Origin of the sequence: Flectobacillus roseus (genome assembly GCF_030056595.1) — a bacterium.
Taxonomy (GTDB): Bacteria; Bacteroidota; Bacteroidia; order Cytophagales; family Spirosomataceae; genus Flectobacillus; species Flectobacillus roseus.
In genome coordinates this window covers 1-57,671 of the sequence record NZ_JASHIF010000028.1, presented here as the reverse complement: position 1 = coordinate 57,671, position 57,671 = coordinate 1, and the positions used below count along the sequence as shown (strand labels likewise).

Below are 57,671 nucleotides of genomic sequence, written 5' to 3'. Positions count from 1 at the left end.
CTATTTCTATTCGCCTGACGTCGACGACACAGAATTTATCGGAGGTTGTGGTAAAAGGGAAAAAAGATAAATATCGCAATAAAGATAATCCTGCAGTGGCGCTTATCAGAAAGGTGATTGATCACAAGGACGATAACAGAAAGGAAGGTTTAGACTATTATCAGTATGAGAAATATGAAAAACTTCAGTTGGATTTGAGTAATATCGATGATGCTTATAAGAATAAGAAAATCTTTAAAAACTTTCAATTTATCTTTGATAACCTCGACACTGCAAAGCTTACAGGTAAAGTGTCGTTACCATTGTATTTGAAAGAAACAGTTTCAGATGTTTACTTCAGAAAAAGTCCGAAAGAAGAGAAGTCCTATATTAAAGGGGAAAAGAAAGTAGGTTTGGAGCAATTCCTTGATAACAACGGCATGGGTGCTTATCTAAACCGAATGTATGAGGATGTCAATATCTACGATAACAACATCAGCTTGCTTTCGCAACAGTTTATTAGCCCAATTTCGCCACTTTCTCCAACCTTTTACCGATTTGTCATTTTGGATACGCTTCAACATGATGGCGTAAAATGTATCAATTTAGGTTTTTCACCAAGAAATCAGGCTGACTTTGCCTTTGTCGGTACTATGTATGTAGCTATGGATTCGTCTTATGCTGTACGTCGTATCAAGATGGGAGTACCTAAAAACATCAATCTCAACTTTGTGATGGGAATGGAGATTGAGCAGGAATATCAACCCACAGCTGAGAAATTTTTGATGCTAGCAAAGGATGAAATCATGATTGAGTTTAATCTTTTCAAGACAGAAAATTCTCGGGGCGTGATAGGAAAGCGTGCAGTTTCTTTTCGAAATTACAAGTTGAATAATCCAATTGATAACGAATATTTTAAGCCAATCCAGAAAAATGTTCTGACCGAAAATGCCTATGTAAGAGATGAGGGTTTTTGGAATCAAGCACGTCATCAACAGCTCAGTAGGGTCGAAACCAATATCTACCAAATGGCAGATAGTATTCAGAAAGTCCCTGCCTTTAAAAGAGCCATGAAAATTGCTGGATTGTTTTTATTCGGATATTCTGATTTTGGTACTTTTGAAATAGGACCTGTTAACACTTTTTATAGTTTCAACCCAGTTGAAGGGTTTCGTTTACGTCTTGGAGGGCGAACCATGGCAAAGCTGAATCCAAGATTGTATTTTGAAACTTACATGGCTTACGGATTCAAGGATGAACGCTGGAAAGGTTTTGGGGCGTTAACCTATAATTTAGGGAAAAACTCGATTTATGAATTTCCTAATAATTATCTACGTGTGTCTTATCAAGATGAAGTGCGTATTCCTGGACAAGAGTTACAGTTTATTCAAGAGGATAATTTTTTGTTGTCTTTCAAAAGAGGAGTAAACGATAAAATGACCTATAATAAAGTCCTTCGTGTTGACTACCGAAAAGAATCTCGTTCAGGCATTAGTTATGAAATTGGTTTGAAAAACTTGAGCCAAGAAGCAGCAGGGAGTTTAACATTCCAAAAAGTAGGAAAACTTGATGGCATTGTGATTACCGACAGAACAGTGACTTCTACGGAGCTATCTTTTAATTTAAGATTTGCGCCCAATGAGCAGTTTTATCAAGGTAAAAATTACCGTATTCCAATTATTAACAAGTATCCAATTTTTCAGGCAAGATATACTTTGGGTATTGCCAATATTTTGAATAGTGGTTATAATTTTCATAATATCACCTTGCGTGCCAATAAACGTTTCTTTATTTCACCGATTGGCTATACCGATGTAACAGCTGAAGGTGGTAGAATTTTTGGAAAAGTGCCATATCCTTTGTTGATGATTCACCGTGCAAACCAATCGTATTCATACCAATTAGAGTCCTATAACTTGATGAATTTCTTGGAGTTTGTAAGTGACCAATACGCTGGTTTGTTTGTCGATCATTATTTCAATGGATTTTTCTTCAACAAAATACCATTAATCAAAAAATTGAAATTTCGTGAGATTATTACTTTCAAGGCACTCTATGGTAGTTTGAGTGATAAAAATAATCCGAACCTCAACCCAGATTTGTATAAATTTCCAACCAATGAAGAAGGGCAAGTGCTCACACATTCGCTCAACAATGGACCTTACATGGAGGCAAGTATTGGTATAGGCAATATCCTAAAGTTTTTCAGAGTAGACTTTGTCAAAAGGTTGAGCTACTTGGACAACCCTCAGGTGTCTGAATATGGAATTAGAGGACGATTTAAAATGGATTTTTAGGCTAAACAAGTATTAATAAATCACTTAGAACTATGTATGCACTTAAATCAGCAGGGCAACAATTGATATACAAATTGATAAACCCTTTTATAAATTTATTGATTGCCTTAAAAATTACGCCCAATATGATTACCACCACTGGCTTGGTGTTGAATATTGGAGCGGCAGGAATCTTTATTTATGGCGCAGAGGCATCTCATCGTGGCGACTTAAGTATAGTAGGGTGGGGTGGAGCTATGATTCTTTTTGCTGGAGTATTCGACATGATTGATGGTCGTTTGGCACGTGTGAGTAATACCTCCTCAAAGTTCGGGGCATTTTATGACTCCGTGTTGGATCGTTACAGCGAGATGTTTATGTTTTTGGGAATATGCTATTACTTGGTAGCACATCATTATTTATTTAGTTCATTTTTTGCCTTTTTAGCACTTATCGGCTCTTCAATGGTGAGTTACACTAGAGCTAGAGCAGAAGGATTGAATATTAAATGTGAAATTGGTTGGATGCAAAGACCCGAAAGAATTGTAATTATTGGTGGTTCAGCGTTGTTGTGCGGATTATTGTCTCCCATTTTTGGGGCTGATTTTAGAATAGATGGTCCAAGCGAACGAATCCCTTGGTTTGAATCTATATCGGTCTTTACCATTCCATTGGCCATCGTTGCAATATTATCCAACTTTACTGCCATTCAACGAATAGAGTATACACAAAAAGAGTTAAATAAAAATGAAACAAAGTAGGCTCTTATGGTTGCTTGGTAGCTTACTATTACTGAGTTTTTCACCCGCTCATTACCCTAAAGTACCTGATTCAAAAGTAAGGCTGTTTTATATTCAACGGAGTTCAAACATTAATACCATCGTTTACGATGCAAAGCTAAACACCAAGGGAGGATTTGATGAAGATAATCCTATAGATGTGTATTGGCTACGCTATCAAGAAGATGGGCGAAGAAAAGAACTCTCATGGATACAACGAGTATTAGCATATGGTGTCGACACAGAAACCATTGAAGGACAGACTGATGCGCTTCAGGCGTGGGTAGTTTCTTATAAAAAACGAAAGCTTCGATTAGGCTTTGACAAAAACAAAAAGCCTTATGCTTCATTATTGATTAATAACCAATTAGCAAAACTCGACCATGTGTATGTACAAATCGAAGGGAGTAATTTACGTCCGAAAGTATTGTATGTAGAAGTATTTGGAAGAGATTTTTATTCAGGAGAAAATGTTTATGAAAAAATCAAACCGTAGTAGCGTGCTAAACATTGAGGATACAGGATTTGAACGCTTCTCAGTTAAGAATATCATAGGGTTAGTTATTTTCACACCTTTATTCTTTTTTTGGTATATCAATTTTATTGGATTATTACCAGAGCACATTATGTTGTATGTGCTATTTGTATCCACTTATTTTGGTAATAAATTTAGCCGTGAAATCATCTTATCATTTGCCATTTATGTGGTGTATTGGGCTATTTATGATTCCTTTCGAGTATTCCCAAATTATGAGTTCAACACGGTACATATTCAACAACCTTATGAGTTGGATAAGACACTTTTTGGCGTAAACTACCAAGGACAATTACTTACCCTTAGTGAATATTTTGCGAAGGTACATATTCCACTTTTTGATGTTTTAGCAGGTATTTTTTATATCAACTGGGTACCTATCCCGATTGCGTTGTCTTTGTATTTTTACCTCAAAAAAAGACCTCTATTTTATTCATTTGCGTACTGTTTTGTTTTTGTGAATTTTCTTGGTTGGATTGTCTATTATGCCTATCCTGCGGCTCCGCCTTGGTATGTGGCAGAGCACGGATTTGCCTTAGATTTACACACTCAAGGCAGCGAAGCTGGTCTAAAATATTTTGATCAGATTCTTGATGTGAATCTGTTTAAAGGAATGTATGTACGAAACTCAAACGTATTTGCTGCAATGCCTTCTTTACACTCTGCATTTCCTTTAATAACCTTGTATTTTGGGTTAAAAGCAAGATTAGGTTGGTTTAATATCTTCTTTGTGATATTCTGTTTAGGTATTTGGGGTGCAGCCGTATATACAAGCCACCATTATGTTATTGATGTATTGTGTGGTATTACGGTGGCCTCAATAGGAATATTTTTGTTCGAGAAGTTTTTGAATAAGCGCGTACAAGAGATGTTTGCGAAATAGCCAAACTCTTTCGATAGCTCATAAAAAAAAAGCCTGAGAAACCTCAGGCTTTTTTTATTTCCCCAATCGTTATTTACAATGAATTGCGCAGATTTACTTCGAATAAATTGGCTACATGGTCTTTTGATTTTTCAAGTACCAATCTAGCGGCAGTTTTTCCCATTTCTCTAAAATTTGTCGAAATAGTAGTAATACCGTCGAGGATAATCTCTTTTAGAGGCGTTTCATTGTAGGAGATTATTCCTACTTGCTTGCCTATGACGAGGTTATCATTCATGATTTTTTTGATAAGTATAACTAAATCATCCTCCATCAAATTTATATAGACTGATCCCTCTGTTACGGTTTCGGTTTTGATATTATCAATAATAGTAGCCTCAAAAGCAAAATCCTGACAGAAGTTTAAAAATCCTTTTTGGATTTCTTGAGGATAGCAACTTTGCTTCGGAAAAATTAATTTCAGGCTTGTATAGTTTCTTAATTTTTCGAGCATTTGGCAAAGTGCCATATAAATATCTTTCTCAAAATTTTCATATACAGCCCCAAATTCACCGTTGACTCCAGCGACCATTTTGTCTAAAATAATCAACTTTTCTTTTGGTATCATATTGACAACTTCCTGCACTTTATCGTTGTAGTCTAATAGATACGGGATAATGACAAAGTGAGAGTAATCTTCGTCTTTTTTAGCTGTAATGAGTTTTTTGAAAAGAGCAAAGTCGTTGTTATACACATAAAAATCAATTGCTACTTGTTGCCCTAATTCTTTCACAAAAGCATCAAAAATGATTTTTTTGTGCGCAGAAAGTTTATTGAAAAGCAACAATACTTTCATAGGCTTTTCAAAATCTACGTTTTTGATGTAGTAACCCTTACTAGGAACAGATTCAAGAATACCCATACTTTTGAGTTGTCGATATGACTTCTCGACAGTATCGCGAGAAACATCCAACTCGAAACTCACTTCATTGATGGATGGCAAGCGATCATTGACCGTAATTTGCCCTGCCTCAATGCCCTTGAGTGTCGAATGTACAATCTGTAGATATTTCGGTGTTGCCGAAATATCGTCGACTCTAATTACATCCCAGATTCTTTGTTTTTTCGCAATCATTATATTATGGATAAATAAGGTTGAAAAGGTTTTTCTAGGCATTCTAGAAAAAAACTTAACCTTAAAACTTATACTTTTTTTAGACAGGCTAAAACCTATCTCATCAACTTATATTTTAATTCTAAACAAAGGTTAAGATTTGAATAATTCATATTCAATTTTTCAAGGATATTAATTTATGCAAACGATGTCGGGAACGTTGCCATGTCGCCAAAATCCAACCTTTGTCCTATTTTTTTTATGCAAAATCCAGTTTTAGTAGTGTCAAAGTAGACTAATTTCATTGTACGATTTTTGTATTTTTTTAATATATCTTACCATATTCTATTCTCAATTCAAGCTAGTTTTTGATTTCAACAAGGATGCTACAGGACGGCTAACCCATAAATGACATTTATCTTTGAGGAAGTTGTACAAATCGAAGACGATTTTGCAAGTAGATTTTCTTCTATTTTTACTTCTGAGAGTAAAACACATTATCCAAAAATCCCAAAGCCGATTATGAAAAAGTACTCATTTGATAAAGTCGCATTGTTAGGTTTTTTACTGCTTTCAGGTGCAGAAGGTTTTGCCCAAAAAAACGTTACAAAATCTAATGACTCCAATACGCCTTTGCACTTGATTCAGCCTGACTATCCTGTTCCTTATGGAATTGTGAAAGCGGAGGAGGTTGAAAAAACTTTGCAAAGAGTTCATGCGTATTTAGAAAAAGTGACTCCTACAAATTTTATCAATACCAAGACAAATGAGGTAGTGAGTGATTTGTCAAAAATTGATGAAAATACGGCTTTACAAAAAGGTGATTTTCGTTTGGTGAGTTACGAATGGGGTGTGACTTATCAGGCTATGATGCTGGCTTCGCAATACACAGGTGATGCGCGTTATAAAGAATATACAGAGAAACGTTTGAAATTTATCAACGATGCTGTTCCATTCTTTAAAAAGTCATCAGGTGCAAGCGAGGATTGGGGTACAAAAGGACCATTGAAGGGATTGTTAAACCCACATGCATTGGATGACTGTGGAGCTATGTGCGCTGCAATGATTAAATCTTCCGTAGCTGGCACCCAAAATAATTATCGTCCTTTAATCGATAGCCATATCAATTATATTATGAATAAGGAGTTTCGTTTGAGTGATGGAACTTTGGCTCGTAATCGCCCTCAAGCAAGTACTTTATGGTTGGATGATATGTTTATGGGTATCCCTGCGATTGCTCAAATGGGCAAATTGACTGGCGATAAAAAATACTACGACGAAGCCATTAAACAAGTTCGTCAGTTTTCAAAAAGAATGTTCAATCCTGAAAAGGGTGTTTATATGCATGGTTGGGTAGAAGGCATGACCGAGCATCCTCAATTCCACTGGGCGCGTGCCAACGGTTGGGCTATTTTGACCAAAATAGAAGTTTTAGAAGCTCTACCAGAAAATTATCCAGGTCGTGAAGAGGTCTTGAATTTGTTGAAAGCACATGTAAAAGGCTTAACAAGATATCAGTCAGGTTCTGGATTTTGGCATCAATTATTAGATAGAAACGATTCGTACTTGGAAACTTCGGCTACTGCGATTTACGCATATTGTTTCGCCAAAGCCATCAATAAAGGCTGGATAGACAAATTGGCCTATACGCCTGCTACGATGTTGGCTTGGAATGCCGTAAGTACCAAAGTAAACGAGCAAGGACAAGTAGAAGGTACTTGCGTTGGTACAGGAATGGGATTTGACCCAGCATTTTACTATCATCGTCCAATCAGCCCGTTTGCGGCTCACGGTTACGGACCAGTGATTTATGCAGGAGCAGAAATGTTGAATTTGCTAAAGTCAAACCAGTTTGAAATAAACGATAGCTCTGTACAATTGTTGATTAAAAAGAAGTAAACAAATTCTTTTCAGGATTACAAATCAGTATTTCAAATTTCCGAAATCTGAAATCCCAAATCCGAAATTGTTATATACAGTTCTAATTTTCTAATAACAGGACTCAATTGTCAATTAAATTCTGAACGAATGAAAAAAGTACCATTAATGCTATGCTTGTTGTTAGGCGGTATGTCGGCAATGGCTCAGAAACTACCGAGCAAAACCGAAGTGATTGCCTCAATGCGTAAAGCAAATGACTATTTTATGCAAAAATGGCCAGATACTGGCAAGCCTATTGTAACCAACAAAACCCGTCCAAGTAATATCTGGACCCGTGCGGTGTATTACGAAGGATTGATGGATTTGTATAAAGTAGACCCTCAAAAGCGCTATGTGGATTATGCAGTAGCTTGGGGCGAAAGTCATAAATGGGGATTACGTTCGGGCTTATTGACACACAATGCCGATGACCAATGTTGCGGACAGACCTATATTGATTTGTATATGATAGATAAAAAGCCAGAGCGTATCCGTGATATTAAAGCCAATATGGATAGCTTGGTAAAAAATCCTAATTGTACTTATTGGACATGGATTGATGCACTTCAAATGGGTATGCCTGTATTTGCTAAATTGGGTGTTTTGTACAAAGACAATGCTTATTTCGAGAAAATGTACCAAATGTACAACCACTCAAAAACGATAGAAGGAGGAAAGGGCTTATTTAATCCAGAAGATGGACTTTGGTGGAGAGACAAAGACTTTGTGCCACCCTATAAAGAGCCAAACGGACAGGATTGTTATTGGTCTCGTGGCAATGGTTGGATTGTGGCAGCTTTGGTGAGAGTATTGGAAATTATGCCTAAAAACGCACCACATCGCGACGAATATTTACAGATGTACAAAACCATGATGAAGGCTTTGTTGCCACTTCAGAGAGAAGATGGATTCTGGAATGTGAGTTTGCATGACCCAACCAATTATGGAGGTAAAGAAGCTACAGGAACATCATTGTTTGCCTATGGAATGGCATGGGGAATCAACCATGGACATTTGAATGCTAAACAATATAAACCAGCTTTGGTGAAAGCTTGGAATGCTTTGGCAACAGAAAGTGTACAACCTTCAGGATTTTTGGGTTGGGTACAAGGCACAGGGAAAGAACCAAAAGATGGTCAACCATTGGCTATTGATAAAATTCCTGATTTCGAAGACTATGGTTTAGGATGTTTCCTATTGGCTGGTAGCGAAATCGTGAGAATGAAAAAATAAAATAATGAGTATATAAGTGGACAAGATAACTCTTCGTTATTGAAACACTTGTTACTTCGAAGATTACAACACAAGTAATTTGTAAGTAAACAGTTGATTAGGGGAGATTTAGGTTAAGTTCCTTGTGGTAGCATGAGGAACTTCCTTTTTTATAGAGGGACTGGTTTCTTCAAAAATCAACATTATCTCGAAATCTATTCTGTCATTCAAAATTTCACACAGATGAAAAACAAGTTTTTGGTACTTTGTGCCTTTGTTTTAGCATGTTCATTTACGATGTTAAAAACAAGACCCACTATTTACATCATTGGTGATTCAACCGTTAGAAATGGCTCTGGGGCAGGTTCTGATGGTTTGTGGGGTTGGGGAAGTTTCATGAATCAACAATTCGATACGGTAAAAGTGAAAGTTGAAAATCATGCCATTGGTGGTCGTAGTAGCCGTACATTTTTGACCGAAGGACGTTGGGATAAAATTATGGCAAAATTGAATAAAGGCGATTATGTAATCATGCAGTTTGGACACAACGATGGCGGTGCTATCAATGATACAAGTCGTGCGAGAGGCTCTATCAAAGGTATTGGTAACGAATCGGAGGAGATAGATAACCTTTTGACCAAAAAGCACGAAATCGTACATTCGTATGGCTGGTATATGCGTAAGTACGTGCAAGAAACACAAGAAAAAGGTGCCACGCCAATTGTTTGTTCGCTTGTACCAAGAAACGTTTGGAAGAATGGGAAAGTAGAAAGAGCGGGTCAGTCTTACGGACTTTGGGCAAAACAAATTGCAGAGGAAAACAAAGCCTATTTCATCGATTTAAACGAAGTGGTGGCAGCCAAATATGAAGAATTAGGAAAAGAAAACGTGGAGAAGTTTTTTCCAAAAGATCATACCCATCCTAATTATGAAGGTTCAAAATTAACAGCTCAAATCGTGAGTGAACAGATACAACAACTGAAAAAATGTAAGTTGAAAAAACTTTTGAAATAGACAATTTATTATTTATTCAAGGGCTTCCTCAATGCTGTTTAGCTAGAAGGAAGCCCATTGATTTTATACTAATTCTTGTTCTAAAATCCTTTTTCGGTGTTCAAAACCCCATTCGGCTATTACACTTGTTATAACTTTCAACGAACGTCCGTATTCCGTTAATTCATATTCTACACTGATGGGCTGCGTGTTTACGACTGTTCTCGTAATAAGAAGATTCTCCTCCAAATCCTTCAATTCTCGACTCAAAACCTTCCCTGAAATACCGTTTACTTCTCTCAATAAATCAGAATATCGCATTTTGCCATAACACAAGCAGGCAATGATGGAAATTTTCCATTTGCCTCCAATGATATCCATTACATCGTGAATGGCTTGAATCGATTTACCACACGCTGTGGATTTGTGTATCGGGCTAATTTCCGTCATTTGTCATATGGTTACCTAAATGTCACTATTACTTTATGACACAAAGTTACTTTTTGTCACCAAGTATTGCTAGTTTTGTAACATAAATTTAGAAAATATTATTCGTTATGACATTATTAGAATCTTTGGAATGGCGTTATGCTGCCAAAAAAATGAACGGAGAGGTTGTACCTCAAGAGAAGTTGGATTATATCCTAGAAGCTGCAAGATTAGCACCATCATCATCAGGTTTGCAACCATATAAAGTATTTGTGATTTCGAACAAAGAAATCCTTGAACAAATTAGACCAGTAGCTTGGAATCAAAGTGTAATCACAGAATGTTCACATTTGTTGGTATTTGCTGCTTGGGATGGTTATTCTTTGGAAAAAATCACAGCGGTATTTAACGAAATGATGGAAGTACGTGGTTTGCCATTGAACACCATGGATGCTTATAAATCTACATTGTGGGGAATGTACGAACCACTTGGTCAGGAATGGCATGCAACTCACGCAGCAAAACAAGCTTACATCTCATTTGGTTTGGCGATTGCTGCTGCTGCTGAGGTTGGCGTAGATGCTACTCCAATCGAAGGATTTACTCCTCCAGAAGTTGACAAAATCTTGGGCTTGGCAGAACAAGGCTTGAAAAGTGTTGTATTGCTTCCTTTAGGTTACCGTGATGCTGCTAATGACTGGAATGTGAACTTGAAAAAATATCGCAAAGCGAAAGAAGAATTAGTCGTTGAGATTAAATAATTGAGTGAATGAGAGGGTGGTGATTGAGTGATTAGGTTTATAAATCTGAGAAATAGTCAAAACAAACCCTCTATTTGAAATATCAAAAAAGGGGTCGGAAATTATTTTCCGACCCCTTTTTTTTGATGCTACTATGTTAGATTTTACTCGGCTTAAGACGCAATCATTGCCTCTCTACTGCTAGCATACAAATTTTAACATAATCACTAAATTAGTTTATGCTATAACTCGTGAATAATCTTCGCTAGACGTAAAATATTACGTCTCTACATTAAAAAATAATCACTCATTCACTTAATCACAATTCACTCATTAATATTTGGCTGGTTCGCCAGGTTTTGGAAGAGATTTTTTGATAAAAATTCTTAAATCTTCATTTGATTTTTCAAGGTCTTCCTTACGCAAATACATCATGTGACCCGATTTGTAACCTTCCCAGAACAAACGATCTTTGAATTTGCCACTTGGATCCATTTGCCACATTGAGTATTTCGCGTTAAAATAATCACAAGCACCATCATAATAGCCTGATTGTACCAATACCTTCAAATAAGGGTTTGTTGCCATTGCTTTACGCAAATCATAGCCAGTATGGTCATTGCTTCTGTCCCAAGGATGAACGGGTCCAAACATATTGTATTTCAAATCGGTTTTGTACTTCAATTCCTCTCTCAAATACATATTGATTGGAGGCGTAAAAGAGTGCAACCACGAATTGAGTTCGGCATTGTAATCTACTTTTTCACCACCTTCACGTGCGTCTACACCCAAATAACGTGAGTCCAAACGACCAACGGTATAGCCTTTATCACGAAGAAGTTCCTTCCAGAATAAATCTAATGAAATGTCTAAGTTGTTTTGTAGTATCACCGTTTCTTTTAACCCTGAGTATTTCGCAAACTTTTTCGCAATTGCCTGACGCTTTTCTGGTGCAATAAAACCGCCTTGTGTAATAGCAGGCAATAATTCCTCCACCGTGAATTTTTCTACTTCTGGAAGCATATCTTCCAGCTTTTTATTTTGAAGACTTGGTTCTAAAACCTTGTGATGCCAAGCTGTAGCGGCAAAATAGGGGAGTTTTAAACTAGTTTCAACTGGCCCCTCACGAGGGATACCTAAGTCAGTTGGCGACACCAAAATAACACCATTCAAATACATCCATTGAGATTCTTGAAGGGCGTTTGCCAGACCTGAGACACGAGTTGTACCGTAGCTTTCACCAATTAAAAACTTGGGAGATGCCCAACGGTTGTTGCGACTAACAAAAGTGCCAATCCATTCTGCCAAATACTTGATGTCAGCATTAATTCCAAAGAAGTTTGATTTTGGAGCGTCTTTATCAATGATTCTTGAAAAACCTGTATTGACAGGGTCTACAAAAACGATGTCAGCAACGTCGAGAATAGAATAAGGGTTGTCTTTGATGCCATAAGGTTGAACAGGATAACCTTCGTCGTCAATCTTCAAAATACGAGGTCCTGTGTACGCAATGTGCATCCAAACCGAAGCAGAGCCAGGGCCACCGTTGAAAGAGATAATCAGAGGACGAGTTGCCTTGTCTTTCACGTCGGTTCTTTCGTAGTACGTATAGAATAGAGAGGCTTGTATTTTGGCATCATCATTCCACACAGGAATTGTACCTGCCAAAGCCTTGTATGGCACTTTTTGCCCTTTGATAGTTACTTCGTTGGTAGTTACCACATACGAATCAGGGTTGAGCGTGCGACTACCATTGTTGGGCTTGTCTTCTACCGTAGTGGCAAGCGGTGCATTTTCTTTCGGAGCAGGTTTTTGTTGCGCTTGGACAAAAAGCGATGTCCCCAAGCAAAAACTCAGGAGGTAAAGCGTTTTCTTCATAAGGTTTGTTGAATGTGAAAAAATGGGTTTCTAACAAAAATACAAAAGATTAGTAGAATGACAAGTAGGATTTGTGGTTGTAGGAATAAGTATGATTTAAAAGACAGATCTTTTCCACCTTTAGGGAATTTATGAGTTAAAGTTTCTCTCCCTGTTCCAAGTGGTTAAAACTTAAATAGGGAAAGAGATATCTATACCTAATGCTTCCTTCCCTCCAATTCAGAAATCAAACATAGCGTTTTACGTATGTTCAGATACGTAGGTAATCACCCTTTGTTTGATATTATAAATTATGGAAATTTAACCGAAAAATAAATTTTGTAAAATTGCATATATTTTATTTGTATCTATTAAATTCTACGATTAACATTGTAAAAATTTAAAACCTATCGGATTTTTCGCAAAGCCTGAATGCGTAAATGAGGGCAATATTCAATTTATCCCACCACACTATTTTTATTATGCGTGAAATAAACTGTATAGGCATTATTATGCTTTACAATGGTACAACGGCACCTGAAGGATGGCTGCCTTGCGATGGTCGAGCGCTAAAGATTGACCAAAACCCAGCTTTGTATGCTGTTATTGGAAACCAATTTGGTGCAAACCTCCAATATGAGATACGTGAATTTAATCTGCCTGTTTTTCCAAAGGTTGGCTCATGCATGCACATTATCTGCGTAAATGGAGAATTCCCAACGCATGATTAGGTAATGTAAAGTAGTTATAATCAATGTTATCACACTTAGTTAAAAAACTTTTATTAAAATGAGCACGATCAATAAAATTTGCTTATATGCTGGAAGAGGTCACTATCCTTCAAGTTGGAAAAAATGTAATGGGAAAGATGGTGTGCCCAAATTAGACCCCATTAAAGTTTATGATGATGATTACTCAGCTATTCATTATTACTGCGGCATCAATGATGACGAGTACGCCGCAGAACCATTTTTGGGCCAAATTTTAACCTTTGCTGGAAGTTTTGTTCCGCAGGACTGGGTACTTTGCGATGGAAGACTCTTAAGTATTAACGAATATTCCGCTGTTTTTGCTTTGATAGGTACCACTTACGGAGGTGATGGAATGAGAACTTTCGGAATACCTAAAATTCCAAATATCCCTAACCCTAAAGACCCTAAAGGGAATCCTATACGATATATATTTTGTGTAAGGGGAATGTTTCCGATGTAGAATTTGATTCTGATTCTATATTTTAGGAAGTTGTATTAACCTAAACGTGTGGCGTCGTTAACCTAGGTTGATAATGTCACACGTTTTGTGTAGTAAACCAAAAAGAAGCACTGGGAAATATCTTTGCTGTTTCAAGTTTATTGTTTGAAACAGCAAAGAATATTTATGAATCAATACAGTATCTAATGAAAAGCTGGCAGGCATTATCACCAAATTTATAGAAGTTATTACATCATCAAATATCACATATGGAGCCATTAATTAAATTGCCGAAGCCTGTTATTGAAAGAGTGGGACAACTTGAGGAGTTGGAGTTAAAGTACAATTTAAAGTTTCCTGAAGAGTATAAACACTTTTTTGTAAACTATGAACTTAACGACTTCTTTAAATTAACAGATGATCTAGGTACTTATATCGGTTATCAATCAGAGCAACTCAAAGATTATGTATATTCACATATTTTGATTTCTCATTTTTGTACGGCTAGAGAAATGGAAGATTGGTATGAAATGTTTTTTGATTTGGAATTCTTCAAGGGAGAGGGAACACAAGTTGTAATGAGTTACGGCTCGACATTTATCGTTTTAGTGGCAAATGAGAAATCACCCAATTATGGTAAAGTTTTGTACTATGATTTAGAAATGGCAACTGATAAATGCTTCGTTCTTGGCGATTCCTTCAATGAGTTTTTAAGCTTTATTGGTTATATTTCAACCGAAAGCTAAGATGTTCATATTCATTTAATCGTATTTGTATAGGTCTTATAAAACATGAGTCATCCCGAATTTTTAGGATTGGGATTGTTATCCAAGTTTTATCAAAAAAGCGGTCGGAAAATATTTTTCGACCGCTTTTTGATGCTACTATGTTAGATATGATTTGGCTTAAGACGCAATCATTTCGTCTCTACTGCTAGAATACAAATTTTCACATAATCATTCAATCGCTCAATCCTTGCTGTTCCAAGTTATTAAACTTGAAACAACAAGGATTCTAAACTATTTCAGATTTGGGATTGCAGATTTCGTAAATAAGATTAGATACCTTTAATTTTTTAAGAAATGTAAAAGATTACGCTTCCGAAATCCCACATCCGATATCTGAAATAAACAATTTTAGAATCCTTAGTACACTAATAATTCATAATTCAGCACTCACAATTCAGAACTTCTACTTACCCATGCTTCATTAATTTCCTAATCTGCTGGTACGAGTCATTCTGAAAACGAGCATAATAGACACCATTTTTCCATTTTGAGGTATCTACAGGCATATCGTAAGTGCCTTCAGGATATAGCCCGTCTACTGGGGTGTCCATTAGTCTTCCTACATTATCGAAAATTTGAATCAGGTTATGTCCTCCTCTTGAGGTATAGACCAAAATCGTACTTTGTTGGAAAGGATTAGGGTAATTATAGATATATTCACCAGTTGATTCTAGATCCACGACAGGCGAAAGTCCGCAGGCTTGCGGTCGAATGAGTGGTAAAGATTGAAAGGTATCTTTAAATAACACATCGTCTTTCCAACTGGTATTCATACACAAAAACTGCTCAAGAATCGAACTATATACCGATCGGAAATCATATTGCATGAGTACATTATCTCCTGTTTGAACCGAAGCAGCAATATCTGGCGTAGTACCCAATACAATAGGATTGACCATATCTCCAAACATAAACATCGGCGCGGCTGCACCGTGATCTGTTCCGCCGCTGGCATTTGATTTGATTCTTCTCCCAAATTCAGAATAGGTCATTCCTACGACTCTTTTGGATACGCCCATAGCTTTCAAATCATCGGTAAATGCCTTGATGGCATCCGAGATTTGTTTCCAAAGGTTAGCATGTGTTCCCGTGGTGGTATCGGTCGTATTTACCTGATTACTGTGAGTATCAAAACCTCCTAGATTTACAAAATAAACTTTTGTTTTGAGTCCTCCGCCAATGAGGTTTGCCACGATTTTTAATTGTCCTGCCAAATTGGTATTGGGATAGGTTACTAAATTTTTGGCCTTACCTGCGGCTCCTCGTATTGAACTTGCGTACAAATTCGTTTGGTTGGCGACTTCTCTCAAAAACTTCAATTCTTTGCCTGCCAGCGTATCTGGTGCATCTTCCACCTTATTTTGAACCAAATTATAGAAACTGCTGGGGTTTGTAATAGCCATTCCCATAGAAGAGATAGGGCCTTGCAGGGCGGTACTTACCGTTGAGCCAATTTGTATGGCCAAAGGGTCAGGAAATTGTGAATTGGGATAATTGTTTGGAAATGTAGGATGCTGTAGAGCCAGATATCTTCCAAGCCAGCCGTTATACACGTACTGATTGGCATCCGAGGCCGAATTCCAAATGTCTGTCGCCCTAAAATGAGAAAAGTTGGGATTTGGGTATCCTACGCTTTGTATTAGATTGGCTTTGCCTTCCATAAAAAGGTTATGCAAGCCCCCTGCCATAGAAGGGTGCAGTCCAATATTTCCGTTTTGGGATACCTTCAATAACGCTTCTTCTGGAATCGCAATATTGGAGCGGGCATTTTTATAAAGCCCATATTTATCAATTGGGATTACTGTATTTAAGCCATCATTTCCACCATTGAGTTGGATCACCACAAGGGTATTTTCGTCTCCACTCTGATTTTTCGCAACATTTCCTAAGGCCTTTACCGAAAAACCACTGAGTAAGGCAGGCATTAAGAATCCTGATATTGACTGCTGGACAAATTCTCTGCGTTTCATAGAAATAGATTTTAGATAGAAGAAATAATGTGCAAAATTAATTTTGATATATTGCTAGAGTGTAATATTGGTAGCCAAATATTTGTACTTGCCACTCATAATCAGTACGATACGAATGATTTTTTCATAATTTCAGATTTGGGATTTCTGATTTTGGGACTAATGAAAATACCTTTAATTTTTACAAAATATAAAATATTACACTTCCGAAATCCAACATCCAACATCCGAAATAAACAGTTATAGAATCCTTCGCACAGTACTAATTCATCATTCACAATTCATCACTCATAACTAGGTTAGTTGGTACTCTGGCAATGACAATAAATACTGGTAAAGAGATTGTAATTTACTCTTTACGAGGGTCATGGTATCTTGTGGTCTCACCAGCATGGTATCCCAGATTTCGGTCCAATAATAGTCGCTCGACTGCCCAGAAAGTAGGATGTCTCTTTTGAGTTGTTCTATTCTTTCGGCTGAAACGGGCACTTTGTATAATAAGGCTATAGAGTCGGAAATCAACAAATTAGGGTCGTTGGGTTTGGGTAAATTCTTGGCAAAAGCAATGACATCAATCTGTATTCTTCTTCCATTACGAGTTATTCCATTAGCAACTATGGTGTCGGTATATTGCACTCTTTTGGGATAAGTATCTGCCGTAATCCATGCTTCGTAAAATATGGGTTGCTGATAATAAGCGGCCCAACCAGCTACGTTGGGAGGGTCTCCAATACTTTGTTGCATAATCGTACCTTGTCGAACGACTTCTACAAAAAATGTGTACACATCCACAAACTCCGTTTTCGAATTTGGGAATATTACATCAAATTCACGAAGGTTTCCAATGACTAAATCTAGGGGAGACTTGATGACTGCTCCGTAGAGCTGTGCATCATAAAAAAACTGACTTTTAAAGAGGGTAGAAAGAACGGGAGTAATCTCAAAATTGTTTTTTCTAAATATTTCGGCGAGTGGCGTGATGACGTTTTTTTCAACGGTTTCATTCAAATCATAATGCACAAAGAACTGATATATTTTCCGACAAATAAACTTACTCAGTTCTTCTTTTTGAAAAAGCATATTGACCAGTTCGTCCAGTTCTAATATGCCATCGGTACCTGATTTTCCTTTGATAACCGTGTTGTTGTAAAAGGCGGAAAAAGTTTTATCACTGGTATCGTGCCTACTCGGGGTAAAGCTGTAATCTATTTTCAGTGCATCCACAACATAACCAGTCAGGACTTTTGCGGCGGCTTTTACGTCGTCTTCAGTGTATTTGGAGCCAGAGCCTTTTCCCATCGTAAAGAGCTCTTGTAGCTCTCGTCCATAGTTTTCGTCTGGGGCTGTTTTAGTATTTTTATTACCATTCAAATACACCAACATGGCAGGGTCGATGGACATTTCTCGAACGAAAGTTTTGAAGTTCCCCAAAGCAAACTTTCGTAAAAGTGAATGATGTTTATACAAATAGCGAGCATCACTCACGGTATCTGCTTCGGTAGAAAAATGGTTATGCCAAAACAGAATCATTTTCTCGTGGATACTTCGTCCTTGATAAAACATTTGTTGGAGCCACCATGCTTTATAGCTATTTCTCCTTTTTCCATTGAGTGTACCATCACCATAAGCGGCAAATGCCCAAGTAGCTCCCAGTGCAATACCTGTTGGATCTGTGTAATCACTGGTATTATAATAGTTGAGCGGAGGCTCTGGGTATATTTGAGGCTTTAGCAGTTCCTCAACTGACTGACTTAAGGTTTTGGTTTTGAAATAGTTGACATCAGAAGGTTTTGCGCCAAACATTACCCTCTTGAGTAAATGGGTAATCTGTTGAGTGCTCCATTCACCCTTATATTCCTCCAAACCTGCTTGAAGTTGTTTGCTTGAAAAAGTCATAGTATGTTGTGCCTAGAGTTTTGTTCCATTTAGATTTTGAATGATTGCGAAGGTTTAATTATTGTAAAAAATTGAGTACGCGGAGCTATTTAACAAATTTTCGTAACATTACCATAATGAAAGTATAACTTAAGCTTAAAGGCTTAGGAAACCCCAAGGTTTACCTTTGTAGCAAAATTGGTTTTGCGTTATGACAAAGGCTAAATTTCAAAATGATATTGCTATAATTCAAGCATGGCAAGCAGGCGATACAGGCGCTTTTGAGGTACTTTATCAAAAGTATTGGCGAAAGCTCTATGTCTTTGCACGTCGTACTACTCCGAGCGCAGAAGATGCTCAAGATTTGATTCAAGATGTTTTTGCACAATTATTGACGCAAAAAGAACAAATAGATGCTAACGTCTTTTCGGAGTCTTATTTGTTTGCGATGGTTCGAAATAAACTATTGGATAAAATTCGAAAACAATATGTTCGAGAAGATTATGTCAAGATAATTCGCCAAACTTCTACTGATGCTGATTTCTCGACTCAGCAAACTATTTTGACCAACGATTTAGATAATCATCTTCATCAAGCGGTGAATATTTTACCAGAAAAATGTAAAGAAGTCTTTCAATTGAGCCGATTTGAACAACTTACCATTGATCAAATTGCCCAAAAGCTTCAAATTTCCCCTCAAACCGTCAAAAATCAATTATCCAAAGCGCTACAAGTAGTTCGTTTTCGATTAAGAGAATTTGCTACCCTTGGACTTTTTTTATCTACTTTTTTTTAAAAAATCGTATTTCGGCATAGTACTAAAATTTATCTCACACGAATACATACATGAAAGGGAAGGAAAACATCCCCATTTCCCTTTACATGAATGATTTCTAAAGAGCAGGAGCGAATTTTACAAGAATACCTAAGTGGCAAGGAAAGCCCCGAGGGAAAAGCCCTTTTTGACCAATGGGCGCAATCGCTCTATGAGGATAAGTCTTTTCAACCTTCCGACTCTGAGGAGGCTTTATCGAACGCTCAGCAAAAAATGTGGGTAAATATATCCTCTAAAAAAGATACCCCAATCATTCGTTTGGTAACTTCGTGGGCACTTCGTGCTGGAATCGCCGCTAGTGTTTTGTTAATTTCTATGTTGGCGTGGAAGTGGATTGGCAAATACAACCAACCATTACCCGAGTATGAGTTAAGTTATCAGACTATCAAAACAAAAGCAGGAGAGCATGCCACAGTTACTTTGGAGGATGGTTCGAAGTTATTTTTGAATGGAGCCTCAAGTTTACGTTTTCCCACAAAACTACAAGGACAAACTCGTCACGTATATTTAGAAGGGGAAGCCTATTTTGAAGTAACTCACAACCCTCAACAGCCTTTTATAGTTAGCTCAAAACACTTGAATACCACGGTGAAAGGCACCACTTTCGATGTGCATGATTACACACAAGACAACCAAGCCAACGTGACCGTATTGACAGGGAAAGTAGCGGTAGAAATGGCCAATAATCCACAACGCAATTGTCTCATTCTTCCTAATCAAGTTTGTACTTATCAAAGTGAAAAAGCGAATTTAAGTCAATCAAGCATCATTGATGCCAGAGAGTCAATCAGTTGGAGAGAACGAAAGGTTTACTTCAAGCGTGAGCGTATGGATTTGGTTTTTAGAAAGTTAGAGCGAATGTATGAGGTGTCATTTCAAGTTAAAAATCCTCAATTAATGGATTGCACTTGGATTGCCTCTTTCGAAAATGCTAGCTTAGAAGAAGTTTTACAATTGATGCAGTCGTCCTTAGGAATACAATATCAAATCAAAGGAAAGGAGGTTATTATAAAAGGAATTTGCCAATAAATACGAGTCCAAAATATAGTTTTAGACAATTTTACAAATAAAAAAAGGTCAATGAAGGGTCGAGCTTCATTAACCTTGCAAACAATCCCCATGTTGTAGCCCCTTTTACAAGGTGCCCTTATAGGTTATTATCTCAAGCAAACTTATGCAAAAAAAACGATTCTCGCTAATAATTAGGCGAATCATCTCAGTGCCAACACTCTCGTTGGCCTTAGGCTTTGGTGTATGTCATGTACAAGTATCCCAAGCACAAGAAGTATTGAACAACAAAGTTTCGGTTCAGGCTCAAAACCAGAGTTTAGAAAACGTTTTATCTCAAATCGAAAAACAAACTGGCGTACGTTTTGTCTATGCAGGAAGTTTGATTTCCGAGAAAGATAAAGTCACTTTTTCTGCCCAAAATCAAAACCTGAAACAAGTGCTGAACGGTATTTTTTCTAACAGAAATATTGATTTTAGCTTTTCTGGAAATAATCAAATTGTTCTAAAAGCAAGCCCAAAGTCGCAAGACCACACTTCGGTAAGTGGAAAAATCACCGATGCTCAAACAGGCGATGCCTTGCCAGGGGTAAACGTATCGGTAAAGGGCACAAGTAAAGGCGCCACTTCTGATGCCAACGGTAACTTTAAAATTAGTATTTCAGATAAAGACGCTGTATTATTATTTTCCTTTGTGGGATTTTCTTCTCAAGAGGTACCAATCAAAGGAAGAAATCACCTCAATGTTCAATTATCAGAAGATAATAAATATCTCAATGAGGTAGTAGTAACAGCCTTAGGTATTAAAAGGGAAGAAAAAGCCCTAGGATATTCAACCCAAAAACTTGACGGCTCAGCTGTGACGGATGCCCCTTCTAACAACTTTATGAACGCACTATCGGGTAAAGTTGCGGGTTTGAACCTAACCAAAACCGATGGACCAATGGGCAGTAGTCGCGTGACATTGCGTGGGGAAAGTATTCTGGATTTCAACTCTCCAGGTGCCTTAATTGTGGTCGATGGCGAACCGATCAATACTTCTTTTCAAGGTGTAGGACATGGCGCGTATTTGGGTGGTGATTCTCCCATCGATTTTGGTAGTGCTCTGACAGATATAGACCCTAACAATATTGAGTCTATCAACGTATTGAAAGGTCCTGCTGCATCTGCCTTGTACGGCTCTCGTGCAGGAAATGGAGCCATTATTATCACGACCAAAAGCGCAAGTAAGGACAAAAAAGGTCTTGGGGTTTCGTTTAACTCTTATGTAAGTGTTGACCAAGTAAATCGTTGGCCAGACTACCAATATCAGTACGGTCAGGGAACGGCTGGTCAGAATTATTACTCGTATGGCACAACGTCAGATGGTGCAGGAACGCAAAGTACAAGTTCGGCTTGGGGGCCTAAATTTGATGGTCAATTATTTTATCAGTATGACTCGCCTCGTGATGCCAATGGTGCTTTTACTGAAAGAACTCCTTGGAAACCTTACACTGACAATCGCAAAAACTTTTTTGAGCAAGGAGTAACCCTGTCAAACAATATCTCGATTACCAATGTGAAAGACAAAAGCAATACTCGTTTGAGCCTCTCGCAAATGAAGAATAACTGGATTTTGCCAAATACAGGTTATGAGCGCATTAGTTTAGGTTTTTCAAATAATTCACAGATTTCGGCTAAGCTGAGTACTTCTGCTAAGGTGAACTATTACAATAAATTTAGCGATAACCTTCCGTCGACGGGCTACAACAACCAGTCGATTATGTATTTCATTGCCTTCCAAAACCCGAATGTTAATTTGGATTGGTATCAGCCTTACTGGTTACCTGGCAAAGAAGGTCTGGAACAAAATCACCCTTTTAGCTCTTTGATTGATAATCCTTATTTGATTGTATATGAAATGCTGAACAAATCGAGTCGTCACAATGTAACGGGTACCATGTCGGCTACCTACAATATTTTGAAAGGCTTGGATTTGACGGTGCGTACTGGTTTGGATATGGGTTATGAATTTCGTTCGCAACAACGTCCGAAAAATACCCAAAAATTTCAGGCAGGTATGTACCGTCAGCAAAATGTATTTAACCTAGAATCTAACTCTGATTTTTTGTTGAAATACAAATTGCCACTCGAAAAAACGTGGCAAGTAACAACCAGTTTTGGAGGGAATGTTTTGAAACAAAGTCAAAAATTTACCAATCAATTAGCTGACCGCTTGGTGATTCCTGGGGTATATAATTTGGCAAATTCTGAGCAATTACCACTCACACAAAGTGACCGTGCCGAGAAGCGAATCAACAGTTTGTATGGTTTTGTAAACCTTGGCTACAAAGATTTTGCCTTTTTGGATGTAACTGGTCGTAACGACTGGAGTAGCACTTTACCAAAACAAAATAATTCTTTCTTTTATCCATCAGCAACGTTGAGTTTGGTTTTATCTCAAATGACTAATATGCCGAATTGGATAAGCTACGGTAAAATCCGTGGAGCGTATGCCAGCGTAGGATATGATGCCAGACTTGGCACGTATAATTTAGAAAAAATCTATAACTCTGGTACATTTCCCGGCGAACTAGAAAGTCCTAATGTAATTGCCAATCCGAATTTAAAGCCCCAAAGAAACAACTCTTTTGAGGCAGGAACAGAATGGCGTTTCTTCAAAAATCGCTTGAGTTTGGACGCCACCGTTTATGAGCAAACTACAATTGACCAAATTTTGTATGCACCAGTGGAATATGCTTCTGGATATAGCTCTTCACTCATCAATATGGGTAAAGTCGTAAACAAAGGTGTTGAGTTAACCTTGAATGGTAATCCAGTGAAAAATTATGCTGGATTCTCATGGGATGTGACGGTAAACTGGTCAATGAACCGTAATAAAGTATTGGAGTTAAACAATGAAACTGGAAGTGTTATTTTGGCAAAATACGTTGGTAGCCGTGTAACAGTGGAGGCTAGAGAAGGTCAACCTTTAGGAACAATTTACGGGCTTGGCTTCAAGCGTTCGCCAGAAGGACAAATTGTATTTGACAAAGATGGATACCCTGTGCTTACTGACCAGTTTGTGAACCTAGGCAACACAAATCCTGACTGGAGAGGAAGTATTTCAAATAATTTTAAATATAAAAACTGGAGTCTCTCTGTCTTGCTAGATATTCGTCAAGGGGGTAGAATCTTCTCATTGACTAACTCTATTTTAGGCGAACAAGGCAAGAACACAGCTACATTAGCAGGTAGATACGACGGTATTATTGGCGAAGGAGTAACCTTCAATGCTGACGGTCAATATGTGCCAAATACCACCAAGGCGACTAATATCGTAACGTATTATAACAAATGGTATGGTCGTGACAATGTAGAAGCTAATACATTTGATGCTTCATTTGTAAAACTTCGTGAAGCTCGTTTGGCTTACACGATTCCAGCAAAAATACTTCGTAAGACTTTCCTGAGAACTGCCAGTATCGGAATTTACGGTCGTGATTTATTCGTATGGTCAACTTTCCCAGCTTTTGACCCCGAAACATCTACGCTCGACAATGCCACCATTACGCCAGGCTTAGAAGTTGGACAATTCCCATCTACTCGTACTATGGGAGCAAACCTTACTATTTCTTTCTAATTATCTGAATATGAAAAAACTTATCTTTTTATATGCATTCCTTGTCCTAGCTCTGACGTCTTGTACAGAAGGCATGGAGGAACTTAATCACGACCCAGAGGGTGTATCGTCGGCAACAGCAGGAAGTTTTATGAATACTGCTATTTTGGAAGGGGTCAATACGGGTTTAAATAGAAGTCATCGTCTCAACAATGAGTTGATGCAAGTAACAGTTTCATTGACTGAAGGCAATACGGTCTTTCACCGTTATGTGCTTTTTCCGAGTGAGTCAGATTATATGTGGAGCAATTACTATTTGTCATTGACTAATATCGAAGATATGATTCAAAAGGCCAAAGCCATGTCTCAGCCCAATTATTTAGCCATTGGACTGACCTTAAAGGCTTGGTTATTTGCCAACTTAACTGATATTTATGGTGATATCCCATATTCACAGGCACTAAAAGGTTATCCCAATTATGTGGTAAATCCTACTTTTGATAAGCAAGAGGACGTTTATAAAGATTTGATTGCCAAATTGGATACCGCAAATACCTTGTACGATGTGACAAAAACACTTACTTTAGGGCAAGATGCCTTGTTTGGGGCAGATAAAAGTACGGTAGGAACTTTGCGCTGGAAAAAATTTACTAATTCCCTCCGTTTGCGCCTATTGATGCGTGGTGAAGCAAAATCCCCTGCTTTTCAGGCACAGATAAAGACCATGTTGTCTAGTCCAGACAAATATCCATTAATGCAAAGTGCTGATGAAAGTGCAGCGCTGAAATTCACACAAGTTACGCCCTTGTTGAATCCTTTTACCAGTACTCGTGATTATGATTTTAATGGAGCAAATGCGGTTTCAGAGTTTTTTATCAAAACCCTAAGCACTTGGTCCGACCCAAGATTGGATCTTTGGGCTACGAAAACCAGTGGTAAATATACAGGTATTCCAAGTGGCTATACCATAGCCGAAGGTCCAGCGATGAACGCGATAAGTTCTTCAAAACTTAACAAAAACCTTAAAACTTCTTTAATTTTAGGTACTATCTTGCAGCATGCGGAAGTAGAGTTTTTGTTAGCTGAGGCTGCGTTGAAAGGTTATACCACCGACAGTCCCAAGGACCATTATGAAAAAGGGATTGCTGCTTCGATGAAATATTGGGGGGCAACTCAACCGACAGATTTTTTGACCCGTTCGGGCGTGGCTTATAACGGAACTCTGCAACAAATCATGACGCAAAAATACATTGCTCTATTTTTCAATGATATGCAACAATGGTTTGAATATAAGCGTACAGGATATCCCGTTTTGCCAGTTGGTAAAGGTGTTGAAAATAATGGCAAAATGCCGATGAGATTAAAATATCCCTTATCAACCCAGTCGCTTAACCGTGCAAATTACGACAAAGCTGTAGCGCAAATGGGAGCAGACGATATTAATACCAAAACTTGGTGGACGAAGTGATGAGGTAAATATGAGTGGTGAATTGTGAGTGATGAATTTTGAATGTAAAGATTTAATAATCAGTATTTTATGTATAAATTTTGCACTTGGAATTAGTGTTGAATGAAGGTTTTATTTTGTTCAATAAAGTTCTTATTTATAATTTTTGGGGTGTAGCGGCAACCCTTGCGGTTGCCGCTATATCAATTTTTATTTTAATGATAAAACTCAAGCTTCTTACACCACTAATTCACAATTCAGCTTTAATGTTTAGCTAAAAAAACAACCAAAATATATGTTTAACAGAAGAAATTTTCTTAAAAATATTGGAATAGGAGGGGCAGTGCTCAGTACGCCGTCGGTCATGGCGAATGAGCTGTCTACCTCTACTGAATTTGTAACAATCAAAGGGACCGTTTCTGCCAATGGCAAAGGTATCTCTCAAGTATCAGTTACGGATGGTTATACCGTTGTCAGAACCGATAATAGTGGTAAATACCAAATTAAGGCGCATTCACAAGCGGAGTTTGTTTACATCAGTGTTCCGTCGGGGTACGAGTTTCCCAATGAAAAAGGGGTTGCGCGTTTTTATCAAAAAATAGATACCTCAAAAAGCAATGTTCAAGCAAACTTTACCCTGAAGCCACTATCTGTTGATGATACCAAACACCAATTTGTAGTCTGGGCTGATCCTCAGATTATTTCTAAAAAGGATGCTGAAGAACTACAAAAGTCGGGCGAAGATTTGGCTGAATTAGTAAAAGCTGCTCCGAAGGATACTCTTTTTCATGGTATTGGTTGTGGCGATTTAGTGTGGGATCATTTCGAATTGTTGGATGATTATATTTCAGCTTTTGGAAAAGCTCAGATTCCATTTTTTAGTGTCATTGGCAACCATGACATGGATTTGGATGCCAGAACTGACGATTTTTCTTCAAAAACCTTTAAAAATACTTTCGGCCCAACTTACTATTCTTTCAACCGTGGCAAGGTTCACTATGTAGTTTTAGACGATGTGTTCTTTATGGGAACAGCTAAGAAATACGTTGGTTATCTCACTGAAAACCAAATGCATTGGTTAGAGCAAGATTTGGCTTCTGTGCCCAAAGGCTCAACCGTCGTGGTAAGTTTACATATCCCGACCAACACAGGTCATGCTCGTCGTAATAAACTCAAAGAGGAGGAACTTGGGGGTACCGTTGCCAACAGACGTCAATTGTATAAAATGCTTGAACCTTTCCAAGCGCATATTATGTCGGGACATACCCACGTGAATGAAAAATGGGAGGAAGGCAACATCATCGAACATGTTCACGGAACGGTTTGTGGTGCTTGGTGGACAGGCCCCATTTGCACAGATGGTTCTCCAAGTGGATATGGTGTGTATCAGGTTGATGGAGGAAATATCTCTTGGTATTATAAAGGGACGGGAAAACCTGCCACATATCAATTGAAAGTGTATCCTAAAGGAGCAAATAAGGATTTTCCAGAAAGTATTATTGCCAATGTTTGGAATTGGGATAAAAAATGGAAAGTTGAATGGTGGGAAGATGGCATTGCAAAAGGAGCAATGGAGCAAAAAGTTTCATTGGATCCATTAGCTGTGGAGCTTTTTGCAGGACCAGATTTACCAAAGAAACATAAGTTTGTAGATCCAACTTTGACTGACCACCTATTTTTTGTACAACCTTCTGCGCAAGCCAAAATCATTGTGGTGAAAGCTACAGATAGATTTGGGAATGAATATACGGAACAAATAAATTTATAAAACGCAACATAAGGGTAGTTGAACAAAAGCTGTCGGAAAATATTTTCCGACCGCTTTTTTGATAAAACTTGGGGCATCATCCCAATCCTAAAAATTGGGATGACTAATATTGTGGCTATTTAAGCATTTCGAGTCTGGAGAAAATAAAGACGCATCACAATGATAATCAAGCAAATAGTCACAAAAACTGTCGAAACATCAGCTATCCAAATACCAATATTCATGACTAAACCAGCGTAAATATACTCAACGCTCAAAGGCGAGTCTTTCCCTTCAGGAGTTCTAAGATATTTACTCAAAAAATAAAAAAGTACAAGGTTGATGAATATCAATGAAAGTGATAAAATAGAGCCTTGGTCAAAAGGAAAATAGAGTGTTTTGTATTGTGCAAAACATACGTTGACAATGATCGGTATGCCAGCTACAAGTAACCATTTTGGAAGATTCATAATGAGTGATAGTTTAGGTGAAATAAATTGAGTGGAATATACTATTTCGAGGGTAATTTTTTGCTTACATTCCAAAGTCGGTAGGCAGCACTCAAAGAAAATAAGCCCAATAATGACCAGATTGATACGGAATAACTACAGACGATTTGAAAAATACTAATAGATAAACTAAGGGGAAAATAATCCCAAATGAAATCCCTAAAAGATTCTATTGACTTGAAAATGGTTTGTAAATTATACAAATGGTAAAGCCCTACCACCATAAGCATACTTCCATAAAATAGCTGGAATCGGTCGAGTGTTGGGTAAATATCAATGAAGAAATGACAAAAAAGAATCAAACTTACCGTTGCTAATATCAGGAGAGGGATTAAGAACTTTTTCATATAATTGCTTTTGAAAAATTGAAAGGTGTACTACTCCTAAATTAATCAGTTGTGATCAAAAACCAATAGATTTTGACTGAATATTTTTACGATTTAATAGAAAAATCCCTGATAATTGTTCGGCGTAAATATTACGACACGAACAATTATCAAGGATTTTTGTTAAAAAGAGTTGCTCGTTTTAAACGAGTATTTACAATTCCACTAATTCTCTCTTATCGAGTAATACATAGTTATCTTCTTCCCAATTTTGCTCGTCAATACTGGATTTCATGTAATTCAATGAAATGGTGGTAACTGTAAGCAAAACTTGTGAAATCAAGGATGCTTCTTCCATTTTTAGCATAAATCCATTGATACTCAAAGCTACCAATAACCCTCCTAAATAGAAATAAGGAAGTTTCTGTGATGCCAAAACATGTTTGAAAGCCAAAGCGAAATGCGCCAGTAAAAAAACATTGAAAAACAGAACTGGAATATTGAAAGTAATCGGCGTGTTCCAGACTGAAATTACTTGATAAATGGAGGTAATAATAATAGCAAATCCTATAGAAAGGAATAGTTGTTGTGATTTCATAGGCGAGAAAGTCCTAAGATTTAAGTGAATTTATTAATAAAGTACAAATTTTACCTTTAAACGAAAACAAGGCAAGATTTGTCACTTTAAATTATTAAACGAGAAATTATCACACTTTTTTCAGTGCTTAAGTAAGTTGGTGGGCAAAATAAAATTTAATTTTTGAGCCTTTGGCTTTCAGCGGTGGGCATTCAGCAAAAACCTATTCATCGTTACTAAAAAACATTTTAACACTCTTTGCCTTGTACCTATTGCCTAAACATCTTATTCTACACGATTACTTAAGAACTACTCTAGGAATACTCTGAAAATTTTTAACTCGTTAAAATACGACTAATTATAAACTGAAAAAGCGCTCCCTGATATTCATCAGAAAGCGCTTTTAAAATGTATATTTTGCTTGTATAAATAGGCAAAAGTTGTGGAGGTTCTCAAAAATTACCACAACTAATCAAACCATATTACTTCACAAACGAATAAGGAATGTCAGTCTCCGATACACCTCTGTTTGTCGCTGGGCTTGACTGCATCAAGAAATCTAAAGTTGCTCCTTTTTGTAAATCATTGTGGCTCAACCAGTTTTTAGAATAGTCTTTACCATTCCATTTTAGATTTCCGATATACTTGTTATCAGCACTGTTATTTGGCGCTTTGATGACAACCTGTTTGCCATTTTCAAGTGATAAGGTTACTTTTTTGAACAATGGAGCACCCAAAACATATTGGTCTGTACCCGGACAAACAGGGTAGAAGCCCATTGCTGAGAAAACATACCAAGCTGAAGTCTGACCGTTGTCTTCGTCACCACAGTAACCATCTGGTGTTGGCTGATAGAGTTTGTTCATTACCTCACGTACCCAATATTGCGATTTCCAAGGCTGTCCTGCGTAATTGTACAAATAAGGCATGTGCTGAATAGGCTGATTACCATGTGCATAATTACCCATATTCATAATTTGCATTTCACGAATTTCATGAATCACAAAACCATAATACGAGTCATCAAAAACTGGTGGAACTACAAAAACAGAATCTAACATATTGGCAAACTCCTTTTTACCACCCATCAAATTTGATAATCCTTTTATGTCATGGAATACACTCCATGTGTAATGCCAAGAGTTCCCTTCTGTAAAGGCATCGCCCCATTTGAACGGGTTGAAAGGTGATTGGAATGTCCCATCAGCATTTTTACCACGCATCAATTTATGACTTGGGTCATAAAGGTTCTTATAATTTTGTGAACGTTTTGCAAATCGTTCTAATTCCGAAGCAGGCTTATTTAATGCTTTTCCTAACTGATAAATACAGAAATCATCATAAGCATATTCAAGAGTACGAGCAGCATTTTCGTTGATTTTTACATCATAAGGCACATATCCTAAATCGTTGTAGTATTTTACACCTTTACGGCCTACCGATGTCAATGGCCCTTCATTCTCACTGTTTTTCAACATCGCTTGATAGAGTGTTTCAACATCAAAGCCTCTCACGCCTTTGATATAAGCATCAGCGATCAACGATGCTGAGTTTGAACCAATCATACAATCACGGTGCCCGGGACTTGCCCATTCTGGAAGGAATCCACTTTCTTTATAGGCATTTACCAACCCTTCCATAATCTGTGAGTTCAAATTACGGTGCATTAGGTTAAAGAATGGAAACACGGCGCGGAAGGTATCCCAAAATCCATTATCTGTAAACATATAGCCAGGCAATACTTGACCATTATACGGACTATAGTGTACAACTTTCCCTTTAGCATCTAACTCATAGAATTTTCTTGGAAAAAGCATCGTACGATACAAACACGAGTAAAAAGTACGAGTTTGGTCTACACTGCCTCCTTCTACTGAAATTCTTGAAAGAGTGGTATTCCAAATGCCTTTTCCTAGATTTTTAATCTCTTCGAAAGATTGGCTTCCTACTTCTTTTAGGTTTATCTCAGCTTGTTCAAAACTGATAAAAGAAGAAGCAATTTTAGCAGTTACTTGCTCTCCACGCTTTGAAATTTTGAAGCCAACAACAGCACCTACGTGGTTATCTGTAACAGACAATTCGTTCGCAAGCAATTCCTTTGCTTTCCAAACAGATTTGTAGGTAATAGGCTTATCAAATTGGATGATAAAATAGTTCTTGAAGTTTTCTGGAACTCCGCCACTATTTTTGGTCGAGTATCCAATAATCTGATTTTTTTCAGGAATAATTTTCACAAAAGAACCTTTATCCAAAGCATCAATTACTACGAAGGCGCTGTCAGTTTTGGGAAAAGTAAAACGCAAGACCGCAGCGCGCTCGGTAGGTGTTATTTCGGTGGTCACATCATGATCGGCCAAATACACACTGTAGTAATACGGCTTGGCAATTTCGGCTTTGTGCGAAAACCAACTTGCACGTTGGTCTTCTTGAAAACGAATTTTACCTGTGATTGGCATAATAGCAAACTGACCATAGTCATTGATCCACGGACTTGGCTGGTGAGTTTGTTTGAAACCACGAATTTTGTCGGCATCATAAGTGTAAGCCCAACCATCGCCCATTTTGCCAGTTTGTGGCATCCAGAAATTCATCCCCCAAGGCAAAGCGATTGCTGGATACGTGTTTCCTGTAGAGAGACTAGGTTTTGAGGCTGTACCCATCAAGGGATTAATCCATTCTACGGGGTCATTTACTTTATCAACGGTTTGGGCTTGTGTGCCAAGAGTCAAACTGCCGAATAAAAGTGTTAAGATTTTTGAGTTTTTTAGAAAATGGGTCATTTTTTTAAAATTTCAGGGAGTAAAAAAATGTTTGATTATAGAATTAATGTAAAAATTGAGATTGGCTTTGAAGTTAACAGATTTGTTTGAAATGATTATACGCATTTACATGAGAGCCCGAAAAATAAAAGTTTGTGACTTTATCGGTTTTTTTGAGTAATTTAAGAAAGCACTTATTTTAAATCTATAAATTTTGCTAACAATTAAGTAATTTTACTCATTTTATTATTAATAATAAATACTCAAATTTGTAAAATCAAAGTGCTTTTAAATGAAACAAGACTTTCGAGAGCCACAATTGTGGTTATCATAATAATATTTGGTGTAGTTTGGAATAGCGTATCGATTTAGTTGATACGCTATTTTTTTTGTCCTAATTTTTTCCATAACTTTGCCAACAGTTTATGGTGCTTTAGTTTTTCCCAGCAAAAACCTCAAAGCTTAATAGGGAATCAGGTGTGATACCTGAACTGTCCCCGCAACTGTAACACTCAATCGTGTCAACTCAATCCTCATAACCACTGAATTTATTTCGGGAAGGTTCGAGTTTGACGAGTGAAGTCAGGAGACCTGCCATAGATTATTCTTGATACGCGCTTACGGAGGATGAGCAAAAATCGAGCGTTCGCAAAGTATTTTCGCTTTTTTTATTGACCATTATCAACATTTTTAAACAGTTCTCTGTGCTGCCTTTTGCAGTATTGGAATGAATGTTTTGAAGTGGGTGAATAAGAAAATGGAAGTTCAAATTCTAAATGTTTTATTCTTCAAAGTTATTTCCATCAGTTGTATTGCTTGCCTTGTGCGCAAGTGTAGAAGGTATTGCTCAAAATGCTGAAAAATCTCAAGTTCTTGATGAAGTTGTCGTGAGTACCAACAAGTACCCACAAAAGCAATCTCAATCGGGTAAAGTGGTGTCAGTGATTGATGCGGCTACGATTCAACGTAGCAAAGGTAAAACTGTAGGCGAGTTGCTAAACCAGCAAGTTGGGCTTACGGTTATTGGTTCTCAAAATACACTTGGTACAAACCAAGATTTGTATTTGCGTGGTGCAGGCGCTGGCTACACCTTGATTTTGGTTGATGGTTTGCCTGTGTATGACCCTTCTGGTGCGTCTACGTCGTTTGACATCAACTTGATTGCGATCGACCAAATCGAGCGTATCGAAATTTTAAAAGGTGGTCAGTCAAGTTTATATGGCTCTGATGCAGTTGCAGGTGTCATTAACATCATTACTACCAAAAATAGTGGTAAAAAATTAGGTCTGAGCGGAAGTTTGGCTGGCGGTAGCTATGATACCTACCGCGCAAGTGTAAATGCAGGTGGTCAGTACAAAAAAACGACGTATGGTTTGTCGTGGAATGGTACAAAATCAAATGGTATCTCTGCGGCTAAACAGCCAGAAACAGCCAAAACTCCTTATGATAATGACGGTTTTAAGCAGAATAATTTTCAGGTAAAATTGGGTCAACAGGTAAGTGAAAACTTAACCTTGAGAGCTGATTTGATGAGCAATTATTACAAAACAGACTTGGATGCAGGGGCTTTCAAAGATGAAAAAGACTATACTTTTGAAAACAAAAACTTGCTTTGGTCTGTTGGTGGCGATTATCAATTGAAAAATGGCAAACTAACCGTTAATTTTCAGCAAACTAACGGTCAGAGAGTGTATATCGACGATTCGGCTCATGTGGAGGCTGGTGCTTTTGCCAAATATTCTTATGGTTATTACCGTGGCGTAGCAAGATTTGCGGAGGCTTACTATGCTCATACATTTTCTGATAAAATCAAATGGGTATTAGGTGTCGAAAACCGTTGGCAAAATACCGATCAAACCTATTTGTCTATTAGTAGCTATGGTCCTTATGAGAGTCCAGCGATAAAAGCGTCTACTGCCAATACCAGTTTGTTTAGTGGCTACACTTCTTTGAATTTGCAAGACTTCAATGGATTTGGTTTAGAACTTGGTGGACGCTACAACAATCACTCTATTTATGGTAACAACTTTACGTATAACGTTAATCCGTTCTATTGGGTTGGGGCAAGATTAAAAGTATTAGCTACCTATTCGTCAAGCTACAAAGCGCCATCCTTATACCAATTATTCTCTCCTTATGGCAACGAAGCTTTGAAGCCAGAAGTAGGTAAAACAGGTGAAATCGGCGCTCAATTGTTTAGCAAAAACCACCAGTCATATATTCGTGGGGTGTACTTCAAGCGCAATATCAAAGATGTGATTGCTTACATCAGTATCAACCAAGACCCTTGGGGACGTTATGTAAACTTGAGTCAACAGAAAGACCATGGGTTTGAAGTAGATGCTCAATGGGCTATTGGCAAAGCACAAGTAAAAGCCAATTATACCTTTGTAGATGGCGAAGTAACTACACAAGTAGCTGGTAAAGACACCACCTATGCCAATCTTTTCCGTCGTCCAAAACATACAGTTAACGTAAATGTAGCTTATCAAATCTTGAGAAATTGGTCAGCTCAATTAGCACTTCGTTCGGTAAGCAAAGCAAGTAGTGGTCCTTACGACGATGCAAAAGTTGTTCTCGGAAATTACACAACATTAGATTTTTATACAGAGTATCAAATCAATTCGACTATCAAATTATTCTTTGATTTGAAAAACCTTACAGACAAGGAGTTTTCGGACGTGCCAGGCTACAATAGCCGTCGTCGTAACTTCATGGCTGGAGCGGTATTTAGTATTCACTAAAAAGCGAGGCAAGGTAGAAAGCACTGTTTTTCTACCTTGCTAACAGTAAAAACGATTACAAACATGACAAAAACACAACTAAATCCACGTGTAAGTCTGCTACTATCAATTGTAATTTTGGTAGGAACAGCACGCCTCATCAACGCCTCATGTCTCAATCCTTTGAGTAATTTTACGCCAATTGGCGCTATGGGCTTATTTGGAGGTACTTATTTTTCTCAACGCTGGAAAGCCTTCGCATTTCCTTTATTGACACTTTTATTTTCTGACTTAATCATCAATGGGATGATTTATGGTGGAAAATACGGTATCATGTATAGTGGCTGGATGTACAATTACGCCATTTTTGCAGGAATTGTATTATTAGGAAAAGTTTTGATGAAAAAAGTAAATCTTCAAAATTTCTTATTGAGTGGTGTAGCTGCATCGGTAGGATTTTGGTTGCTGGTTGACTTTGGTGTTTGGTTTGGTGGAGGTATGGATATTCGCACAGGCGGACCACTTTCAAGAGATTTGAATGGCTTAATCCAATGTTGTATCCAAGGATACCCATATATGCTTAATTTCTTAGCAGGAACATTGGGTTATGGTGCCGTGATGTTTGGCGCTATTGAATTTGCAAAAACAAAATTACCGAATATTGCCTTTGAACAAGCTTAGTATTTAGTTCTGAAAAATCTGGTTAATTTTTCAAAGTAACACTCTTTAATTTCTCAATCATACCTATAACCTATTGTTCAATATATACTCGGATCAACTATAGTAGTTCTCACCTTTTTTTAAATAATGAATTTTAAGTTTTTGATAAACAGGTGTTTATCTGCATTAGATGGAATTCAATAGGTCTTGAGGTAAAAGTTTAAAATGTTTATTTGGCAAGCATAGAAACCTTTTCCGAAAGCTGTCTGCCCAGATCACAAAGCCCATTACCCACAAACCCCATAGCCAATATGAAAGCCTGTTCTTTTTTACCAGCTGCTACCCAGATGATTTATGATATGAATCTTCAGGGAGACCTTTATGGTGTGACATTTGAATGTAGTACGGAATCCCGAAAGGAAAAAGCGATTGTGGTGCGTTGCGTATTAGAGGATAATAACTACACGAGCGATGAGATTGATAAAATCTTCTCTTCTTACAAAGCCCAAGGAAAAAGCCTGTATTACGTAGAGCAAGAGCGACTCGAAAAAGCCGCTCCAGATGTGGTTTTTACGCAGGATGTTTGTGAAGTTTGTCAAATAGATACCGTTTGTACGGCAAGTGCAGTAGCTCAATTGCCGAAGGTTCCAGAATTGGTGGCACTTACACCCAAAAATCTCAAGGATGTATTTGATTGTGCCATTCAGATTGCAACAGCTTTGGGAAAAGAAGAAGCGGCGTATGAGTATTTATCCAAACTCAACGCTAGAATAGACGTGGTAATTGATACCCTACGTAAACACAAAGCACCCGTTAGACGAGTGAGTCTATTGGAATGGATTCAGCCCGTATATAATTGTGGGCACTGGATACCTTATCAGATTGCTTTTGCGGGAGGAATAGATATGCTGAGTAATCCTGCGGGCTACAGCATTGTGACCGATTTTGATAAAATAAAACGTTATAATCCAGAAGTTTTGGTGATTGCCCCTTGTGGATTCGAAACCGAACGCGCTAGAGAAGAGTTGTTCATGCTTGAAAAACAACAGGGTTGGGAAGAACTCCAAGCGGTTCAGAATAAACAAGTGTATTTGGCAGATTTTGATATGTTTACTCAACCAAGTGCTTCCACATTGGTCAATGGGATAGAGGTATTGGCGGCATTATTTCATCCAGAAATTTTTGAAATTCCAGCACATTTAAAACACAAAGCTGTGAATATTTACGAATCAGTATTGGTGTAAATATTGGTGCTGAGTTTTGAGTGTAAAAATGTTTCTACCTAAATAAATGAAATTCCGAATGCTGAAAGCCCCAAGCCAACAGCTATAAATATAATATCATGATTTGGATGATTACTGGCGGTGCCAGAAGTGGAAAAAGTAACTACGGACAAAATCTTGCTCTCAGTTTTTCACAATCCCCAACGTATCTTGCTACAGCAAGGCATTGGGATGGAGATTTTGAAAAACGAATCGAACGTCATCGTGGTGACCGCGACGAGCGTTGGACTTTGATAGAAGAAGAAAAAAATATCAGTAAAGTAATCGAAGCCGAAAAAGTGTATATGATTGATTGCGTAACACTTTGGTTGACGAATTTTTTTATTGATGAAAAAAATGATATTGAAGTTTGTTTAAGCAAAGCGAAACAAGAAATTGATGAATTGGCAAAGCTTAATGCTACTATTATTTTTATTACCAACGAACTGGGTATGGGCGTCCACGCAGAAACTGATATAGGTCGAAAATTTGTAGATTTACAGGGATGGGTCAACCAATATCTTGCCCAAAAATCAACAAAAGCAACCTTGATGGTAAGCGGGATTCCTGTGCAGATTAAGTAGGTGTAACTGACTTTGTTCCTAAACTATTATATTTCATGACACACAAAGCCCTCATGAACTGGTCGGGTGGTAAAGATTCAGCATTGAGTCTTTATCATGCGCTTAAAGACCCTAACTTGAGTGTCGAGACGCTTCTTACCTCGGTTAATGACTCCTTCAAACGTATTTCTATGCACGGAGTACGTGAAGAATTGCTCCAACAGCAAGCCCAAAATATCGACAAACCTCTTGTAACGCTTCGTTTACCAGAAACAGTTTCCATGGAGGAATATCAGCAACGAATGGCTGAGACATTGAATCCATTACTGGAACAGGGGATTACGCACTCCATTTTTGGGGATATATTTTTAGAAGATCTTCGTAAGCATAGAGAAGAACATTTGGCTCAACAAGGTATTACAGGTGTTTTCCCTATTTGGAAAAGAGATTCGATGGAATTGCTAGAAGAGTTTTGGTCTCTAGGATTCCAAACCATTGTGGTTAGTGTGAATGGAAACTTATTAGATAAAAGTTTTTGCGGCAGAATCCTCGACAAAGACTTTGTCAACGACCTTCCACCCAATATCGACCCCTGCGGAGAAAATGGTGAGTTTCATACATTCGTTTTTAAAGCACCTTATTTTAGCCAAGAAATAAAATTTGAGATAGGAGAGACCGTCGACAAGACCTACGAATACAAGGATGCAGCCCTCAATATGCATCGAACAACATATTACTTTACAGATTTGATTCCTTTATGAAAACGTTCCATATCCCCGTGCCAGATTCATCTATTTTAGAGGCTATTCAGCATAAAATAGATTTCAAAACCAAACCAGTAGGCGCATTGGGGCAATTAGAAAAACTTGCTTTGCGAATTTCGCTGATTCAACAAACTTTAAATCCTTCCTTACAAAAACCTCATTTAGTCGTATTTGCAGGTGACCACGGTGCTGCACAAGAAGGCATCAGTAAATATCCTCCCGAAGTGACCTATCAGATGGTTATGAATTTTGTGCAAGGTGGGGCAGCAATAAATGTCTTTTGTCGTCAACATAACATTACCTTAGAGGTGGTAGATGCAGGTGTTAACGGTACTTTTGAGAAAAATCTTCCTATCATTCACAATAAAATTCCAAATACTTTTGGCACGAACAATTATTTGAAAGAGCCAGCCATGAGTATCAAGGAAGGACAAAAGTCCATTGATAGGGGAGCGGCACTTATTCAAAAGATTTTCGAAAATGGATGTAATATCATTGGTTTTGGGGAAATGGGGATTGGTAATACCTCGTCAGCAAGTCTGATCATGAGTAAAATTTGCAAATTACCATTATCAGAATGCGTCGGCAGGGGAACAGGTTTGGATGACCAAGCTTTAAAAACTAAATTACAAGTCTTACAAAAAGCTCAAGATTTACATCGTAAACTAGATACTCCACTAAAAGTATTGACAGCATTTGGTGGTTTTGAAATTGCACAAATGGTAGGAGCTATGCTACAAGCAACCGAACTAGGCATGATTGTGTTGGTTGATGGTTTTATTGCCACTTCTGCCTATTTGATCGCGCATCAAATAGAACCCAATATTTCGCACTATGCCGTTTTTTGTCATCAATCAGACGAGAGTGGTCACAAGGCTATGTTGGATTTCCTAGGAGCCAATGCTTTACTCAAACTAGATTTGCGCTTAGGGGAGGGTTCAGGCTGTGCCTTGGCATATCCTATTATCCAATCTGCGGTAAACTTTATGAACGAAATGGCGAGTTTTGAGTCAGCAGGAGTATCCAATGTTTAGCTTTGGGCTTTTGGCGGTCAGCTTTAGGCTTTATGCTGAAAGTATAAAAATGTTTCTAATGAAAATGATTTTTCCTGCTGTAGGCATTAGTCTGTAGGCAGTATTCTAAAAGTATACAAGTGTTTCTAATGAAATTATGATAACATTTTTTCCTAATGCCTACAGTAAATTAATGCAAAATAAAATTTAATTTTTGAGCTTTAGGCTTTAAGCTTTGGACATTCGGCAAAAACATATCTATTGTTACAGAAAAACATTTTAACACTCTGTGCCTCGTGCCTGTTGCCTTGCGCCTAAATCAGAAAATTAAATTATCTTAATATCATGCTAACTCGACAGTTCCATATTTTTCTCAATGCCCTCATGTTTTATACCCGTATTCCTGTGCCCAAATGGATGAAACATGACGAGGATATGCTTAACCAAGCAACTGTTTATTTCCCAGTGATAGGTTGGATTGTAGGCGCTATTTCGAGCCTTGTTTTTTACCTTTTTTCGTTGGTATTGCCTTTCCCAATTGCTATTCTTTTGAGTTTGGTTGCGAGTATTTTAACTACTGGAGGCTTTCATGAAGACGGATTGGCGGATGTTTGCGACGGGTTTGGAGGAGGCTGGACCAAACAGAAAATATTGGATATTATGAAAGACTCCCGCTTGGGAACTTTTGGCTTGTTGGGACTTGGATTAGTGATGGTTTTAAAAGTAAGTAGTCTTTTTTATATTGGAAAAGACTATCAAATATATGCACTTATGTTAGTGCATCCACTCAGCAGATATGCGGCATTGTCGATGATTTTTACCCATGAATATGTTCGAGAAGACGCCCTAAGTAAAGCAAAACCTATTGGCAAAAAAATTGGAATAGATGCCTTTTTTGTAGCTTCTATTTTTGCCCTGTTACCTATGTGTATCGTGGTTTACGTAACGCAGGATTGGAAAATTATTGGTATACTGGTTCCTATATTCCTAATGCGAGCCTATCTCGCTAGGTTTTTTACCAAATGGCTTGGTGGTTACACAGGTGATTGTTTAGGTAGCATTCAACAATTAACAGAGGTAATTGCCTATTTGTATTTAGTTGGAATTTGGACAGTAAAATAAGATTTCGTCATGGATATATACCTGATTCGACATACTTCTGTGGATGTTCCCACGGGACTGTGTTATGGGCAAAGTGATGTTCCCTCGACTAAGACCCTTGAGGAGGAAGCAAAAGTTATACAAAAGAAACTTCCATCGACCCAAGTGGATTTTGATTTACATTCAAGCCCACTAAGTCGTTGTACTCATTTGATGGAATTTTTGTTTCCAGAAAAAGTATTCCAAACAGATAAAAGGTGGATGGAGATGAATTTTGGTGATTGGGAAATGAAGCTTTGGAACGATATTCCTGAAGACGAAAGTCAGCCGTGGATGCAAGACTTTGTCAATGTTACGACTCCAAATGGTGAGAGTTTTTCCCATATGATAGAAAGAGTTAAATCTGTTTGGGAAGAAACTTTGCAGCAATCTACAAATGATAAAGTCATTGTTTGCCATGGAGGTGTGATACGAACGATTTTACACCTAATTTTAGAAATTCCCGCCCAAAAAGTCTTCGCAGTCGATATTGATTATGGCGCTATGATCAAAATCCAATATCAATACGGCTTCTTCAAAGTGAAGTTCTTGTAAATTTCACCTTCAAAAACCCTTTTGTAAGCTCAATTATCCTTGTGTAGGAAAGAAAGACGTAAAATATTACGTCTCTACTTGTGTGAATCACTCAATACCGAACTCACGCAACAAAATTCGTGTATATACATTAAATTTTACTAGTAATGAAATAAATAGAATGGATTTATTGTTAACTTTATAGAAATTTAATGTATATACATGAATCGCAAAGAGTTTTTAAAGGCTATGGCAATACTGCCAGCCACTATAAATATGGATATCAAGGCTTTAAATGAATTGGCTAACGCTCCAAAGACGGAGAGAATGCCTGCTTTTTTCTTAGGACATGGAAGTCCAATGAATGCGATTGAGGATAATGAGTTTTCGAGAGGTTGGAAAAAAATAGGACAAGATTTACCTAAACCACGTGCTATTTTATGTATTTCGGCACACTGGGAAACAAGAGGTACTTTTGTTACAGCGATGCCCAAACCGAAAACAATACATGATTTTGGGGGCTTTCCACAAGCTTTATTCGATGTGCAATATCCTGCGCCAGGAAGTCCTTCGATTGCTTTGGAAACTAAGCAGGCTATCCACTCGACAGAGGTTGGTCTCGACGAGCAATGGGGGCTAGATCATGGCGCTTGGAGTGTTATCAAGCATATTTATCCAAAGGCTGATGTGCCAGTTTTGCAGTTAAGTTTGGATTATACCAAAGCACCACAATATCACTATGACTTGGCAAAAGAAATTGCCAAATTACGCGATAAAGGCGTTTTGATTGTGGGTAGTGGCAATATCGTTCATAACCTCCGTCGTTTAGCTTGGGACAAGATTAATTTGCCAGAATATGGGTATGATTGGGCTTTGGAAGCGAATGCAATGCTGAAAAAAATGGTCGTGAATCAAGATCATAAATCACTGATTAACTATCAAAGTTTGGGCTCGGCGGTACAATTATCCGCGCCTTCTCCAGATCATTATTTACCTTTGCTTTATACGCTTGGAACACAGCAAGCTCAAGAACAAGTGAGCGTATTTAATGATAAAACGGTTTTAGGTGCCATTTCTATGACTTCCTTCAAAATTTCATAAGTGTCAAGATGTTATTAGTTGCTTGTATGCTTCACTAGTTCGAGACTTAGTCTCGGACTAGTGTTTGTTTCAGTTTTAAACTGTATAAAAAATGAGTCCAAGACGAAGTCTTGAACTAGTAATTCTGCCCAAATACTGAGTACAAACCATAAAAATAAGGCATAGAGAGAGTTTTGGGTTAAATGATAAAACTCGTCTTTCTCTTTATGCCTTTGTTACTAGGCACTTTTCCTCAGGAACTTCACTCGACAGGACAATAAATTCAGCATAAATTCATAGATTTGAGCTAAACAGTGAGAAATCACATCATATCCAATTTTCATAAAAAGAAAGGATATTGAATGTAGTTGATTGTTTTATAATCAGATTACAGACACATATCTAAATTGATTTAACTACCAAAAAAATGTCAGTTCAAAAAATCAAAGTATTGGTTGTAGGTTGCGGAAATATGGGTGCCTCGCACGCCACAGCCTATCACAATTCAGAAAATTTCGAGATTTGCGGAATTGTTTCTACGGGAAAAAGTAAGGAAGTACTCAACGAGAAATTAGGAGGAGGATATTCGCTTTTTAACGACTATGCTGAAGCTTTGGAGGCTACAAAGCCCGATGCAGTTTGTATTTCGACTTATCCTGATACCCATGAAGCCTTTGCTATTCAGGCATTAGAGGCTGATTGTCATGTATTCATTGAAAAGCCACTAGCCGACACTGTAGCTGGTGCCGAAAGAGTTGCTGCTAAAGCAAAAGAGAAAAATAAGAAAGTTGTTGTTGGATATATATTGAGACATCATCCTTCATGGGAAAAGTTTGTGGAAGTGGCTTCGGGACTTGGACGTCCTTTGGTTATGCGCATGAATCTCAACCAACAAAGTCATGGCTATATGTGGGATGTGCACAGAAATTTGATGAAAAGCCTGAGTCCAATTGTAGATTGTGGCGTTCATTATATTGATGTGATGTGTCAAATGACTCGTTCTAAACCATTGCAAGTCAATGCTATTGGGGCGAGATTGACTGATGATATTCCAGAAGGAAATTATAATTATGGACAATTACAAATTCGCTTTGAAGATGGTTCAGTAGGTTGGTACGAAGCTGGTTGGGGACCAATGATGAGCGAAACGGCCTTTTTTGTCAAAGATGTAATCGGACCTAAAGGCTGCGTATCAATCGTTGCTAAAGAGGCAGGGGGTGTTGGTAAATCTGATAATGTAGATGCCCATACCAAAACAGAATCTTTGCGTGTACACTATGCAGATATTGATGGCAATAATGCTTTTACCAAACCAGATGAATGGATTAATCTTACGGACGAGCCAGATCATCAAGAACTTTGTAATCGAGAACAAGCCTATTTCTTGAAGGCAATCCAAGAAGACCTTAATTTGGATGACCACGTAGAAGATGCAGTCAATAGTTTAAGAATTGCCTTTGCTTGTGATGAATCTGTGAAAACTGGATTGCCAGTGATGTTGTAGGTATTGTGAAGTTATCAGTTAATGGTGTATCTGTTACCTGAATACACTAGAGGTATTTTCTTAATTCCTAATAGGGTGCGATTTTAGTCGCACCCTATTAGGAATTGTTATTTTTCCCCTAACCAACTTTTTAAAATAGCCTCTTGTTTATGCGTATAAGTGGCTTTTCTTGAAACAGTCCACTTATGCGTTGTGTCGTCTACTTTTACTTCCAAACCAGCGTATCCCAAATAAGTGGCATAATCCAACTCTTTGGTACTATAGATATAGTCGAATTCAGCACTTAATGACTGTCCTGCGATGGTTTCACATGCCTGACGGAATTCGGCATCCGTAAAACCTCTCTTGAGTTTTTTGTAATAATAATGATACAAATAACTCATGACGTTGTCTAGGGATTTTTGGTTATCAGTCGCGTTTCTAATGGCTAAATCAACAATCCAGCCTACCAATGGACCTTTTTCATAATATGAAATAGATTTTGAAGCATCTTTCCCCGAAGTTCCGAACGGACCATCTTTCCAAGTATCATAACTAGCTTGCGCCAGCGATTGATGTAATCTTCCAGGGTTGTTTTGAATATTTGTTATGTTATTTGACAGATTATTCAATACTTCCTTTTCAGAGATAAGACCTGCTCTTTTTACCAAAAGATACTCATAATATACCGTCAAACCTTCGCTGATCCAAAGTTGATTGGTATGATTCATCTGACTGTAGTCAAAAGGTTCTAACTCGAAAGGACGAATTCTTTTTACATTATAGTGATGAAAATATTCGTGTGTTAAAAAGTTCAATATCCTTATCTCAACATCTCTATTGCTTAGTTTTTCACCTGTAAAACTAACGGTTGTATTATTTAAGTGTTCGATACCGCCATTTCCTGGGCCAATTCCAATAAAAGTGTATTCATCATAAGGAATATCGCCAATAAGCGTTGCTGCTTGTTCTATAATTTTTTGAAGTTGGTTCATAAGTCGCACCTTGTCGAACTCACCCATTTTATAGCCCACAAATCGGTGTTTCTTGCCACCAACTACAAAAGAAGGTAACTCTTCAAGATTTCCTGAAAGGATAGGACAGTCGTATAAAATGTCAAAATCGGGTGCGGTATATTCATGTTTTTTCCCCGAAACTGGTGTTAGTCCTGTGGCTACATCCTTCCATGGCGTTTTTATTTTAACATGTACTGGACTTTGAAGAAATTCGGGCACATACAAAAAAGCCGCAGTCGTAACTACGTAGGCATGAGTGGTATCCACCACAGCTGCTGCCACAAAATTACGTTTGGCAGTTACCGTATAATTGATGGTAAAGGGAGTATTTTTAGGTAAAACTAGTTGCCAAACATTATCAGCTTTTTTGGTGAGGGTCAAGGCCTTTCCTTTGGCATCTTTGGCCTCGATGCTATTGATTTGTTTGGCGTACGACATGATTTGGTAATATCCTGGCATCCATTGTGGCATTGTAAAATCTAAAGTGTCCTTCGGGAATCCAGCGCTACTTAATTGAACCGTAAAGTTTTGATTTTGTGGTTTAGTAAAATCAATGGTATAATTAAATAAAGCTTTTTTTGAAGATTGAGCCATTGTATGTTGTGAAACTACAAATAATACAATCACTAGCAGCCTAAGACCCATTTTGATATAGTTATTCATCGAAATTGTACAATTAAAAGGTTAATGAAGGTAAAGGAAACAATTTACCTAATTATCCGATGCAATATACGTCTGGGTTAAAATTTGCAAAGAATGGGTAATTTTTGAATTGATTTATGAAAATGACTGGACAGAGTGTTTTATCTTTCGAAGAATATTTATTTCTAAACAACCCAATTCATGAAATTTCAAAAATTACTCTCAATGATTTGTTTGTTTTTGGCTTTTTCAAGCCTTGCAAGCGCACAAACATCTAAGGATGAAATGATTAAAGAATGGGAAAGAGCCAAGACCTATACAAAGGAATATCTTGACGCTATGCCTGAGTCTGGTTATGCCTTGAAACCTACACCAGAAATGCGCTCATTTGCAGAACAAATGCTGCACCTGACAGACGGTAACTATGGTTTTGCCGCAGCGGCTTCTGGCGAGAAAAGTGCGTTTGCACCAGGAGAACTGGAAAAAACAACAGATAAATCCAAGGCAAATGTCTCCAAAATTGTATTAGATGGATATGATTTTGTGATTAACAGCTTGAAAAAAGTGCCAGCAGGCAAGATGGGTGAAACAATCAAATTGTTCAATCGTTTTGAGATGACAAAAGGTACAGCCTTTGCTAAATGTTTTGAGCATCAAACACACCACAGAGGTCAAACAACGGTTTATATTCGCTTAGCAGGAGCAAAGCCACCGCAGGAAAAACTTTTCTAAGGTTCTCTTATTGAGTGATTTGAGATTGAGTGAATGAGTGATTATTACTACTGGACAAAACGGATAAAAGCGATTCAATAGTTTTGACTTTGTCTCGAATCAGTTATTGATTCAGTTTTAAAACTGTTTACAATAGTAAGTCCAAGACTAAGTCTTGAACTAGTAATTTCAATTTTGTATAGTAATCAATGATAATAATCACTCATTCACTCAATCTCAAATCACTCAATAATCTAAAGGTTCAACGAAAGTAAAGGAACATTACTTTCGGATGCCATCATACGGGTTTTGCTTCTATGCACCATAGAGCTCAGAAAACCGTATTTGTAAGGTACCATGACTAATAAATCAGAATGTGTATCTTTGATTTCATCCTTGATGGATTCGACCACACTGTCTGATGTCACATTGTTGTAGGAGTAATCGATGCCATCCAAACCTGCATAAATGCTGTCCAAATGCTCGGCATCTACAGCGCTTAGTTCGTGTTGTTTACGACAAACATAGAATACCTCCACTTTGGCACCAAAACTTCTGGCAACTGATTTTACCCTTTCTAGTATCATTCCATGAACCCCTTTGGTTACGTCACAGGCAAATAGAATTTTTTTGATTCCTTCAAATTTTACACTTTTAGGAATCGCCATAATGGGATATTTTATTTTGTTGATTACGAGCGTAGTGGTATTTCCTAATAAATCCTGCTCCACAGACTTTTCAGGCATTCCCAAAACCAACATGTCAGCCTCGTGTGCGACGAAACAACGATTTAGTTCGTCAGTTATATCTCCAGAAGCAATATGTGGGGTTACTTTGATGTGGTATTCAGATTCGAGTTTTTGGGCAGCTTCGGCCAACTCTAACTTCGCCAAGGCTAATCCATGATTCATTGAATTACTTGAAGTTCGGGCGTTCAGTGCGTGTATAGACACATTGTGTAGGTTGAACAGTACCAACTCCAAGTTTAATGCAGCCGCAGCTTGTGCCGCATATATAGTAGCATTTTCGGCTTCTTCCGAAAAATTCGTTGCAACAATCACCTTTTTCATAGCCTTGATGTTTTAAGCTTTCCACTTATTTATGGAAAGCAAGTTAGATTGAATAAAATAACAAAACACTCTTGAAAAGCAGGTTTTGTATTAACTTTCATCATGGAATATGTGGTTCTGACTCTCTATTAATTAAACGAAATAGAGATCTTTTTCGTTGCAAAATCTAACTAAAAATAAAATTATTTTGCTAAAAAATTGAACTTATAAGAGGTGTTCTTTCAGCTTTGGGCATTCGGCAAAAATTTATCTATCCTTACAAAAGAACGATTTAACACTCTTTGCCTTGTGCCTGTTGCCTTATGCCTAAAACACAAAACTTAAATCTTATTCTGCTCGATTACTTACTTAGCTTTGCTTTAAACAAAACTATTCTCTATAAAATCTTAATTCTTCTTCTGACATATTTTCAAACATCTTTTTGGCATGCTGATAGCCGATTTCGTAGATTTCATCAAAAGCCTGCCAATTGAGAATGCTGTATTTGCGCAAATCTGGATTGATATAGAGGTCTGTATATTTTTTAGTTTCGCTTTGTCGGGCATCGCTGTATAACACCGTGCTATTCAAAATGATAGACATGAGCAGGGGCATACGGTATTTTTGGTCTTTTTTACTTCGAAATCTATCTTTCAAAATCTCCCAGCCAGAAGGCATTTTGGTGATTGAAAGTTTATTGGGTTTATCAATAAAAAAGTCAACCCCGATAATTTTGGCTACTCCCAATTTGTTCATGATATCCGTAGGGAAATTATTGAAAGTACCACCATCCACCAAGAAGTCGTTGTTGTCGATCACAGGCGGGAATACGCCTGGAATCGAACTACTTGCCCGTAAATATTTAGTAATTGACCCTTTGGTGTGTAATACCTCTCGGGCTTCTGTAAAATTACTGGAAACAAAATAGCAGGGTATCCATGTATCCTCTATATTCACTTCTTTGCCAACACTGCTCACAATACTATCCGAAATCATTTTTTCGATTCTATGTCCTTTAATCAAAGACACAAAAGGTAGTAAGGTATAGTCTTTGGTTGGGTTGAAAAATGCGCCTTTTCTGGCATTTTGTTTTGCCATCTCAGGGGAAATATCAAAGGCAACCAGAGAAGACATCATTGCGCCAACACTTGTGCCTCCCACAAAATCAATAGGAATATTGAATTCTTTCAGTGCCTGATATACACCCAAATGTGCAAATCCTTTGGCACCTCCACCTGCAAGCACCAACCCAATGGCATTACCAGAAATAACCCTTGCAAGTCGCTGTAAATCAGATATTAGATGCGGTCGGATATGGAAATGTCTTTGTACATTGCGAGGTTTTAACCATTGGTCTGTAAAGTGAGGGATTCTGGTTGTTTCGTCATGCAATAAAATCAAGTTTTTAACAGCTGGCTTTGCCTGAGTTTTGATAAATCTTTCTTTCTCAAAGGCCGTCAACTCTGGGGAATCTTCTGCTGAAGCTAGCAGATAAATTTCATCTGCATTACGAATGCAACGTTTGGTCCATTCTGTGTTTGCATTATCACAGAGGTATAACATTAAGTCATATTTAGACTCTTGTTCGTCGAGCCATTGACTGAGTTTTCGATAATGTGTTGTATCACTTTTGGCTGCTTGAGCCAAATTTTCGGTTTCGTGGGTGTGATTGATGAGTTCAGAAGAGAGTAAGAGTGTTCTGCCTTTTCGCTCGAGATAAGGAAAAAGTTTATCAATGAAATCACGATGATTGAGCGTAGGGGAAACTCCTACAAAACAAATATTAACAGGTTTTTTGATACTTTTTTTGAGCGACTGAGAATTGCGAAGACGATTGATGATGATTTTGGAAACACTCATCGAAATCAGCGGATAAGCTTTCAGAATTTCTTCAAAAAGTACTTTTGTGAGCTTTACAAGTACGCTATCTCTTGTGGCCACAATACTAGCGCCACGTGGTTCGCCTGTAAACAAGGCCATTTCTCCCACAGTTTCACCCCTTATAATTTCTCCAACCGTCAAGTTTTCACCTTCTGCGGTGGTAATATAGGCTCGAAGTCGACCGCTAATAACAAAATACAAGGAATCATCTACCTCGTCTTGTCGAAACAAGATTTCGCCTCCAGCTAATTCTATCCACTCCAATTGCGGCTCGATAAGCCCCAACATTTGTGTGTCAAATTTGCCAAAAACACTAGATAGACTATTCACCAATAAATCATGTTGATAGTCTTTTATTGGATAATTTTGTTGCATAGTTTATTTATTCGATTTGAGATTTGTTTGTGTGCTGCCGTAGATTTTGAGATGATGGATAAAATCGCAACGTTAGCCTATTGAGGTATTCTTTTGTGAGCGTAACTCCTCAATTCTCTTTTTCTTTTCCTCTGTTCGCTCTTTTTGATTTGTTGGGGTAAAATAAGAATGTTTTTCCAGAAAATCTATCTGGATTTGCGTCCAATCTTGACTTGGATCAAGTCGTTTGAAATGTGTGAGCTCTTGATGCAAAGTCTCAACGATGGCGTAATAATTGGATCCGCCCAAATAATCTAGGTCTGCATCACATAAGATGTTGGAAAGCAAATCGTCAGGAGATTGAGGTATTTTGGTAGCTTGTATCAAATGTTTTACGAGGTTGATTTGCGCAGAGGTGTAATCATATTGAGGAAGTATCTCCTCTGCGATTTGGCAACTAAAATCTTCATGCTGGTCGTAAGAAATCAAAAAACCAGCATCGTGGAAAAAGCAAGCCGTAGACAATAATATCAGACTTTCTTCGTCAACAATCCCTTCTGATAACGCAATTTCACGCGCTCGTTTTTCGACCGCCAACGTATGATTGACATGGTGATAGCTAAAATCGGAGGAGAGCTCCGTCGTCAATCGTTCTAAAATATGTATTCGAGCTAAAGCAAGGTTCATCGTATGTTATGAAAATTACTGTTGTTGGGGTTTTGGCAGTCTGCTATGGACACTTGGCAAAATGTTTTATCTTTTTATAAGAAATATATTTAAGCTTTTTGCCTATTTCATAGAGCTTAAAGACTGCTGTAGATAAAATATTGACAATAAAAAATAATTCACAATTCACCACTCACAACTCATCACTTATCTATGTGTGCGATTTTTCAATGAAATACATATCTATTTCACCCTTGTGTTTTGCCTGAATTTTTCCTCGATGATGGCATGAAAAGTGATGCTGAACAAGTTGATATGTATTGCCAGAAATATTGATTTTGCCCACTTCACTTTTACTTTCCATACGAGAGGCTGTGTTGACGGTATCGCCCCAAATATCGTAAGCAAATTTTTTGACACCAACAACGCCAGCTACCAGAGGACCAGAATGTATCCCAATTCTAATCTCGAAAAAGGGCTTTCCTTGTTCCCTTCGCTGTATTTCTCTTTTCTTCATAAATCCCAAAATATCCAAAGCTGCCCGAACCACTTCTTCTGGATGTTGTGCATTAGGAATAGGAATACCCCCAGCGCAGAGATAGGCATCACCAATAGTTTTGATTTTTTCGATAGATGGATATTTTTCAAGAATTAAATCAAACCCTCTGAAGCAATAGTCAATTTCTTCGATCAACTCTTGCGGTGAAAGTTGTTCACTGATCTGAGTAAAACCTTTAAAGTCGGTAAACATGACCGTTGCTAGCTCATAATACTGCGTGGTGGCAGTTCCTTTTTCCTTTAATTCATCAACGAGTTCGGAAGGCAAAATGTTGAGTAATAATTCATCAGAACGTTGTTTTTCAACCTCAATGATTTCGTTTTTTTCTTCCAATTTTTGATTACTTCGTTTTTTGTTAAAATACAAAATCAATAGAAAAAACACTACCAACAAAATCCCTGCAACAATCACCAACATCAGTTTTTGGACTACTTTCTGTTTTTCGAGAGCTAAGTCTTGAATAGCTTTTTCTTGTCGTAAAATTTTAATTTTATCAGCTTGCTTGTCGAGTTGTCTTTGTTTTTTGAGAAGCATAGATTCTTTCTCCGAAATATCCCCACTGAGTTCATTAATAGTTTGTAAGGAAAGGGCTATTTCTCCTTTTGACTGTTCAACTTCCGCATTTTTTTGCTCAAGTTCCAAGCGTTTTTTCTCAGCTTCTTCTTTTTGTAAAGCCAATTCTTCTTGGTCTTTTTTGAGTTCTTCTTCGGCTAAAAGTTGCTGTTTTTGTAGTTGTACAATATCATTGCCAATATGTTGATTGATTTCTTCCAACAAATCATTGGCCTTGTTACGTTGTTTTCGGGCAGTAGATTTGTTTCCCAGTTTGCCGTTGACCAATGAAAGTTGCAGATAGGCAAAAGCCATCCCTTTTTTATAGTTAGCTTTTTCGCCCAAACTCAAGGCCTGATTGGCATATGTCAATGATTCATTGAGGTTATTTTCGAGCTCATATTCTTTCGAAAGATTCAAAAGAATATCAGTTTTTGGGATTTCTCGGGTCTCGGTTTGCAAGCGACTTTTCCAAAGTTCGATGGTTCTGTTTTGTGCCTTAGAAAATTGAGCCGATAAACTGAAAATAATAGCGTAGCAGCAGAAGAGCGTTTTAGTTTTCATAATTCGTTCGAAGTGTAGCTTAAATATACTAAAAGGAATTTTATATCAGCCTAAGAAATACGAAATTTGCGACTCAAATTATTTTCTTCCAAACCTATAACAACTATATTTTCATGAATCGTATTGATAGAGTAACCGCCATTTTGATTCAGCTTCAATCCAAAAAAGTGGTAAAAGCTCAAGAGCTTGCCGATAGGTTTGAGATTAGTCTCCGTACTGTTTACCGCGATATTCGTACGCTTGAGGAGGCAGGTGTGCCCATTATCGGCGAGGCTGGGATTGGATATAGCCTAATGGAAGGGTATAGGTTGCCACCTGTAATGTTTACCAAAGAAGAGGCTACCGCGTTTTTGACGGCCGAAAAGTTGGTGGAAAAACTTACCGATGAACAAACTCGAAATACCTATCAGTCGGCACTTTTTAAGGTAAAAGCAGTTTTGAAAATGACCGAAAAAGATTATCTCGATACGATTTCGAATCATATCGAGGTATTGGACAATCCCTATCTTCCGAAGCATCATGACGAAAGTAGCCATATCCAAACTCTACTCCAAAGTATAGCCGAAAAGCGTTGTGTAGAAATGCTTTATTTTGCCAATCATAGTCAAGTTGATAGTCAGCGAATTATTGAACCCGTCGGGATATTCTTGCAGGCTACTGCTTGGTATTTGATAGCGTATTGTCATTTAAGAAAAGATTATAGACATTTCAGGATTGATAGAGTAAAGGAATTGAAGCAGACGAATTCGAGTTTTTCGAGCGAACATCCTTCTTTACAAACCTATTTGCCCAAGTTTAGTCAACGAGAAAATCTGACTTTAGTGAAGATTTTGGTACAAAAAAATGTACTACGTTACTTTGGTGATCAGAAATATTACAATGGTTTTGTCGACCAAAAAGATAGGGGCGATAAAGTAGAAATGACATTTCTGACGGCTTCTATCAGAGGTTTTGCACATTGGTTTTTGAACTTTGGAGAATATGCAGAAATCCTAGAGCCACTTGAACTTAAAGGTATGGTGAAAGGTATTGTTTTGAAAATTTTGGAAAAATTATAGAAATGGTAAAAAAAGTGACAGCCCTACTGACATAGGGCTGTCACTTTGGGTTTGTTATTTTGTAGTGTTCTCAATCATGAGTAGTAAGACGTTATTAGTTAATTGTATATTGATTGCTTTAAGTTATTCATAATCAAAAGATTATGCTCAAAATACAACTCGAATATACTATTAATTTAATCTTTCCTATTACTTAAACAAAATAAATAAACCTTAAAACCATGACCGTATTAGCAGCACTTCAGCAAGAGTTTGAAAATGAAGCAAAAACAACTCGTAAGATGTTGAGCATCGTCCCAGCCGACCAACTAGACTGGCAACCTCACCCCAAAAGTATGACCTTAAGAAGTTTGTCTATTCATGTGGCCGAATTACCAACTTGGGTTCGCATGATATTGGAGACAGATGAATTAGATTTTGAAAAAAATCCCTACACCTTACCAAATCTAAATACCACTGAAGCCTTGGTGGAGTTTTTTGAAAAAAACTTGATCGATTGTCGTGATGCCCTAGCAACTGCCGACGAAAGTACTTTTGACAAATCATGGACTTTACGTGCAGGAGAAACTATTTACAGCTCAGATCCTAAGGTAGATGTGATTCGAATGACATTTTCTCAAATTATTCATCATAGAGCTCAATTAGGTGTATTTTTAAGATTACTAAACATTCCAATCCCTGGAAGTTATGGTCCTAGTGCCGATGATATGAGTTTTGCTTAACAATTATCAATATTTTGAATAATAAGGATATTAATCTTTGGATTAGTATCCTTTCTTTGTTTTATTTGTATAGTTATAATTGACGTATAAAGGTGATTATCGGGAAAAATGGTATTTGTCATTTTCTCATAATTCAACAGCAATAAATCTATCATTGATGGACATATTCTTTCTTCTTTTAAGTCATTTCAAAAGTAACTACTTTGACACAAAACCATTTTTAAGCTTATGATTATTAACCTAAAAAAGCCAATTTTAAAATCTTTCCAACCATTACGCCGTCCCCAACAAAGGTAGTTAGCCCAGCATAGCAAAGAGCCTTTACGCTAATCCGCTTATTTAGTTATTTATTGGTTTTCTCAATGTCACCTTTCTCGAAAGGTTCCAGAAGTCTCCCTTGATTTTATCGCTTAACTATTTATTCAGCTTCGCCATGAATTGAAGCGAATTCCGTACATTCGTACCTTCTTACAAAATCATTTATTAGAACCCACGATAACCTATGACGCATACCGTTCAGAGCAAAGAAACCCTCTACAGCATTGCTAAAAAATATGGCTTGACCGTTGAGCAGATTATTTCACTCAATAGCCTAGTTTCTACGAATCTCAATATCGGTCAGAATCTAATTGTTTCGTTGCCATCGCCTATAACACCTAACAAACCCGTTACAACAGTTAAGTCAATCTACGAAAAGCGAAATGTATTTATCGTTGAGAAACTCCCCAAAGTCGGTTATAATACCTTTACGATTTCGTATCCGACCCCGGCAGGAGTCCAAAAAACTGGTATATTCAGAGATAATTACCCTTCGCCCAACAGGGTAAACTCCAACGGCGTAAGTTATACAGGAAAAAATGCCTTTGAGACGAATACTAGCTATTTTCAAGATTTGTGTCCACAGCCATTTTATTTGGAGGTATTACATCATATTGCCAAAAACGAAGGCTGTTTTGATGCGGTAAACAGCTATGACAAAGCCATTTTTTCATTTGGTTTTTTGCAATTTACGGGAGCTCAGGCCTCAGGCTCAATTTTATCTCAAGTCTTGTATCGTTTTAAGCAAAGAGATGAATACGCCTTTAATGATTGTTTTGGTCAGTATGGCATGGATATTATAGCAGGAGCAAAGCCCATTTTTAGAATTGAGACTACTAAAGGTATTCTAGAAAACGATGCAGCATATCTGGAAGTAGCTAACAACCTATCATTGACAGGGGCCTTTATTGCCAGTAGTTATAGACGAAGTATGGTTAGAGCACAAGTAGAATTAGCTTTGGAGGAATACGTCATGAAGGCGGTGGCGCCTACAGTAAAAATCAATGTAAATGGCGTGTTGATAGCGCTTAATGAAATTCTCAAAACAGAAGGAGGGTTTGCAATTCGCATCGATTTGGCTGTTAATCGTGGTCTTACTGGGTCATTAGCTCCCATTCAGGCGGCTATTAATCAGGTAGCGAAAGAGGCTAAGCTTTCTACCAGTATGCAATTAGCCAAAATCAACGAGCGTAGAGTGGTGGAAGTATTGGCACAAAATGAGCCAGATGCCTTGAAGAAGCAAAGAATCTTGAAATTGCTAGACGGTTCATTTAGTTTTTGGAAATAAACCAGTATAAAAATTTCGGATTGAGGATATTGGATTTCTGATTAAATATTTCCGAAATCAGCAATCCAAAATCTCAAATCAGAAATGGTATGATAATTCAATGCTATTACCGATGCCAGAAGTGCCTTTTACTCAGTTATGAACCTAGACTTTATTTTCTGCATAGTATTTGTTTAATTTCGAATATCAACCGAACCTTTTAATGTATTGCACACAAAACTATGGCAACTTATACCGTACAACCCAAAGACACTCTTTATAGTATTGCGAAAAAATTCAATATTAGTGTAGACCAGTTGAAGCAATTTAACAATCTGTATGACAATAATATCTCTATTGGTCAAACTCTAAATGTTTCGTCAGGAGGAGGTTATACACCCTCATACAGCGATCCTGTGTATCCAAGCAATAACCCTGTTTACCCGAATACTGATCCAGTTTACCCAAATAACTCCACTCCAAATTATGGTAGTTATTCGTCAGGAGGAGGAAGTAGCTATTCAGGTTCAGGAAGTGGCGGCAGTACGGCATCAAGTATTTCGTCTTTTGTTGTAAGAAAGGATAATAAGGGTAGTTTCAACAGTATTGTAATTTCTTATCCATCAAGTTATGGAACAGACTCAACGGGTACTATGCGTGATAACTATCCTTCGCCTAATTTGGTAAACCCTAGAGGCGTTTCTTATTTCGGTAAATCGACATTTGATTCACAACGTTATCAATTCGAAGATTTGCTGCCTAAGCCTTTTTATGCAGACGTTTTACATTTTATTGGAAAAAATGAAGGTTGTTTTGATGCGGTAAATAGTTATGATAAAGCTATTTTCTCATTTGGTTTTATTCAGTTTACAGGTGCTTCGGCGAGTGGTTCTATTTTGAGTAAAGTATTACAGAGGATGAAGCAAAACAATAGTGATGCTTTTTATAATTCTTTTGGCAAGTTTGGAGTAGATGTTTCGGGTTATGGAGCCCCAGTCGTAAGTGTCAGAGGTGCTTCGGGTGATGCAGCCTTTACCACGGTCGCCAATGATTTGCAATTGACAGGAGTATTTATCGCGGCGGGTTTTGAAAGAGAAATGATACGAGCACAGATTCAAATCGCGCAGGAGGAGTATATGAATAAAGCACTTTCTGATGCTACAGGAATTGGAATATTTGGTCAGCAAGTTCCTTTGAATCGTATTTTGTTTTCAGAAGGAGGCATTGCCCTTCGCGTAGATTTGGCAGTGAATCGAGGTCTATCGGGTTCTTTGGCAGTCCTCCAAAAAGCGGTTACTCAAGCAGCTAGTTCGCAAGGAATTTATTCAGCCTCTGGATTAGGTTCTATCGATGAAAGAAGTGTCGTACAGGCGGTCATCAATAACGATGTAGAGCAATGGAAAAAAGACCGAACACAAAAACTTTTGAATAGCAGTTTTAGCTTCGATAAATATTACGGATAGAGAATTAGTAGTGTACGGAGGAATGTAATACCCATCCATTTCGGATATCTGATGTTGGATTTCGGAAGTGTAAGCCTCTATATTTTGTAAAAAATAAAGGGATTTGGCTTTATTTCCGAAATCAGAAATCCCCAATCCGCCTTGAAAAATGAATTGTATTTTTTGAGGAAATGCTGAATTATTTCCAGAAAAAAAAGTTAGGTAAAGGTAGCGTTGATTAGAATATAGCAAATGTGTCTAATTGACGCTATTTCAGTTTGAAAATCTTTGTTTCGGTCAAAAGAAAGGCATTTCGGTAAGATATAACCACTTAGCGAAGGGTATAGAAAAAAAAGCGAGGCAAATTCAAAAATACAGGTCTTGATTGCTAGCATATATCCGCTAGATTTTGTACTTTTGCGGAAAATTTTAAAATTGGGTATTAACGATTGCAAACAGATCCAACAATAATCAGTACTTCGCAAAAGCAAGGCGTTGTACCCCCACAAAAAATGGCTTCCATAAATCAAGTTAAAATTTTCGCAGGGACTTCTTCTGAATATTTAGCAAAAGAAATCGCTCAGTATTTCGGTAAAGAATTAGGTTCAACTACAATTCAAAGATTTTCAGATGGTGAGATTTCACCAAGTTTTGATGAATCAATCAGAGGTTGTGATGTTTTCTTGATTCAATCAACATTTCCACCAGCTGATAATTTGTTGGAATTGTTATTGATGATTGATGCGGCTCGTCGTGCTTCGGCGCACTATGTAACAGTGGTAATTCCATACTTCGGTTACTCTCGCCAAGACCGTAAAGACAAGCCAAGAGTAGGTATTGGTGCAAAATTAATTGCAAACCTTTTGACTGCCGCTGGTGCTGACCGTTTGATGACAGTTGACCTACATGCTGGACAAATTCAAGGATTTTTCGATTTTCCTGTAGATCATTTGGAAGGAACAGCTATCTTTGTACCTTATTTGAAATCATTAGGCTTAGATAACATTTTGTTTGCCTCTCCTGACGTAGGTGGTGTAGTTCGTACTCGTAACATTGCGAAGTTCTTCAACGCTGAAATGGTTATTTGTGACAAACACCGTAAACGTGCCAACGAAGTTGCTTCAATGCAGTTGATCGGAGATGTAACAGGTGCAGACGTAGTATTAGTCGATGACTTGATTGATACAGGTGGAACGATGTGTAAAGCTGCACAGTTGATTATGGACAAAGGTGCCAAATCAGTAAGAGCTATCGTTACTCACGCAGTATTATCTGGCAATGCTTACGAAAATATCAGTAATTCAGTGCTTACAGAGCTAGTGGTAACCAATACCATTCCTGTTAAACCGGGTTGTGATAAAATTAAAGTTCTATCAGTAGCTCAACTGTTTGCTAAAGCTATTGGAAGAATCCGTGACCACGAGTCTATCAGTTCACTTTTCATAAAACAATAATTACTTAAACAGTTACTAGAAGATAGCAGTTCGCGAAAGGCTAGTAACACAAAAATCACTCAAATGAGAAAGATTGAAGTTGTAGGTTTCAAAAGAGAAACTTTAGGTACAAAATCAGCGAAAGATTTACGCAATGCAGCATTAGTTCCATGTGTATTGTACGGTGGACAAGATGTAGTTCACTTTGCAGTTCCAATGATTTTGTTCCGTGAATTAATTTACACTCCAGAAGTTGCTGAAGTTGAATTAAACATTGAAGGCGAAATTCGTCGTGCAATCTTACAAGATTCACAATTCCACCCAGTTAACGAAACTATTTTGAACGTTGACTTCTTGGAAATCGTTGATGGCAAAGCTATCAAAATTGACGTTCCAGTGAAAATCGTTGGTAACGCTCCAGGTGTACAAAAAGGGGGTAAAATGGTTCAGAAACTTCGCAAAGTTACTTTGAAAGGTTTAGCTGAAAACATTCCTGATTTTGTTGAAGCAGATATTACAGGTTTGGACTTGGGACAAACTATCAAAGTTAGCAAATTGAAAGTTGAAGGTGTTTCTATCTTGAACAACCCAACTAACCCAGTTGCAACTATCGATATCCCACGTGCATTGAGAGGAAAAATCAACTCTTAATTTTCACAAATCCACTACTGATAGATGACCGCTCTGTAATTTACAGAGCGGTTTTTTTATGTCAATACTTTAAATTCTTAAAATCGATTTTTTTAGGCAAGGACAAAGGACAACTCATACTCTACCCAGCTTTTTTTAAGTAGATATATTTTTTTGATAATGAGACATTTGCATTTTTATCCATCTTAAAAAGCTGAATATTCTATTCTCAATAGCTGTATCTGTCAGTATTATT

Annotated in this window: 47 protein-coding genes and 1 riboswitch (1 of these 48 running past the window's edge); of the genes, 33 read left to right on the top strand and 14 right to left on the bottom strand. The window is 37.6% G+C overall.

All coding sequences use genetic code 11. From position 1 onward, the window contains the following. The 4 genes in view from QM524_RS24440 to QM524_RS24425 are tightly spaced (at most 32 nt apart) and all read left to right on the top strand, a layout consistent with a single transcriptional unit that may run on beyond the window. Window positions 1-2,276, top strand: the 3' portion of a protein-coding gene (locus QM524_RS24440; RefSeq protein ID WP_283346657.1) for a DUF5686 and carboxypeptidase-like regulatory domain-containing protein. 310 nt of this gene lie to the left of the window's left edge; 2,276 of the gene's 2,586 nt are visible here — the last part of the coding sequence; its start codon lies off the left edge, out of view; it ends in the stop codon at window positions 2,274-2,276. A gap of 32 nt (window positions 2,277-2,308) precedes the next feature. Continuing rightward, window positions 2,309-3,016 carry a CDP-alcohol phosphatidyltransferase family protein gene (locus QM524_RS24435; protein ID WP_283346656.1) on the top strand — a complete coding sequence of 236 codons (708 nt, stop codon included), beginning with the start codon at window positions 2,309-2,311 and terminating at the stop codon, window positions 3,014-3,016. Further along, window positions 3,003-3,530, top strand: a complete 528-nt coding sequence (locus QM524_RS24430) for a DUF4833 domain-containing protein (protein WP_283346655.1) — start codon at window positions 3,003-3,005, stop codon at window positions 3,528-3,530. The genes QM524_RS24435 and QM524_RS24430 overlap by 14 nt, the downstream gene beginning before the upstream one ends. Next, window positions 3,511-4,452 (top strand): phosphatase PAP2 family protein, encoded by a 942-nt coding sequence (locus QM524_RS24425; protein WP_283346654.1) that lies wholly within the window; start codon window positions 3,511-3,513, stop codon window positions 4,450-4,452. Before QM524_RS24430 ends, QM524_RS24425 begins: the two co-directional genes overlap by 20 nt. Window positions 4,453-4,525: 73 nt before the next feature. Here the strand turns inward: QM524_RS24425 and QM524_RS24420 are convergent, their stop codons facing one another. Further along, window positions 4,526-5,566 (bottom strand): GntR family transcriptional regulator, encoded by a 1,041-nt coding sequence (locus QM524_RS24420; protein WP_283346653.1) that lies wholly within the window; start codon window positions 5,564-5,566, stop codon window positions 4,526-4,528. Between the two features lie 501 nt (window positions 5,567-6,067). On the opposite strand from QM524_RS24420, the gene QM524_RS24415 reads away from it, so the two are divergent. The 3 genes from QM524_RS24415 (at window position 6,068) to QM524_RS24405 (ending at window position 9,691) form a co-directional block, all read left to right on the top strand. Continuing rightward, the gene (locus QM524_RS24415) at window positions 6,068-7,444 is read left to right on the top strand and encodes a glycoside hydrolase family 88/105 protein (protein ID WP_388047111.1); all 1,377 of its coding nucleotides are present in this window, start codon (window positions 6,068-6,070) and stop codon (window positions 7,442-7,444) included. A 129-nt stretch (window positions 7,445-7,573) separates the two neighbouring features. Further along, window positions 7,574-8,698 (top strand): glycoside hydrolase family 88/105 protein, encoded by a 1,125-nt coding sequence (locus tag QM524_RS24410; RefSeq protein ID WP_283346651.1) that lies wholly within the window; start codon window positions 7,574-7,576, stop codon window positions 8,696-8,698. 222 nt (window positions 8,699-8,920) lie between these two features. Next, window positions 8,921-9,691 carry a rhamnogalacturonan acetylesterase gene (locus tag QM524_RS24405; RefSeq protein ID WP_283346650.1) on the top strand — a complete coding sequence of 257 codons (771 nt, stop codon included), beginning with the start codon at window positions 8,921-8,923 and terminating at the stop codon, window positions 9,689-9,691. Window positions 9,692-9,754: 63 nt separating this feature from the next. On the opposite strand, the gene QM524_RS24400 is transcribed toward QM524_RS24405, so the two are convergent. Then, a complete protein-coding gene (locus tag QM524_RS24400; protein WP_095165579.1) occupies window positions 9,755-10,120 on the bottom strand; it encodes a winged helix-turn-helix transcriptional regulator in 366 nt (121 codons plus the stop codon). A 107-nt stretch (window positions 10,121-10,227) separates the two neighbouring features. Between QM524_RS24400 and QM524_RS24395 the strand changes: the two genes are divergently transcribed. Further along, complete coding sequence (locus QM524_RS24395) at window positions 10,228-10,860, top strand: NAD(P)H-dependent oxidoreductase (RefSeq protein WP_283346649.1); 633 nt, start codon at window positions 10,228-10,230, stop codon at window positions 10,858-10,860. Window positions 10,861-11,172: 312 nt separating this feature from the next. Here QM524_RS24395 and QM524_RS24390 read toward each other — a convergent pair whose 3' ends face one another. Next, on the bottom strand, window positions 11,173-12,717 hold the full coding sequence (locus QM524_RS24390) for a S10 family peptidase (protein WP_283346648.1): 1,545 nt from the start codon (window positions 12,715-12,717) through the stop codon (window positions 11,173-11,175). 461 nt (window positions 12,718-13,178) lie between these two features. Between QM524_RS24390 and QM524_RS24385 the strand changes: the two genes are divergently transcribed. The 3 genes from QM524_RS24385 (at window position 13,179) to QM524_RS24375 (ending at window position 14,633) form a co-directional block, all read left to right on the top strand. Then, window positions 13,179-13,427: a phage tail protein gene (locus QM524_RS24385; RefSeq protein ID WP_176464480.1), complete on the top strand. Its 249-nt coding sequence runs from the start codon at window positions 13,179-13,181 to the stop codon at window positions 13,425-13,427. A 58-nt stretch (window positions 13,428-13,485) separates the two neighbouring features. After that, complete coding sequence (locus QM524_RS24380) at window positions 13,486-13,908, top strand: phage tail protein (protein ID WP_095165569.1); 423 nt, start codon at window positions 13,486-13,488, stop codon at window positions 13,906-13,908. A gap of 248 nt (window positions 13,909-14,156) precedes the next feature. Then, window positions 14,157-14,633, top strand: coding sequence for an SMI1/KNR4 family protein (locus QM524_RS24375; protein ID WP_166579621.1), 477 nt, complete (start codon window positions 14,157-14,159; stop codon window positions 14,631-14,633). Window positions 14,634-15,082: 449 nt separating this feature from the next. Here the strand turns inward: QM524_RS24375 and QM524_RS24370 are convergent, their stop codons facing one another. Both QM524_RS24370 and QM524_RS24365 read right to left on the bottom strand, forming a co-directional pair. Further along, window positions 15,083-16,645 (bottom strand): DUF1501 domain-containing protein, encoded by a 1,563-nt coding sequence (locus QM524_RS24370; RefSeq protein WP_283346647.1) that lies wholly within the window; start codon window positions 16,643-16,645, stop codon window positions 15,083-15,085. Between the two features lie 294 nt (window positions 16,646-16,939). Further along, a complete protein-coding gene (locus QM524_RS24365; RefSeq protein WP_283346646.1) occupies window positions 16,940-18,541 on the bottom strand; it encodes a DUF1800 domain-containing protein in 1,602 nt (533 codons plus the stop codon). 190 nt (window positions 18,542-18,731) lie between these two features. On the opposite strand from QM524_RS24365, the gene QM524_RS24360 reads away from it, so the two are divergent. From QM524_RS24360 to QM524_RS24340, 5 genes are all read left to right on the top strand, one after another. Further along, a complete protein-coding gene (locus QM524_RS24360; protein ID WP_283346645.1) occupies window positions 18,732-19,316 on the top strand; it encodes an RNA polymerase sigma factor in 585 nt (194 codons plus the stop codon). 90 nt (window positions 19,317-19,406) lie between these two features. Further along, on the top strand, window positions 19,407-20,384 hold the full coding sequence (locus QM524_RS24355; protein WP_283346644.1) for a FecR family protein: 978 nt from the start codon (window positions 19,407-19,409) through the stop codon (window positions 20,382-20,384). Between the two features lie 145 nt (window positions 20,385-20,529). Then, window positions 20,530-23,985, top strand: coding sequence for a SusC/RagA family TonB-linked outer membrane protein (locus QM524_RS24350; protein WP_283346643.1), 3,456 nt, complete (start codon window positions 20,530-20,532; stop codon window positions 23,983-23,985). Window positions 23,986-23,995: 10 nt separating this feature from the next. Further along, window positions 23,996-25,432: a SusD/RagB family nutrient-binding outer membrane lipoprotein gene (locus tag QM524_RS24345; RefSeq protein WP_283346642.1), complete on the top strand. Its 1,437-nt coding sequence runs from the start codon at window positions 23,996-23,998 to the stop codon at window positions 25,430-25,432. 274 nt (window positions 25,433-25,706) lie between these two features. Continuing rightward, window positions 25,707-27,179: a calcineurin-like phosphoesterase family protein gene (locus tag QM524_RS24340; protein ID WP_283346641.1), complete on the top strand. Its 1,473-nt coding sequence runs from the start codon at window positions 25,707-25,709 to the stop codon at window positions 27,177-27,179. A gap of 119 nt (window positions 27,180-27,298) precedes the next feature. On the opposite strand, the gene QM524_RS24335 is transcribed toward QM524_RS24340, so the two are convergent. The 4 genes from QM524_RS24335 to QM524_RS24320 all read right to left on the bottom strand — a co-directional run bounded on the left by QM524_RS24335 (window position 27,299) and on the right by QM524_RS24320 (window position 31,350). Further along, on the bottom strand, window positions 27,299-27,628 hold the full coding sequence (locus QM524_RS24335) for a hypothetical protein (RefSeq protein ID WP_283346640.1): 330 nt from the start codon (window positions 27,626-27,628) through the stop codon (window positions 27,299-27,301). A 41-nt stretch (window positions 27,629-27,669) separates the two neighbouring features. After that, a complete protein-coding gene (locus QM524_RS24330; protein ID WP_283346639.1) occupies window positions 27,670-28,014 on the bottom strand; it encodes a hypothetical protein in 345 nt (114 codons plus the stop codon). A 193-nt stretch (window positions 28,015-28,207) separates the two neighbouring features. Then, window positions 28,208-28,591 carry a hypothetical protein gene (locus QM524_RS24325; RefSeq protein WP_283346638.1) on the bottom strand — a complete coding sequence of 128 codons (384 nt, stop codon included), beginning with the start codon at window positions 28,589-28,591 and terminating at the stop codon, window positions 28,208-28,210. A 461-nt stretch (window positions 28,592-29,052) separates the two neighbouring features. Then, on the bottom strand, window positions 29,053-31,350 hold the full coding sequence (locus QM524_RS24320) for a GH92 family glycosyl hydrolase (protein ID WP_283346637.1): 2,298 nt from the start codon (window positions 31,348-31,350) through the stop codon (window positions 29,053-29,055). A gap of 388 nt (window positions 31,351-31,738) precedes the next feature. Continuing rightward, window positions 31,739-31,942, top strand: a riboswitch (cobalamin riboswitch). A gap of 163 nt (window positions 31,943-32,105) precedes the next feature. On the opposite strand from QM524_RS24320, the gene QM524_RS24315 reads away from it, so the two are divergent. From QM524_RS24315 to QM524_RS24270, 10 genes are all read left to right on the top strand, one after another. Continuing rightward, a complete protein-coding gene (locus QM524_RS24315; RefSeq protein ID WP_283346636.1) occupies window positions 32,106-34,073 on the top strand; it encodes a TonB-dependent receptor plug domain-containing protein in 1,968 nt (655 codons plus the stop codon). A 63-nt stretch (window positions 34,074-34,136) separates the two neighbouring features. Next, window positions 34,137-34,733, top strand: a complete 597-nt coding sequence (locus QM524_RS24310) for a DUF6580 family putative transport protein (protein ID WP_283346635.1) — start codon at window positions 34,137-34,139, stop codon at window positions 34,731-34,733. Window positions 34,734-35,023: 290 nt separating this feature from the next. Continuing rightward, the gene (locus QM524_RS24305) at window positions 35,024-35,956 is read left to right on the top strand and encodes an ABC transporter substrate-binding protein (RefSeq protein WP_283346634.1); all 933 of its coding nucleotides are present in this window, start codon (window positions 35,024-35,026) and stop codon (window positions 35,954-35,956) included. Window positions 35,957-36,054: 98 nt separating this feature from the next. Beyond that, complete coding sequence (locus QM524_RS24300) at window positions 36,055-36,558, top strand: bifunctional adenosylcobinamide kinase/adenosylcobinamide-phosphate guanylyltransferase (RefSeq protein WP_283346633.1); 504 nt, start codon at window positions 36,055-36,057, stop codon at window positions 36,556-36,558. 35 nt (window positions 36,559-36,593) lie between these two features. After that, the gene (locus tag QM524_RS24295) at window positions 36,594-37,298 is read left to right on the top strand and encodes a Dph6-related ATP pyrophosphatase (protein WP_283346632.1); all 705 of its coding nucleotides are present in this window, start codon (window positions 36,594-36,596) and stop codon (window positions 37,296-37,298) included. Beyond that, a complete protein-coding gene (cobT, locus tag QM524_RS24290) occupies window positions 37,295-38,335 on the top strand; it encodes a nicotinate-nucleotide--dimethylbenzimidazole phosphoribosyltransferase (protein WP_283346631.1) in 1,041 nt (346 codons plus the stop codon). The genes QM524_RS24295 and cobT overlap by 4 nt, the downstream gene beginning before the upstream one ends. A gap of 324 nt (window positions 38,336-38,659) precedes the next feature. Then, window positions 38,660-39,436: an adenosylcobinamide-GDP ribazoletransferase gene (locus QM524_RS24285; protein WP_283346630.1), complete on the top strand. Its 777-nt coding sequence runs from the start codon at window positions 38,660-38,662 to the stop codon at window positions 39,434-39,436. 9 nt (window positions 39,437-39,445) lie between these two features. After that, window positions 39,446-40,009, top strand: coding sequence for an alpha-ribazole phosphatase (gene cobC, locus QM524_RS24280; RefSeq protein WP_283346629.1), 564 nt, complete (start codon window positions 39,446-39,448; stop codon window positions 40,007-40,009). A gap of 201 nt (window positions 40,010-40,210) precedes the next feature. After that, window positions 40,211-41,089 carry a 4,5-DOPA-extradiol-dioxygenase gene (ygiD, locus tag QM524_RS24275; protein ID WP_283346628.1) on the top strand — a complete coding sequence of 293 codons (879 nt, stop codon included), beginning with the start codon at window positions 40,211-40,213 and terminating at the stop codon, window positions 41,087-41,089. Window positions 41,090-41,495: 406 nt separating this feature from the next. Then, entirely contained in the window at window positions 41,496-42,572 is a 1,077-nt protein-coding gene (locus tag QM524_RS24270; protein ID WP_283346627.1) for a Gfo/Idh/MocA family protein, read from the top strand. A gap of 107 nt (window positions 42,573-42,679) precedes the next feature. Here QM524_RS24270 and QM524_RS24265 read toward each other — a convergent pair whose 3' ends face one another. Next, on the bottom strand, window positions 42,680-44,161 hold the full coding sequence (locus QM524_RS24265) for a M61 family metallopeptidase (RefSeq protein ID WP_283346626.1): 1,482 nt from the start codon (window positions 44,159-44,161) through the stop codon (window positions 42,680-42,682). A 249-nt stretch (window positions 44,162-44,410) separates the two neighbouring features. On the opposite strand from QM524_RS24265, the gene QM524_RS24260 reads away from it, so the two are divergent. Continuing rightward, window positions 44,411-44,941, top strand: a complete 531-nt coding sequence (locus tag QM524_RS24260) for a DinB family protein (RefSeq protein WP_283346625.1) — start codon at window positions 44,411-44,413, stop codon at window positions 44,939-44,941. 233 nt (window positions 44,942-45,174) lie between these two features. Here QM524_RS24260 and QM524_RS24255 read toward each other — a convergent pair whose 3' ends face one another. The 4 genes from QM524_RS24255 to QM524_RS24240 all read right to left on the bottom strand — a co-directional run bounded on the left by QM524_RS24255 (window position 45,175) and on the right by QM524_RS24240 (window position 50,545). Further along, window positions 45,175-45,990: a universal stress protein gene (locus QM524_RS24255; protein WP_283346624.1), complete on the bottom strand. Its 816-nt coding sequence runs from the start codon at window positions 45,988-45,990 to the stop codon at window positions 45,175-45,177. A gap of 369 nt (window positions 45,991-46,359) precedes the next feature. After that, complete coding sequence (locus QM524_RS24250; protein WP_283346623.1) at window positions 46,360-48,225, bottom strand: patatin-like phospholipase family protein; 1,866 nt, start codon at window positions 48,223-48,225, stop codon at window positions 46,360-46,362. 72 nt (window positions 48,226-48,297) lie between these two features. After that, window positions 48,298-48,891, bottom strand: coding sequence for an HD domain-containing protein (locus QM524_RS24245; protein WP_283346622.1), 594 nt, complete (start codon window positions 48,889-48,891; stop codon window positions 48,298-48,300). Between the two features lie 190 nt (window positions 48,892-49,081). Further along, window positions 49,082-50,545 (bottom strand): adenylate/guanylate cyclase domain-containing protein, encoded by a 1,464-nt coding sequence (locus QM524_RS24240; RefSeq protein ID WP_283346621.1) that lies wholly within the window; start codon window positions 50,543-50,545, stop codon window positions 49,082-49,084. A gap of 113 nt (window positions 50,546-50,658) precedes the next feature. Between QM524_RS24240 and QM524_RS24235 the strand changes: the two genes are divergently transcribed. From QM524_RS24235 to QM524_RS24210, 6 genes are all read left to right on the top strand, one after another. Next, window positions 50,659-51,603 (top strand): helix-turn-helix transcriptional regulator, encoded by a 945-nt coding sequence (locus QM524_RS24235; RefSeq protein ID WP_283346620.1) that lies wholly within the window; start codon window positions 50,659-50,661, stop codon window positions 51,601-51,603. Window positions 51,604-51,824: 221 nt separating this feature from the next. Beyond that, window positions 51,825-52,325 (top strand): DinB family protein, encoded by a 501-nt coding sequence (locus QM524_RS24230; protein WP_283346619.1) that lies wholly within the window; start codon window positions 51,825-51,827, stop codon window positions 52,323-52,325. A gap of 502 nt (window positions 52,326-52,827) precedes the next feature. Further along, on the top strand, window positions 52,828-53,931 hold the full coding sequence (locus QM524_RS24225; protein WP_283346618.1) for a LysM peptidoglycan-binding domain-containing protein: 1,104 nt from the start codon (window positions 52,828-52,830) through the stop codon (window positions 53,929-53,931). A gap of 221 nt (window positions 53,932-54,152) precedes the next feature. Further along, window positions 54,153-55,373 (top strand): LysM peptidoglycan-binding domain-containing protein, encoded by a 1,221-nt coding sequence (locus QM524_RS24220; RefSeq protein ID WP_283346617.1) that lies wholly within the window; start codon window positions 54,153-54,155, stop codon window positions 55,371-55,373. Window positions 55,374-55,864: 491 nt separating this feature from the next. Then, window positions 55,865-56,806 (top strand): ribose-phosphate pyrophosphokinase, encoded by a 942-nt coding sequence (locus tag QM524_RS24215; protein WP_095165912.1) that lies wholly within the window; start codon window positions 55,865-55,867, stop codon window positions 56,804-56,806. Window positions 56,807-56,869: 63 nt separating this feature from the next. After that, window positions 56,870-57,436 (top strand): 50S ribosomal protein L25/general stress protein Ctc, encoded by a 567-nt coding sequence (locus QM524_RS24210; RefSeq protein WP_166579314.1) that lies wholly within the window; start codon window positions 56,870-56,872, stop codon window positions 57,434-57,436. Window positions 57,437-57,671: the final 235 nt, after the last annotated feature.

Coding starts and splice junctions, on each gene's coding strand:
- QM524_RS24385 (WP_176464480.1), top strand. CDS start 13,179: ATGCGTGAAATAAACTGTATAGGCATTATTATGCTTTACAATGGTACA.
- QM524_RS24395 (WP_283346649.1), top strand. CDS start 10,228: ATGACATTATTAGAATCTTTGGAATGGCGTTATGCTGCCAAAAAAATG.
- QM524_RS24335 (WP_283346640.1), bottom strand. CDS start 27,628: ATGAATCTTCCAAAATGGTTACTTGTAGCTGGCATACCGATCATTGTC.
- QM524_RS24420 (WP_283346653.1), bottom strand. CDS start 5,566: ATGATTGCGAAAAAACAAAGAATCTGGGATGTAATTAGAGTCGACGAT.
- QM524_RS24325 (WP_283346638.1), bottom strand. CDS start 28,591: ATGAAATCACAACAACTATTCCTTTCTATAGGATTTGCTATTATTATT.
- QM524_RS24235 (WP_283346620.1), top strand. CDS start 50,659: ATGAATCGTATTGATAGAGTAACCGCCATTTTGATTCAGCTTCAATCC.
- QM524_RS24245 (WP_283346622.1), bottom strand. CDS start 48,891: ATGAACCTTGCTTTAGCTCGAATACATATTTTAGAACGATTGACGACG.
- cobC (WP_283346629.1), top strand. CDS start 39,446: ATGGATATATACCTGATTCGACATACTTCTGTGGATGTTCCCACGGGA.
- QM524_RS24435 (WP_283346656.1), top strand. CDS start 2,309: ATGTATGCACTTAAATCAGCAGGGCAACAATTGATATACAAATTGATA.
- QM524_RS24345 (WP_283346642.1), top strand. CDS start 23,996: ATGAAAAAACTTATCTTTTTATATGCATTCCTTGTCCTAGCTCTGACG.
- QM524_RS24270 (WP_283346627.1), top strand. CDS start 41,496: ATGTCAGTTCAAAAAATCAAAGTATTGGTTGTAGGTTGCGGAAATATG.
- QM524_RS24375 (WP_166579621.1), top strand. CDS start 14,157: ATGGAGCCATTAATTAAATTGCCGAAGCCTGTTATTGAAAGAGTGGGA.
- QM524_RS24260 (WP_283346625.1), top strand. CDS start 44,411: ATGAAATTTCAAAAATTACTCTCAATGATTTGTTTGTTTTTGGCTTTT.
- QM524_RS24370 (WP_283346647.1), bottom strand. CDS start 16,645: ATGAAACGCAGAGAATTTGTCCAGCAGTCAATATCAGGATTCTTAATG.
- QM524_RS24350 (WP_283346643.1), top strand. CDS start 20,530: ATGCAAAAAAAACGATTCTCGCTAATAATTAGGCGAATCATCTCAGTG.
- QM524_RS24355 (WP_283346644.1), top strand. CDS start 19,407: ATGATTTCTAAAGAGCAGGAGCGAATTTTACAAGAATACCTAAGTGGC.
- QM524_RS24300 (WP_283346633.1), top strand. CDS start 36,055: ATGATTTGGATGATTACTGGCGGTGCCAGAAGTGGAAAAAGTAACTAC.
- QM524_RS24305 (WP_283346634.1), top strand. CDS start 35,024: ATGAAAGCCTGTTCTTTTTTACCAGCTGCTACCCAGATGATTTATGAT.
- ygiD (WP_283346628.1), top strand. CDS start 40,211: ATGAATCGCAAAGAGTTTTTAAAGGCTATGGCAATACTGCCAGCCACT.
- QM524_RS24380 (WP_095165569.1), top strand. CDS start 13,486: ATGAGCACGATCAATAAAATTTGCTTATATGCTGGAAGAGGTCACTAT.
- QM524_RS24400 (WP_095165579.1), bottom strand. CDS start 10,120: ATGACGGAAATTAGCCCGATACACAAATCCACAGCGTGTGGTAAATCG.
- QM524_RS24425 (WP_283346654.1), top strand. CDS start 3,511: ATGAAAAAATCAAACCGTAGTAGCGTGCTAAACATTGAGGATACAGGA.
- QM524_RS24330 (WP_283346639.1), bottom strand. CDS start 28,014: ATGAAAAAGTTCTTAATCCCTCTCCTGATATTAGCAACGGTAAGTTTG.
- QM524_RS24250 (WP_283346623.1), bottom strand. CDS start 48,225: ATGCAACAAAATTATCCAATAAAAGACTATCAACATGATTTATTGGTG.
- QM524_RS24220 (WP_283346617.1), top strand. CDS start 54,153: ATGGCAACTTATACCGTACAACCCAAAGACACTCTTTATAGTATTGCG.
- QM524_RS24365 (WP_283346646.1), bottom strand. CDS start 18,541: ATGACTTTTTCAAGCAAACAACTTCAAGCAGGTTTGGAGGAATATAAG.
- cobT (WP_283346631.1), top strand. CDS start 37,295: ATGAAAACGTTCCATATCCCCGTGCCAGATTCATCTATTTTAGAGGCT.
- QM524_RS24215 (WP_095165912.1), top strand. CDS start 55,865: ATGGCTTCCATAAATCAAGTTAAAATTTTCGCAGGGACTTCTTCTGAA.
- QM524_RS24285 (WP_283346630.1), top strand. CDS start 38,660: ATGCTAACTCGACAGTTCCATATTTTTCTCAATGCCCTCATGTTTTAT.
- QM524_RS24310 (WP_283346635.1), top strand. CDS start 34,137: ATGACAAAAACACAACTAAATCCACGTGTAAGTCTGCTACTATCAATT.
- QM524_RS24405 (WP_283346650.1), top strand. CDS start 8,921: ATGAAAAACAAGTTTTTGGTACTTTGTGCCTTTGTTTTAGCATGTTCA.
- QM524_RS24430 (WP_283346655.1), top strand. CDS start 3,003: ATGAAACAAAGTAGGCTCTTATGGTTGCTTGGTAGCTTACTATTACTG.
- QM524_RS24230 (WP_283346619.1), top strand. CDS start 51,825: ATGACCGTATTAGCAGCACTTCAGCAAGAGTTTGAAAATGAAGCAAAA.
- QM524_RS24340 (WP_283346641.1), top strand. CDS start 25,707: ATGTTTAACAGAAGAAATTTTCTTAAAAATATTGGAATAGGAGGGGCA.
- QM524_RS24225 (WP_283346618.1), top strand. CDS start 52,828: ATGACGCATACCGTTCAGAGCAAAGAAACCCTCTACAGCATTGCTAAA.
- QM524_RS24415 (WP_388047111.1), top strand. CDS start 6,068: ATGAAAAAGTACTCATTTGATAAAGTCGCATTGTTAGGTTTTTTACTG.
- QM524_RS24295 (WP_283346632.1), top strand. CDS start 36,594: ATGACACACAAAGCCCTCATGAACTGGTCGGGTGGTAAAGATTCAGCA.
- QM524_RS24320 (WP_283346637.1), bottom strand. CDS start 31,350: ATGACCCATTTTCTAAAAAACTCAAAAATCTTAACACTTTTATTCGGC.
- QM524_RS24255 (WP_283346624.1), bottom strand. CDS start 45,990: ATGAAAAAGGTGATTGTTGCAACGAATTTTTCGGAAGAAGCCGAAAAT.
- QM524_RS24360 (WP_283346645.1), top strand. CDS start 18,732: ATGACAAAGGCTAAATTTCAAAATGATATTGCTATAATTCAAGCATGG.
- QM524_RS24315 (WP_283346636.1), top strand. CDS start 32,106: ATGTTTTATTCTTCAAAGTTATTTCCATCAGTTGTATTGCTTGCCTTG.
- QM524_RS24265 (WP_283346626.1), bottom strand. CDS start 44,161: ATGGCTCAATCTTCAAAAAAAGCTTTATTTAATTATACCATTGATTTT.
- QM524_RS24390 (WP_283346648.1), bottom strand. CDS start 12,717: ATGAAGAAAACGCTTTACCTCCTGAGTTTTTGCTTGGGGACATCGCTT.
- QM524_RS24410 (WP_283346651.1), top strand. CDS start 7,574: ATGAAAAAAGTACCATTAATGCTATGCTTGTTGTTAGGCGGTATGTCG.
- QM524_RS24210 (WP_166579314.1), top strand. CDS start 56,870: ATGAGAAAGATTGAAGTTGTAGGTTTCAAAAGAGAAACTTTAGGTACA.
- QM524_RS24240 (WP_283346621.1), bottom strand. CDS start 50,545: ATGAAAACTAAAACGCTCTTCTGCTGCTACGCTATTATTTTCAGTTTA.